The organism is Roseburia lenta (genome assembly GCF_014287435.1).
GTDB classification, from domain to species: Bacteria; Bacillota; Clostridia; order Lachnospirales; family Lachnospiraceae; genus Pararoseburia; species Pararoseburia lenta.
In genome coordinates, this window is record NZ_JACOPG010000005.1 from 1 (window position 1) to 57,671 (window position 57,671).

48 protein-coding genes, 2 tRNA genes and 1 other RNA gene are annotated in these 57,671 nt (G+C 45.5%); 43 read left to right on the plus strand and 8 right to left on the minus strand.

Annotated features, from left to right (window positions below; translation table 11 throughout):
• The 5 genes from H8R94_RS11380 to H8R94_RS11400 all read left to right on the plus strand — a co-directional run.
• Positions 1 to 1,158 (plus strand): tyrosine-type recombinase/integrase (locus tag H8R94_RS11380; protein ID WP_186854699.1); only part of this gene is annotated, 1,158 nt, incomplete at its 5' end.
• Positions 1,159 to 1,338: 180 nt separating this feature from the next.
• Positions 1,339 to 1,698, plus strand: coding sequence for a GNAT family N-acetyltransferase (locus tag H8R94_RS11385; protein WP_243069556.1), 360 nt, complete (start codon positions 1,339 to 1,341; stop codon positions 1,696 to 1,698).
• 97 nt (positions 1,699 to 1,795) lie between these two features.
• Positions 1,796 to 2,581 (plus strand): class B sortase, encoded by a 786-nt coding sequence (srtB, locus tag H8R94_RS11390; protein ID WP_186854700.1) that lies wholly within the window; start codon positions 1,796 to 1,798, stop codon positions 2,579 to 2,581.
• Positions 2,582 to 2,652: 71 nt separating this feature from the next.
• Positions 2,653 to 2,732: transfer RNA gene (locus H8R94_RS11395), tRNA-Leu, on the plus strand.
• Between the two features lie 346 nt (positions 2,733 to 3,078).
• Positions 3,079 to 5,580 carry a glycoside hydrolase family 2 TIM barrel-domain containing protein gene (locus H8R94_RS11400; protein WP_186854701.1) on the plus strand — a complete coding sequence of 834 codons (2,502 nt, stop codon included), beginning with the start codon at positions 3,079 to 3,081 and terminating at the stop codon, positions 5,578 to 5,580.
• A gap of 4 nt (positions 5,581 to 5,584) precedes the next feature.
• On the opposite strand, the gene H8R94_RS11405 is transcribed toward H8R94_RS11400, so the two are convergent.
• A complete protein-coding gene (locus tag H8R94_RS11405) occupies positions 5,585 to 6,832 on the minus strand; it encodes a helix-turn-helix transcriptional regulator (protein WP_186854702.1) in 1,248 nt (415 codons plus the stop codon).
• A gap of 20 nt (positions 6,833 to 6,852) precedes the next feature.
• Positions 6,853 to 7,968 (minus strand): D-2-hydroxyacid dehydrogenase, encoded by a 1,116-nt coding sequence (locus tag H8R94_RS11410; protein WP_186854703.1) that lies wholly within the window; start codon positions 7,966 to 7,968, stop codon positions 6,853 to 6,855.
• Positions 7,969 to 8,189: 221 nt separating this feature from the next.
• On the opposite strand from H8R94_RS11410, the gene H8R94_RS11415 reads away from it, so the two are divergent.
• Genes H8R94_RS11415 through H8R94_RS11435 form a run of 5 tightly spaced genes read left to right on the plus strand, consistent with a single transcriptional unit; the run spans position 8,190 to position 14,553 of the window.
• Complete coding sequence (locus tag H8R94_RS11415; RefSeq protein ID WP_118536130.1) at positions 8,190 to 10,169, plus strand: alpha-amylase family protein; 1,980 nt, start codon at positions 8,190 to 8,192, stop codon at positions 10,167 to 10,169.
• 11 nt (positions 10,170 to 10,180) lie between these two features.
• Positions 10,181 to 11,686 carry an MFS transporter gene (locus tag H8R94_RS11420; RefSeq protein WP_118536128.1) on the plus strand — a complete coding sequence of 502 codons (1,506 nt, stop codon included), beginning with the start codon at positions 10,181 to 10,183 and terminating at the stop codon, positions 11,684 to 11,686.
• A 6-nt stretch (positions 11,687 to 11,692) separates the two neighbouring features.
• Positions 11,693 to 12,595: a 2-hydroxy-3-oxopropionate reductase gene (garR, locus tag H8R94_RS11425; protein WP_330428972.1), complete on the plus strand. Its 903-nt coding sequence runs from the start codon at positions 11,693 to 11,695 to the stop codon at positions 12,593 to 12,595.
• A gap of 12 nt (positions 12,596 to 12,607) precedes the next feature.
• Positions 12,608 to 13,855: a glycerate kinase type-2 family protein gene (locus H8R94_RS11430; protein ID WP_118536124.1), complete on the plus strand. Its 1,248-nt coding sequence runs from the start codon at positions 12,608 to 12,610 to the stop codon at positions 13,853 to 13,855.
• Between the two features lie 11 nt (positions 13,856 to 13,866).
• On the plus strand, positions 13,867 to 14,553 hold the full coding sequence (locus H8R94_RS11435) for an MBL fold metallo-hydrolase (protein WP_118536122.1): 687 nt from the start codon (positions 13,867 to 13,869) through the stop codon (positions 14,551 to 14,553).
• 241 nt (positions 14,554 to 14,794) lie between these two features.
• Here the strand turns inward: H8R94_RS11435 and H8R94_RS11440 are convergent, their stop codons facing one another.
• The gene (locus H8R94_RS11440) at positions 14,795 to 16,750 is read right to left on the minus strand and encodes a glycoside hydrolase family 31 protein (protein WP_118536120.1); all 1,956 of its coding nucleotides are present in this window, start codon (positions 16,748 to 16,750) and stop codon (positions 14,795 to 14,797) included.
• 168 nt (positions 16,751 to 16,918) lie between these two features.
• Here H8R94_RS11440 and H8R94_RS11445 point away from each other — a divergent pair, with 168 nt between their 5' ends.
• Positions 16,919 to 17,698 (plus strand): class I SAM-dependent methyltransferase, encoded by a 780-nt coding sequence (locus H8R94_RS11445; RefSeq protein ID WP_118536118.1) that lies wholly within the window; start codon positions 16,919 to 16,921, stop codon positions 17,696 to 17,698.
• A 72-nt stretch (positions 17,699 to 17,770) separates the two neighbouring features.
• Positions 17,771 to 18,583: a class I SAM-dependent methyltransferase gene (locus tag H8R94_RS11450; protein WP_186854704.1), complete on the plus strand. Its 813-nt coding sequence runs from the start codon at positions 17,771 to 17,773 to the stop codon at positions 18,581 to 18,583.
• Between the two features lie 3 nt (positions 18,584 to 18,586).
• Here H8R94_RS11450 and H8R94_RS11455 read toward each other — a convergent pair whose 3' ends face one another.
• Positions 18,587 to 19,516: a helix-turn-helix transcriptional regulator gene (locus tag H8R94_RS11455; RefSeq protein WP_186854705.1), complete on the minus strand. Its 930-nt coding sequence runs from the start codon at positions 19,514 to 19,516 to the stop codon at positions 18,587 to 18,589.
• A 205-nt stretch (positions 19,517 to 19,721) separates the two neighbouring features.
• Between H8R94_RS11455 and uxuA the strand changes: the two genes are divergently transcribed.
• The 4 genes from uxuA (at position 19,722) to uxaC (ending at position 23,977) form a co-directional block, all read left to right on the plus strand.
• On the plus strand, positions 19,722 to 20,777 hold the full coding sequence (gene uxuA, locus H8R94_RS11460; RefSeq protein ID WP_118536112.1) for a mannonate dehydratase: 1,056 nt from the start codon (positions 19,722 to 19,724) through the stop codon (positions 20,775 to 20,777).
• A gap of 34 nt (positions 20,778 to 20,811) precedes the next feature.
• Positions 20,812 to 21,660 (plus strand): SDR family oxidoreductase, encoded by an 849-nt coding sequence (locus H8R94_RS11465; protein ID WP_118281888.1) that lies wholly within the window; start codon positions 20,812 to 20,814, stop codon positions 21,658 to 21,660.
• 190 nt (positions 21,661 to 21,850) lie between these two features.
• Positions 21,851 to 22,483, plus strand: a complete 633-nt coding sequence (eda, locus tag H8R94_RS11470) for a bifunctional 4-hydroxy-2-oxoglutarate aldolase/2-dehydro-3-deoxy-phosphogluconate aldolase (RefSeq protein WP_118281889.1) — start codon at positions 21,851 to 21,853, stop codon at positions 22,481 to 22,483.
• Between the two features lie 99 nt (positions 22,484 to 22,582).
• Entirely contained in the window at positions 22,583 to 23,977 is a 1,395-nt protein-coding gene (uxaC, locus tag H8R94_RS11475; RefSeq protein WP_186854707.1) for a glucuronate isomerase, read from the plus strand.
• A gap of 88 nt (positions 23,978 to 24,065) precedes the next feature.
• Here uxaC and H8R94_RS11480 read toward each other — a convergent pair whose 3' ends face one another.
• Positions 24,066 to 25,418 (minus strand): MATE family efflux transporter, encoded by a 1,353-nt coding sequence (locus tag H8R94_RS11480; RefSeq protein ID WP_186854708.1) that lies wholly within the window; start codon positions 25,416 to 25,418, stop codon positions 24,066 to 24,068.
• Between the two features lie 315 nt (positions 25,419 to 25,733).
• Positions 25,734 to 25,818 (minus strand) — tRNA-Leu (locus H8R94_RS11485).
• 147 nt (positions 25,819 to 25,965) lie between these two features.
• Here H8R94_RS11485 and H8R94_RS11490 point away from each other — a divergent pair.
• From H8R94_RS11490 to H8R94_RS11560, 15 genes are all read left to right on the plus strand, one after another.
• Positions 25,966 to 26,616 (plus strand): helix-turn-helix domain-containing protein, encoded by a 651-nt coding sequence (locus tag H8R94_RS11490; RefSeq protein WP_158573068.1) that lies wholly within the window; start codon positions 25,966 to 25,968, stop codon positions 26,614 to 26,616.
• Between the two features lie 96 nt (positions 26,617 to 26,712).
• Positions 26,713 to 27,513: a motility protein A gene (locus H8R94_RS11495; protein WP_243238511.1), complete on the plus strand. Its 801-nt coding sequence runs from the start codon at positions 26,713 to 26,715 to the stop codon at positions 27,511 to 27,513.
• A 67-nt stretch (positions 27,514 to 27,580) separates the two neighbouring features.
• Positions 27,581 to 28,210, plus strand: coding sequence for a Maf family protein (locus H8R94_RS11500; protein WP_118281803.1), 630 nt, complete (start codon positions 27,581 to 27,583; stop codon positions 28,208 to 28,210).
• Positions 28,211 to 28,368: 158 nt separating this feature from the next.
• Entirely contained in the window at positions 28,369 to 28,911 is a 543-nt protein-coding gene (locus H8R94_RS11505; protein WP_186854709.1) for a phosphohydrolase, read from the plus strand.
• Between the two features lie 83 nt (positions 28,912 to 28,994).
• Entirely contained in the window at positions 28,995 to 30,047 is a 1,053-nt protein-coding gene (locus tag H8R94_RS11510; protein ID WP_118281891.1) for a deoxyguanosinetriphosphate triphosphohydrolase, read from the plus strand.
• A gap of 18 nt (positions 30,048 to 30,065) precedes the next feature.
• Positions 30,066 to 31,853: a DNA primase gene (gene dnaG / locus H8R94_RS11515; protein ID WP_186854710.1), complete on the plus strand. Its 1,788-nt coding sequence runs from the start codon at positions 30,066 to 30,068 to the stop codon at positions 31,851 to 31,853.
• A gap of 29 nt (positions 31,854 to 31,882) precedes the next feature.
• Positions 31,883 to 33,148, plus strand: a complete 1,266-nt coding sequence (gene rpoD / locus H8R94_RS11520; RefSeq protein ID WP_243098774.1) for an RNA polymerase sigma factor RpoD — start codon at positions 31,883 to 31,885, stop codon at positions 33,146 to 33,148.
• Positions 33,148 to 33,855 carry a tRNA (adenine(22)-N(1))-methyltransferase gene (locus tag H8R94_RS11525; protein WP_186854712.1) on the plus strand — a complete coding sequence of 236 codons (708 nt, stop codon included), beginning with the start codon at positions 33,148 to 33,150 and terminating at the stop codon, positions 33,853 to 33,855. The genes rpoD and H8R94_RS11525 overlap by 1 nt, the downstream gene beginning before the upstream one ends.
• A gap of 27 nt (positions 33,856 to 33,882) precedes the next feature.
• Positions 33,883 to 34,665, plus strand: coding sequence for a Nif3-like dinuclear metal center hexameric protein (locus H8R94_RS11530; protein ID WP_186854713.1), 783 nt, complete (start codon positions 33,883 to 33,885; stop codon positions 34,663 to 34,665).
• A 5-nt stretch (positions 34,666 to 34,670) separates the two neighbouring features.
• Positions 34,671 to 36,326: a nucleoside kinase gene (locus H8R94_RS11535; RefSeq protein ID WP_186854714.1), complete on the plus strand. Its 1,656-nt coding sequence runs from the start codon at positions 34,671 to 34,673 to the stop codon at positions 36,324 to 36,326.
• A 27-nt stretch (positions 36,327 to 36,353) separates the two neighbouring features.
• Positions 36,354 to 36,703, plus strand: an RNA gene (rnpB, locus tag H8R94_RS11540) — RNase P RNA component class A.
• Positions 36,704 to 36,813: 110 nt separating this feature from the next.
• Positions 36,814 to 37,668 (plus strand): GspE/PulE family protein, encoded by an 855-nt coding sequence (locus H8R94_RS11545; protein ID WP_186854715.1) that lies wholly within the window; start codon positions 36,814 to 36,816, stop codon positions 37,666 to 37,668.
• A gap of 210 nt (positions 37,669 to 37,878) precedes the next feature.
• Positions 37,879 to 38,307: a BRcat domain-containing protein gene (locus H8R94_RS11550; protein ID WP_186854716.1), complete on the plus strand. Its 429-nt coding sequence runs from the start codon at positions 37,879 to 37,881 to the stop codon at positions 38,305 to 38,307.
• Between the two features lie 12 nt (positions 38,308 to 38,319).
• A complete protein-coding gene (locus H8R94_RS11555) occupies positions 38,320 to 39,159 on the plus strand; it encodes a DUF5685 family protein (RefSeq protein WP_186854717.1) in 840 nt (279 codons plus the stop codon).
• A gap of 18 nt (positions 39,160 to 39,177) precedes the next feature.
• On the plus strand, positions 39,178 to 39,831 hold the full coding sequence (locus tag H8R94_RS11560) for a DnaJ domain-containing protein (RefSeq protein WP_186854718.1): 654 nt from the start codon (positions 39,178 to 39,180) through the stop codon (positions 39,829 to 39,831).
• 188 nt (positions 39,832 to 40,019) lie between these two features.
• On the opposite strand, the gene H8R94_RS12220 is transcribed toward H8R94_RS11560, so the two are convergent.
• Together H8R94_RS12220 and H8R94_RS11570 are read right to left on the minus strand one after the other, a co-directional pair.
• Positions 40,020 to 40,235, minus strand: coding sequence for a DUF1349 domain-containing protein (locus H8R94_RS12220; RefSeq protein WP_256386606.1), 216 nt, complete (start codon positions 40,233 to 40,235; stop codon positions 40,020 to 40,022).
• 108 nt (positions 40,236 to 40,343) lie between these two features.
• On the minus strand, positions 40,344 to 41,381 hold the full coding sequence (locus H8R94_RS11570) for an AraC family transcriptional regulator (RefSeq protein ID WP_186854719.1): 1,038 nt from the start codon (positions 41,379 to 41,381) through the stop codon (positions 40,344 to 40,346).
• 214 nt (positions 41,382 to 41,595) lie between these two features.
• Here H8R94_RS11570 and H8R94_RS11575 point away from each other — a divergent pair, with 214 nt between their 5' ends.
• The 12 genes from H8R94_RS11575 to H8R94_RS11630 all read left to right on the plus strand — a co-directional run bounded on the left by H8R94_RS11575 (position 41,596) and on the right by H8R94_RS11630 (position 57,458).
• Positions 41,596 to 42,687, plus strand: a complete 1,092-nt coding sequence (locus tag H8R94_RS11575) for an alpha/beta hydrolase (protein ID WP_118281814.1) — start codon at positions 41,596 to 41,598, stop codon at positions 42,685 to 42,687.
• A gap of 34 nt (positions 42,688 to 42,721) precedes the next feature.
• Positions 42,722 to 44,974 (plus strand): glycoside hydrolase family 3 C-terminal domain-containing protein, encoded by a 2,253-nt coding sequence (locus H8R94_RS11580; protein WP_186854720.1) that lies wholly within the window; start codon positions 42,722 to 42,724, stop codon positions 44,972 to 44,974.
• A gap of 62 nt (positions 44,975 to 45,036) precedes the next feature.
• Positions 45,037 to 47,832: an alpha-L-rhamnosidase gene (locus H8R94_RS11585; protein ID WP_186854721.1), complete on the plus strand. Its 2,796-nt coding sequence runs from the start codon at positions 45,037 to 45,039 to the stop codon at positions 47,830 to 47,832.
• Between the two features lie 14 nt (positions 47,833 to 47,846).
• Positions 47,847 to 48,263 (plus strand): glycoside hydrolase family 78 protein, encoded by a 417-nt coding sequence (locus H8R94_RS11590; RefSeq protein ID WP_186854722.1) that lies wholly within the window; start codon positions 47,847 to 47,849, stop codon positions 48,261 to 48,263.
• A 47-nt stretch (positions 48,264 to 48,310) separates the two neighbouring features.
• Positions 48,311 to 50,173, plus strand: a complete 1,863-nt coding sequence (locus tag H8R94_RS11595) for a family 78 glycoside hydrolase catalytic domain (RefSeq protein WP_186854723.1) — start codon at positions 48,311 to 48,313, stop codon at positions 50,171 to 50,173.
• A complete protein-coding gene (locus tag H8R94_RS11600) occupies positions 50,154 to 50,528 on the plus strand; it encodes a TnpV protein (protein WP_001129922.1) in 375 nt (124 codons plus the stop codon). Before H8R94_RS11595 ends, H8R94_RS11600 begins: the two co-directional genes overlap by 20 nt.
• A gap of 366 nt (positions 50,529 to 50,894) precedes the next feature.
• Positions 50,895 to 52,814, plus strand: a complete 1,920-nt coding sequence (tet(O), locus tag H8R94_RS11605; protein ID WP_186854724.1) for a tetracycline resistance ribosomal protection protein Tet(O) — start codon at positions 50,895 to 50,897, stop codon at positions 52,812 to 52,814.
• A 50-nt stretch (positions 52,815 to 52,864) separates the two neighbouring features.
• Positions 52,865 to 54,085 (plus strand): tetracycline efflux MFS transporter Tet(40), encoded by a 1,221-nt coding sequence (gene tet(40), locus H8R94_RS11610; protein ID WP_109215034.1) that lies wholly within the window; start codon positions 52,865 to 52,867, stop codon positions 54,083 to 54,085.
• 599 nt (positions 54,086 to 54,684) lie between these two features.
• Positions 54,685 to 55,194, plus strand: a complete 510-nt coding sequence (locus H8R94_RS11615; protein ID WP_002596252.1) for a sigma-70 family RNA polymerase sigma factor — start codon at positions 54,685 to 54,687, stop codon at positions 55,192 to 55,194.
• 95 nt (positions 55,195 to 55,289) lie between these two features.
• Complete coding sequence (locus H8R94_RS11620; protein ID WP_002596253.1) at positions 55,290 to 55,721, plus strand: RNA polymerase sigma factor; 432 nt, start codon at positions 55,290 to 55,292, stop codon at positions 55,719 to 55,721.
• Positions 55,722 to 55,797: 76 nt separating this feature from the next.
• Positions 55,798 to 56,271, plus strand: a complete 474-nt coding sequence (locus H8R94_RS11625) for an RNA polymerase sigma factor (RefSeq protein ID WP_186854725.1) — start codon at positions 55,798 to 55,800, stop codon at positions 56,269 to 56,271.
• Positions 56,272 to 56,426: 155 nt separating this feature from the next.
• Positions 56,427 to 57,458 (plus strand): AAA family ATPase, encoded by a 1,032-nt coding sequence (locus H8R94_RS11630; protein WP_002596255.1) that lies wholly within the window; start codon positions 56,427 to 56,429, stop codon positions 57,456 to 57,458.
• Positions 57,459 to 57,671: the final 213 nt, after the last annotated feature.

The following is a 57,671-nucleotide window of genomic DNA, read 5'->3' on the forward strand; positions in this document are numbered from 1 at the left end:
GCAATGGATGATTATGAGAAAAAGAAATTTGTTGCCAAAGCGGAAAATCTCACAGTCGGACAACTTCTGGATGTGTGGGCAGAGGAGGAATTAAAAACAGGTACGCTCAGCAATGGTACTGTGGAGAATTACCTCGGAACAATCCGAAATATTAAGAAACATCCGCTGGCAGAACGGAAATTAAAAAATGTAACCTCTGAGCATTTGCAATCTTTCTTTGATTTGCTTTCCTTCGGGGGAGTTCATCCCGATGGAAAAGAGAGAAAGGGTTACAGCAAAGATTACATCCATTCTTTTTCCGCAGTCATGCAGCAGTCTTTCCGCTTTGCAGTATTTCCAAAACAGTATATTACGTTCAATCCCATGCAGTATATTAAACTGCGGTATCAGACGGACGAAGTTGATTTGTTTTCGGATGAGGACATGGACGGAAATATCCAACCAATTTCACGAGAAGATTATGAAAGACTGCTTGCGTATCTTCAAAAAAAGAACCCAGCCGCAATACTTCCAATCCAGATAGCCTATTATGCCGGGCTTCGTATTGGAGAAGCCTGTGGTTTGGCATGGCAGGACGTAAATCTGGAAGAACAATGCCTTACCATAAGACGCAGCATCCGATATGATGGCTCAAAGCGCAAATATATCATCGGACCAACCAAGCGGAAAAAAGTGAGGATTGTTGATTTTGGAGATACGCTGGTAGAGATTTTCCGCAATGCCCGGAAAGAGCAGTTAAAAAATCGAATGCAGTACGGAGAACTTTATCACACGAACTACTACAAAGAGGTCAAAGAGAAAAACAGAGTGTACTACGAATATTATTGCTTAGACAGAACAGAGGAAGTCCCGGCAGATTATAAAGAAATTTCTTTCGTCTGTTTAAGACCGGATGGTTGTCTGGAACTTCCAACTACTTTGGGGACTGTTTGCAGAAAGGTGGCAAAAACATTAGAGGGATTTGAAGGCTTTCATTTCCACCAGTTACGTCACACCTATACAAGCAACCTTTTAGCAAATGGAGCTGCCCCAAAAGATGTGCAGGAACTGTTAGGACACTCAGATGTAAGTACCACAATGAATGTCTATGCTCACTCCACAAGAGATGCTAAACGAAAATCAGTTAGGCTTCTTGATAAAGTGGTAGGCAATGATTAAAAAAATTCCCTTATTTCCCTTGTGATTATCTCATAAGGGTAAAAATAAGGGAAACTACATATCATTTCACTAATGGACAGGCGGGAAAGCCTATAAAATGGGGAAAGTTAGAGAGATAATTATATAAATTCCAGTTTGTAGAATTAAGAAAATCGGTATTTTTGAGGAGATAGATATAAAATGACCTTCCAATTAGTTTGTATAGAACCAAAAGAATTAACGCAATACAAGTCTGATATGCAGGAGGCATTTCAGAAAGGTTTTGAAGATGTTTTCGGGAAAACAGATGCTGTTATTCTGCCTGAAAAGGACATTGACCAGTCGGTGAATGCGGAGGGTTCTGCTGTCTATAAAGCTGTTGTCGATGGAGAAATGGTGGGCGGTGCAGTTGTTATTATCAATGAGAGTACACAGCATAACCATTTTGACCTGCTTTTTGTAAAGAACGGAGTTCAGAGCAATGGTATTGGTAAGAAGATATGGTTTGAATTGGAACGGATATATCCGAAGAGGACATTAGGGACGTTCCTTTTGCCATAAGGAGTGTCCCATTTGGACGTGCCTCGGTCTTTACTTGCAAAATCTGCCTCTTACCATCATAATAGTAGATAGTTAGTGTTATAGGAGAGCAGATAGGATGAAAAGGAACAAAAGAGATCAGGACAAGCATGAGCGACTACTTCGCCTGATCAGTGCGGTGATCGTACTGGCGGCAGCCCTTTGTCTGGGGATATATATTTATCAGCAGCATCAAAATGATTTTGCAGAGGCGGAATATGCCAAGATGCGGCAAAAGCAGGAAAAGACGGAAGAACCGGTAGCGGAGGCATCGCCTATCCATGATTTTGCATCTTTGCAGGAGCAAAATGCGGACGTGTACGGCTGGATCAACGTGGCGAATACCATTGTGGATTATCCGGTCTTGCAGACAGAAGAAGATAATTATTATCTGAGTCATGACATGAACCACGTCGAGACTACGGCGGGAGCCATTTACAGCAATGCCTGCAACAGCAAGGACATGTCGGATGCCATTACGATTCTATATGGGCATGATATGCGCGCGGATACGATGTTTGGATCCTTGCATTTGTTTGATGATGCTGATTTTTTTGAGAAGAATGAGACTATGACATTTGAGACCCCGGAGGCGCTTTATACCTATCAGATTTTTGGCGTCTACAATTACAATGATAATTATATTCCGGCAATGTTTGATTTGAAATCAACAGATGGTGTACAGCAGTTTCTCGATTCACTGAAATCATGTGCAGAAGAAGGGCGAAGTATTACCCATGTCAGAAAAGGTGTGGAAGTAACGGCAGATGACAAACTTCTGGTTCTTTCTACCTGCATTGGCAGTCAGAGTGACCGGCGTTTTCTTGTCGTAGGGAAGTTGATACATACGACATCCTATCGTTAGGAAAGCTAGACTTGAAAATCGATTGGTAATGTGGTAATCTTTCTAAGTAACTGTGAAACGCAGATATACGTGCGGGCATGGCGAAATTGGCAGACGCGCTAGATTTAGGTTCTAGTGGGAGACCGTGCAGGTTCAAGTCCTGTTGCCCGTATTATCATAACGGAACGTGTCACAATTGAAAAAAGTTTTTGCAAATATGCTTTGCCGGATGTTATAATCTAGCAAAGCATATTTGTTTCTGGTGTGATCTTTATATGAGCGAGGTTCATATTTCTATAGATTCAATTTATCATTCGAAAATCTATGCTTTTATTCCAAGAAAACAAAAGCAGAATTTTTGATGAGCTGTATTATAAAAAAGGCACATTCTTTCTTACTAATTTATACATAAAAAAACGAATTTTTGTATTAAAGAAATCTGCAAAACCGGCTATGATCAAATATATAAAAATGTAATCATACAAGTAAGATTATAATGTATAGCATAGGAGGTTGGTATGAAAAAAACAAGTTTGAATCGTGGCTGGGTGTTTATGGCAGGGGAAAAGTCAAGTATCCCTATGATGCCGCAGCAGACAAAGGAAGTCAATCTGCCACATGATTTCATGGTGGAAACAGATGTAACGCCGGATGCTCCGGGGAAGGCTGAGAGCGGATTTTATAAGGGAAGTGCGGGAACTTACTTAAAGACCATTACGCTGACAGAAGAAGAAATGACGGATACCATGCTTTTACATTTTGAAGGATGTTTTGGAAAGACAAGAGTTCTCATCAATGGCAATCCGGTCGGCAGTCATGCCTATGGTTATACGCCATTTACCATGGATATCCGCAAGTTTTTGAAGGTAGGAGACAACGAGATTCAGGTAATCGTTCATACCGATGATGATCCAAACGGTCGTTGGTATTCCGGCGCCGGCTTGTATCGCGGTGTCAACCTTTTAAGCGCACCGGCATTTCATATAGCACATGACGGGATCTTTGTATATACCGATCATATTACAAATGGCCATGCTTTTTGTAAGGCAGAGATTACCGTAGTCAATGATCTGGCAAAGGCAAGCGGCGATGCAGAAGGATTCTTAAAACTCAGCGCTGCAAAAAAGGACACAGGCGAGGAAGTGGCTGTGCGCTATCAGAAGATCAGCCTTCCGGCAGGAACAAGTCAAGTAGTTCCACAGGCTTTTGTTATTGAAAATGCAGAACTTTGGGATACCGAGAATCCTTATCTTTACGAAGTGAAGGCACAGTTGAGTCTTACATCAACTGGTAATGTTCATATGTCTCTGGACAACCGCCAGGATTTGATGGCACAGACCGATTACGAGGATGAGATTACGACAAGCTTTGGTGTTCGTACCATCACAGCAGATGCTAAAAATGGACTCCTTTTAAATGGAAAATCCATCAAGTTGAAAGGTGGATGTATCCATCATGACAATGGAATCCTGGGTGCGGCAAGTTTTTACGATGCCGAGTACCGCAAGGTAAAACTGCATAAGGATAATGGATACAATGCTCTTCGTCTGGCGCACAATCCGCAATCAGAGCAGATCTTAGATATCTGTGATGAACTGGGAATGATTGTTTTTGATGAAGCCTTTGATGTTTGGAATCTGCCTAAGAATAGTTTCGATTTCAGTCATCAGTTTGCAGAGGATGGTATCAAAGACATCGAGGCTATGGTAAGACGCGACCGCAATCATCCGTCTATTTTCTTCTGGTCCATTGGTAATGAGTTGACCGAACAGGGCGGTATGGCTGCAGGATATGAGGTTTCTGCTATGCTGGCAAAAACAGTGCGAAATATGGACAGCACAAGACTGGTCAGCGGAGCACTTTGTTCTTTCTTTAAAGGCTTGGATAATGAGGACAATGCAGCTTTTTGGCAGACTTTCCACAAAGAGATGCCGCAAGGTGGTTCTGTCATAAATATGGATAATTCTTACGGCAAGAAGATCTGGATGGAATATACTGCCCCATTTGTTAAAGATTGGGATGTGGTCGGTTACAATTACCTGAACTATCATTATGAGACTAGCCATGAACTTTTCCCGGATCGTGTGATTCTTTGTACAGAGAGCAAGCCGGGGCAATTTGAAGATTATTGGTCAGATGTAGAGCGCCTTCCGTATGTGATCGGAGATTTCCTCTGGACAAGCATGGATTACATTGGAGAAGCAGGTATTGGAAAGAGCATTTATTGTAGCGAAGAAGAAGTGCCACAGATGTCTCGAATGTTAAACTACGCAGCTTATCCTTGGCGTCTGGCACAGGCAGGAGACTTTGACCTTTGCGGAAATGTCAGAGCCCAGGGAAGATATCATCAGATCATCTGGGGTGCAAACGATACTTATATTTTTGCAAAAGATCCGAAAAACAATGGAAAGATCGCCCTGATCGGCCGTTATGGATGGGCAGAAGGCGGAAACCACTGGTCTTGGAATTGTGAAAATGGGACAGCAGTAAGCGTAGACGTATACAGCCGTGCTGAGGAAGTGGAACTTCTGTTAAACGGCAAGTCTCTTGGCAAAAAACCAGCGGGGGCAGAATGCCATTTCAAGGCAGAATTTGAAGTGACATATGAGGCAGGCACTCTGACAGCGATCAGTTATCAGGATGGACAGGAAGTATCCCGTGATGAAGTAAAAACGGTGGGAGAGCCGGTTGGACTTAAGATCACTATGGAAAAGAATCAGATTGCTGCAGATGGAGAAAGTCTTGCTTATGGCATCGTCGAAATCGTAGATGCAGAAGGTAACTGGGTACCGACAGCTGAGGATACGCTAGCAAAGGTTTCAGTAGAAGGTGCTGCAAGTCTGGCGGGCTTTGGAACAGGCAGAGGCCAGACCGAGGAAAATTACACCAAGGGAGAATTTACATCCTTTGAGGGCAGATGGCAGGTCATCCTTCGTGCCGGTACAGAAGCCGGAGAGGCAGGTGTACATGTGGAGGCAGAAGGATTAGGTCATGCAGAGAGCCGCGTGATCGTAGGATAAGTGTCTAATATTTTTGATGGCTGGTGCGGAACGCCGCCGGTGTTGTATGCATTTCTTCCTTAAAGGCACGGCAAAAGAAATTACGATTGCCAAAGTGGAGCATATCAGAAATCTCCTGAATACTCATTTTGGAAGAAACAAGTAAATAGGCGGCTTTTTGCACCCGGGCTTTTTTGATGTAGGCGTTGATATTGACGCCTACTTCTTTTTTGAATTTCTTTGACAGATAGTAATCGCTATAACCGATTTTTTCAGCCAACAGAGGAATATTTAGGTCATCGTCTGTATGAAGTTCGATGTAGTCGATGCAGGCTTTGATATTTTCAGAATATTGATTTAAGTGCAGATGGTTGTGAACCAGAAAGAGAAAATCATCAAAGGCCAACTGGGCAGACGCTGTGATATCACCATAGGATTTGGCATGAGATAGGTTGTTTAAATAAATATTGCCGCGGGAAAATGCCGTATCCGGAGATACGCCACCATCAATCGCAGCGCGGATACACAGACCGATAAATATGATGGTGTATTGACGGGTACGTTCCAACTCCTGGATATTGTGTGGCTGCATATTGCTAAGGTGTGCAGACGCCGGACCAAGTGATGATTTGCGATAGATATCGCCCGTTCGTATGATATCGAGCATGACATTTTCTCTAGCCCAATAGGAAGCATAATCTACCGATTTCGTCGATCTATCTGCAAAAGAATCATAGTTAAAGTCGGCATAGGTGATGTCGGATGGCTTCAAATGTTCGTTGTTTATGCTAAAGTGAAGCATAAGTGTGTATTTGATAAAATTTGTTGTTGTAACAACAGGAACCTGACGCAGATAATCGTATAATTTGACCTTCCAGTGTTCTCGTATATCGGGGCGCTTTTGCAATAGGGCAATCGTATCGTCGGAGAGCATGGCTGTAAAGACCGGACCAATGATATGAATGCGGCTTAGTTGATGAGCGATATCCTTTTGATAAACGACAGACCACATCATTCCGGTGAGTGACGTGATCATTAGAGGGGTATCATGATCCTGACCAAAAGCGATGATTTCATCGAAGTCTTTGGCATGGCGGAGCATGGTATCATAAATAGGAAGAGAAGAATTGGTCCAAAGACAATTGCCTTCGGTATCATACTGCCAAAGATACAAGACCTCATTACATTGGAGAAACTCCAACAGCAGTGAGAGGCGGTTTTGAATATCCACATCGGTCAAAGTAGGTTTTGTCAATGAATTCAATTCTTCCATGGATGATATCTTCCTTTCTTTTAGTCTAGATAATTCCATTCACTAGGATCTGTCCAACCACGTTTCCCTAAGAATTTTTCCAGAGGAATTTTGGCAATCTCTTCTTTGGATAGGTTGGATTGTGTTAGTCTTGCCCAGCCGCTATTGCCATTTCCGCTTTGGAAGGTATCGGTTGGTTTTAAGAGATTTAACATTGGTTCTCCTGCTACAAAGCGACGTGCGTTTTCTCGGATGATCTCAATGCTTCGGCCAGCGCGGTTGGGAACCTGAGGCGTCATATGTGGTGTGATATAGACATTTGGCATTCTCCAAAGAGGGTGGTCGGATGGGAATGGTTCTTCTTCTATTACATCGAGCCCGGCACCGCCAATCGCTCCGTCTTCTAGAGCCTGTGTCAGGGCAGCAGTATCCACGATGCCACCACGTGCCATATTGATGAGGACGGCATTGGACTTCATTTTACGGAATGCTTCTGTATCAAACATATGATAAGTTTCATCGGTTAGAGCCAGTGTCAGAACGATGAAGTCACATTCGGCTAAAATAGGATCTAAGGTGTCGCCATTCAGACCGCAGTATTTGTGAGAAATGTAATCATATCCTTTGACTGGATATTTGTCATAGGCATAGATTTCCATGCCAAGAGCCTGCAGGCGGTCGGCAAGCATACGACCGTTATTACCCATACCCAGTATAGCGACTTTTCTTCCGTACAGACCACGCCATTTGTCCGATCCGTCAACACCCCATTGACCTTTTTCCTGGGCAGTCAAAAGTTCTTTGGTGTGATAGCAGGATTGCAGCATAAAATAGATGCAGTGTTCTGCCAGAACAGGGGCACTTCTTCCGGCGGCACCCGTCACAAAAATATTTTTTGCAAATACCTCTGGGCGAGCAGAGCCATTCAGTCCGGCATGGTCGCAGGCAATCCATTTTAGAGAGTTCTCGCCTAGCAGGCAATCCGGGACATCGCCCAGTACAAGAGCCACGTCTGCGTCTTTTGCTTCCTGCTCCAATTTTTCTTTGTCATAAAAGTCTACATATACAAATTCTGCGTTTGGAAATACATTACGCAAGGTGTGGTAGTTATCTTTGTCGTACCACAATGTAGATACTACTTTTCTGATCTCATTCATTAGTTTAATCTCCTTTCAGTTACAAACGTTTTGGAATGGATGTGACTTTATTATACAAGCCACCGGAGATTTGTTTATACTTAAAATAGTTAAAATATATCCAGAAACGATACAAAATATAGAAAGGGAGAAAACAGATATAAAAAACAGAAAACAGATATATACAAGATCATAACACGTTTTTATAATGAGGGCAACTTCAAAGGAGGAGGTGAAGGAACATGAGCGACACCAGATGGTGGAAAACTTTTCCGTGGCGTATGGTGCAGACCAATTTACGTGAGATTGATATGGCAGATATGGATGCAAAATCTTATGTAGAGGAGTTGAAACAATATCATGCAACGGTTGTGACACTAAATGCTGCTGGTATTATTGCAAGTTATCCGACGGAAGTTACGCAACAGAAGCAGAGTGATTATCTGACAGGAGATACTTTGGCTGATATACTTCGTGAATGTCATAAGGCCGGCATTCGGGTGATTGCCCGCTGTGATTTTTCAAAAGTACATGAAACATTGTATGAACAGCATCCGGAGTGGGCATATCGCCAGAGTTCGGGACAGCCGCTGATTTATAATGGCTATGTGCAGACTTGTATCAATGGAGATTACCAACAGAGGTATGTATATGATATTCTGCGAGAACTTTTTTCAAAATATGACTTTGATGGTTTGTTTTGCAATATGAGTTCTACCTTTGTTGTGGACTATGAATTACAGGTTCATGAGCCATGTCATTGCAAGAATTGCAGACGATTGTTTCAAGAGCAGACCGGAATGGAGATACCGGATAGCCTGAATCCCAAAGATCCGGCTTTTGGACGCTATATGGCCTTTATTGGTGCATGTAGCAAAAAACAAAAACAGAGGATGTACGAAGTCGTGAAGGAAATCAATGAGAATAATGCTATCAATGGGTTTGATTATTTTCGGACAGAGTGCAATCAGGATGTCAACCATCACGCATGGGTTTATGATGCATCGGTCAATGCGAGAAGAATAGCAGGACCTTTACATGACAAGGTTGTGGATGATGCATCCGCTGTTTATATGGCTTTTCGATATCGCCACAGCAGCATATCCAGAGGGATTCTGGAAATACGACAATGGCAGAATCTGGCATATGCAGGAAGTACCAGCCTTTATTTGCTTGGAACCTTGGGAAAAAGTGCAGATCAGTCAGGAATAATAGCCTCAAAAAAAGCGTTCGATTTTTTTGCACAACATGAAGATCTTTTTCGGGGGCAGCAATCAGCAGCGCGTGTGCTTCTGATAGAAAAGCCTCTGATGGGAAGAAATGATCCGGAGGCAGATGGCTGGGTACAGGTATTGACGCAGTTGCACATTCCGTTTGATGAACAAAAGATTGGGGAAGTATCTGCGCCTTTGCTAAAGCGATATGATGCAGTTATTCTGGCTGATGTCGTGTCGATGTCGGATACACAGTGCGAGATGCTGGATTCTTTTGTGGAAAAGGGTGGAACATTGATTGCAGATGGATGTTCATCTGTGAGTGATGAGAGACATCAGGCAAGAAAGCATATGGGATTACAATGTCTGGGCATGGATAAAATCATAGAAAAGAAGAAAGTGCGCTCAGCAATTTTTCAATTTTCGGATGGAGAGAAAGAAGCGTGGGTGTCCTGTAAGGAATCGGGCGTGGATTGCATTGTGCCAGGAGATTTGGTTGTGACAGGCACACGTAGAAAAGGCGCAAAAACATACCTGCGTATGATTCCCGATCAGCCGTTTGGACCACCAGAGATCTGTTATTCCAAGGAGAAAACCGAGATAGCAGGAGTGTATGAGAGGGACTATGGAAGCGGGAAAAGCCTATATATTCCATTTCGCATAGCTGCTTTTTATTACGAATTTGGCTATGACAATTCTTATGATTTCTTAAAAGATATTGTTTGCAGTCTTGCAGGTATCAAGAGCATCGCTCCGACACTAACTCCTATGTGTGAGTTGGCAGTGACCGAAGGCGAAGCCGGAAAGGTGATACATCTTATCAATTTATCAGGCGCTTTTGCTCATCATACTTATTGTGAGCCTTTACCAATCCGCGATATTTTCATTGAGATAGCATGCGGTGCGGATAAAAACATGGATGCCTTAAATGGCGGTCATGTAATACGGACAGATAAGGGGATAAAACTGGATTGCCTGCATGGATATGAGGCAATTCGTATTTATTAAAGGAGGTTTTTATGAATTTAAAGAAAATATTTGCTGGAATGTTTGGTAGTAACGATCCCAAATATCGTACGGCAAAACCATGGGAAATGATATTTGCAGGAGGAACCAGTGCAGCGAAAATGGCATTTTATGTCCTTATGATGTATGCTTCTTATGCAATGAATGCCGGATTTGGTATTGCGGTCACAGTAACCGGTATTATCATTCAGGCTAAGACAATTTTTGACGGAGTGACAGATCCGGTTGTTGCCATTATTTATGATCGACTGCCCGTGTTTAAACATATAGGAAAGATTCGACTCTTCCTTTTGATTGGTTGGGGAACCTGTTCTATTGCGGCACTTTTGATGTTCCGTATTCTGGCAGGAAAATTTAGTGGCGTTGCGGGAATTGTTGTGTTTTGTCTGGTGTATGCTTTGTTTGTTATCGGCTACACGATCATGTCTATTGGTGGAGCATCTACCATCAGTTCTGCACTGACCAATGATCCAAAGCAGCGTCCGTTTGTTACCTTTGTTACCACGGTTTATCAGTACATTGGACCAATTCTTGTCAATACCATTCTGGCATTTGCAGTTTTGCCAAAGTATGACAACCAATATAATGTGGAGAGTCTGAGTGAGGCATGTGTTATCTTTATCATTACGGCTTTTATCTTCGTAATGTTTTCCTTCATTGGTCTGCACAGAATCGACACACCGGAAATCCTGGGAGAAATGGTTGCCATGGGTGGCAAGCAGACTAAGGTAGGTATTAAGGAAATCGTAAACATCTTTAAAGAAAATGTTCCTATGCGTTGTTATCTGGTGACAGGTATTACAGATAAAATCGCATCTAACAGCGCAACCCAGACGATTGTGCTTACCATGTTAAATGGTATTTTGATTGCCAACTATAAGGCGGCGACAATGATTACGAATGCGGGTACGATTATTAGTTTTGTCTTTGTATTTCTGGGTGGTGTTTATATTGCCAAGAAAGGAGTAAAGGTTGCAACTAAGGTATGGTCTGCTGTTAATATCTTTATCAATATAGCAATCTTTGCCTTTTTGTTATACCTTGGACCAACAGGTATGGCGCAGATCGGAAAAGGTGGCGTAGTCATGATGGTCTATGTGGTATTTACCATGGGTGTTAATGCATCCAAGATGATCCTAAATGTTGCTGAAGGAATGATGCGAGCAGACGTTATTGACTATGAATTGGAGCGTTCCGGAAACTATATGCCGGGAACCGTTGGTGCGGTTTATTCTCTGACAGAAAAAATAATTGCCTCCTTTGGCTCTACGATTGCAGCAGTTGCGGTTGCAGCAATCGGATATAAGACGGTAATGCCGCAGATGGGAGATGCGGCAACCTGGCCAATCTTCTGGGTAACGGTTATTCTAACGTATGGGTTTCCAATTCTCGGATGGCTGTGTAATATCATTGCCATGAAGTTCTATGAATTGGATTATGACCGCATGGCTGAGATTCAGGAGAACATTGCTGAAATGAAGAAGCAAAAGAGAAAATAAATAGAAGTGCTTGAGGTGAATGAAATGAAAATAGGATTTATTGGTCTTGGAATTATGGGAAAACCCATGGTGAAAAATATCATTAAGGGTGGATATACGGATGTCTTAGTGAACGGCAGACATCAGGATGTCTTGGATGAAATGGAAGCCTGTGGTGCAAAATCTGCTACTTATGAGGAAATCGGCAGACAGTGTGATGTTGTCATGACCATGCTGCCAAACTCTCCGCAAGTGAAAGAAGTTATGCTGGGAGAGAATGGTGTTGCTGCTTATATGCAGGAAGGTAGTATGTTTATTGACATGAGTTCTATCAATCCGGTTGCAAGCAAAGAAATTGCAGCAGTGTTGGCGAAAAAGAATATTGATATGTTAGACGCACCGGTTTCCGGTGGTGAACCAAAGGCAATCGACGGAAGTCTGAGTTTTATGGTTGGCGGAAAAGAAGAACTGGTGGAGACTTATCGTCCGCTGCTTGAAACCATGGGATCATCCGTGGTAAGATGTGGAGAGGTTGGTGCCGGAAATACTACCAAATTGGCAAACCAGATTATTGTTGCTTGCAATATACAGGCACTGTCAGAGGCTCTTACACTGGCACAAAAGGCAGGGGTTGATCCGGAACTTGTTTTTCAGGCAATTCGTGGTGGCTTGGCTGGTTCAACCGTCATGGATGCAAAAGCGCCTATGATGATTGCCGGAAACGATAAGCCGGGATTTAAGATTGATCTGCATATCAAAGATCTTAATAATGCTCTGGATTGTGCACATACTGTGGGCGCTCCGCTACCGATGACCGCTGAAGTGCAGGAAATTATGCAGTGGATGCATAATCATGAGGGCGGACAGAAGGATCATAGTGCAATTGTGCAGTATTATGAATACCTGACAGATATTCGGATTGGTAGATAGGAGATATAAAGAATGAATCAGGAGTTAAGAAAGGATGCGAAACAGATCATAGACGAGGCGATAGCATCCGTTCAACCTGATGCGGCAGTAAGACGTGCTCTGAGTAACATTGTGTTCTCAGAGCATGTTTATATTGTGGCGATCGGGAAAGCAGGATGGCAGATGGCGAATGCTGCGGTTTCCTATTTGCAGGAAAATGGAATCAAGTATGAAAAGGGTATTGTTATAACAAAATATCATCATGTTATGGGGCAGTTACCACGTATCCACTGTGTGGAGGCAGGACATCCGGTACCGGATGAAAATAGTTTTAAAGGAACGCAAGAGGTTCTTTCCATGGTAAAAGATCTGACAGAGGAAGACATGGTATTATTTCTGGTTTCAGGCGGTGGCAGCGCCCTGTTTGAAAAACCCAGAATCTCAAAGAAAGAATTATCGGATATCACAGAGCAGTTGCTTGCCAGTGGGGCTGACATCGTAGAGATGAATACCATTCGAAAACGTCTTTCGGAGGTAAAAGGTGGCAGGTTTGCGCTGGCTTGTATGCCGGCCATGGTAGAAACTGTTGTTCTATCGGATATTGTGGGAGACCCAATGGATATGATTGCATCTGGACCTGCATATCCGGATGCGTCTACCTGTGAGGATGCAGGAAAAATTGCAAAAAAATACAAATTACGACTGAGCGCGGCGGCAGAAAAGTGTCTGGCGGATGAAACCCCCAAAGAACTGCATAATGTCCATACGCAGATTATTGGCAGTGTACGACAGTTATGCAAGGCGGCACAGAAAGCCTGTAAAGAACTGGGGTATGAGCCGAGAATCTTAGCGGAAGATGTGACGGCAGAGGCAAGAGAGGTTGGCTGGAATCTGGCGCAGTTGTGTCTGAGGGAACATGACGATGCGGGGGAGAAAAAGATGGCACTGATTGCCGGAGGAGAGACTGTCGTACATTTGCGTGGCAAAGGAAAAGGTGGGCGGAATCAGGAACTTGCTTTTTCAGCGATGAAAGTTATCGCCGGACAGCAGAATATGGCAATCTTTTCTGTAGGCTCCGACGGAACGGATGGTCCGACAGATGCAGCAGGCGGCTATGTGGATGGAGATTCTTATGAAGCCTTAAAGAACGCAGGATTGTCTTACGAAAAGATTTTACAGGATAATGATTGCTATCATGGACTACAGGCCATTGACGGTTTGGTAATGACAGGACCTACCGGAACGAATGTCAATGACTTCTGGGTTGCTTTGATCGGATAGGGGGGGACAAGATGAAAGTAAAGACCTTATTGGAAGGTAAGCCCTTTATGACCGAATATGGAATTGTCGGTTACAGTACGGTTGTTCTGATAGCGTGTGATGACGAGAAAAACATACTGTATGACTGCGGATCAAAAGGATGCGCTTTGCAATTAAAAGAAGCATTGGAAAAGGCAGGGATGAAGCCGGAAGATATCACGCATGTGGTCATCAGTCATCTGCATTTTGATCATGTTGGGAACCTACCGCTGTTTTCCGATGCAGAAATTCTGCTTAATAAGATCGAGTGGGAGAGTGCAAATCAAACGCCGGATGAGTGGCATAGCATCCAGACGCTGGCGTATTTGGAGAAAAGAGGAAATCTGCGTTTTGTAAAAGAAGGAGATATCATCTCAGAGGAGGTGTCTGTCATGGAATTGCCGGGACACACACCGGGGCTTATCGGTCTGCGCTGTGGAGCGGAGACGATTTTATGCTCGGATGCCATGAAAAACCGCTATGAATTATGGAAGAATATTCCCTTGATGAGCCAGAATTTGGAGCAAAGCAGGAGATCCATACAACGGATCAAGGAGAATGCCAGATATATTTATCCGGGGCATGATGGCATGTTGGATTTATTACATGAAAACAGTGATGAATATCCAGCGGTTACGCTGCGTTATGCAGATGGAAGGCAGATAGATATAAAAGCATAGAAGAAATGCAAACAAAATTTACCGGGTTTTTCAGAAAATGATGCATATGACACCGAAGGAATATCAGAAAAAAAGTCCTCACCTTCAGACCCAGTATGTTCTCCATCAGCCGGACATTATGCAGTTGAATCAGTTTCAGACATTCTGGGAAACCGGATATGATGTGGAAATGTTGAAAAATGTGTATTAAAAAGGACAGCGCAAAAACGCTGTCCTTTATGGTGCCAAGGCACATTCTTTTTTATGCGATTGGTGTGATACCATCATCGGTGTAAAGTTCGTAATCGGCATCTGTATATCCGATATATTGCAGTGTTGTCATATCGATGGCATCTACATATTCTGCCACATCGACCACCGGGATCTTGTGATCTTTGCGGATAAAAAGCGGAACTTCATTCAAGGCAACTTCTGCAAAATGCCAGCCCTTTTCCCACTTTTCTTGTAAAATAGTGCCATCTGCAAGGAATTTGACAAAAATCATTTCTTCCGGCAGATAGACCGGGCGACCGGCAGCATTCTGGGTGTAAACCGGAGCGATCATAATCTCGTTTCCAAGCATAAGCTGATCTTCGATCTGTCTTGCCACGGCATCATCCGAATAAGTGAATGCCAGCGGCTTGAAATAAAGGTCATCGCCAAGTGCAGCTTTCATATACTCGCTGTAGAGATAAGGAAGCAGACGGTAGCGGACACCGATGACTGCTGCAAAGTCCTGAGGATCTTCAAACTGATAAAATTCCTGTTCGCGCGTTCTGGTTGCAGAATGGTTGCGCATGAGCGGTGTGAAGACGCCAAGCGCTAAGAAACGCAGGAGCAGATCTCTTGTGGTATTTTCTCCGAAACCACCTAAGTCACAGCCGACATAAAGGAAACCGCACATATTCAGCCCCGGCAGCATCTTCAGGCAGAGCAGAATGTGACTCCACCAGGACTTGTTGTCGCCGGTCCAAATGCCGCCATAACGGTGCATACCGATATAAGAAGACCGCGAAAATAATAGGATGCGTCGATCAGGAACAAGTTTAGCAAAGGCTTCGGATGCGGCTCTTGTCATGTTGTAACCAAACAGATTGTGTACTTTGTTGTGGCAGACTAATTTGCCGTCAATCTTGTGATACATACGGGCATAGTCCGAAGAAATATCATTTCCGGACATGAGATAGAAAATTGCCACTGGCGGATACTTGGAGTCGCCGGAGAGCAATTCTTTGGTTATCTTTTGCTTTTCTGCCATTCCTTCCGGTGTATAAAAGATTGCCGGTTCGTTCATGTCATTCCAGAAAGCGTCAATTCCCTGCGATAAGAGGCTATCATATTTTTGACCGAACCACGCTCTTGCAGCAGGATTTAAGACATCCGGGAAATGCGTCAGTCCCGGCCAGACCGCCGCCTCAAAATTAGAACCATCTTCTTTTTTACAGAAATAATCACCGGCAAGGCCTTCTTCATATGCATCATAGCCTTCTTCGATCTTAACTCCGGCATCAATGATAGGTACTAAATGGATGTGGTCTTCCTTCATTTCGTCAACAAATCCCTTAAAGTCAGGAAAAGCCTCTGTATTTACCGTAAAATCCTTGTAGCCGTCCATGTAATCAATGTCCATATAGACCATGTCAAGTGGCACATGAGCCTTGCGGTGTTCGGAAACGACCTTGCGGAAATCCTCCGGCTTTTCGTAACCCCAGCGGCTTTGACCGAAACCAAAGGCAAAGCGAGGCGGGATATAGGAGCGGCCGATGATGTGACGGAACTGGCGGGTGATGTCATAGGCATCGCTGCCGTCGATGACGTAGAGTTTTAAGTCTGCATCGGCACAGGTGATGGACAGGGTATCCTGTCTGGTGTAGCCAATGTCAAAAGTTAGATTGGTCGGGTAGTCAACAAAAAGACCGAAACTGTGATTGATTCCGTCAACAATGATAAAGTTATGGGCGCCGTAAAGGGACTGCTTGTCCTCCGTATGGTTGGGCTCGTCTGTGCAGTTGCTGACATAAAGGAAGCCTCGCTTGTTGATGCCGCGGTTGGACTCGCCCAGCCCATAGACGATATCCTCCGGCTGCATGATGTAGGTAAAGGAAAAGCCATCCTGCGTTGAGATCGTGCCATAAGAAGGATGCCCCTCGCTTGTCGGGATCTCTTTTATGACGGCATCCGTTTCGATCGGATCGCCATAGATATATTTTTGGATCATAGTAAAAACCTCCTTGTATTCTTTTGCCTATATTCTAACAAATGCATGGGAGGCTGTCTTACAAAATCCTGCGCTTTTATACAATTTTTCGTGGAAATGGGAAAGAATTTAAGTCTTGTAGAAACCGCCTCATCTGTGGTAAATTAGTAGTCGGTGAGGATAAATAACATGGATAAAAACCTATTAAAGGCTACCGAAGACTATTGGACCCGACGCGCTGACGGATATTCTAAGGTCAATCAGGAAGAACTGACAGGCGTGCAGCATACGAATTGGAAGCAGTTTTTGGTAAAAGAAATAGAAAAGACTTATCCGGGACACCAGCCATCCGATATCCATATTCTGGATATTGGGTGCGGACCCGGATTTTTTTCTGCCATTCTGGCGGAGTGTGGCTATGTGGTGACAGCCATTGACTACACACAGGTGATGTTAAAAGAGGCAAAGGACAATGCGGCGACTTGCGGTGTGCAGGATAAGATACGTTTCCTACAGATGGATGCCCAGGCGCTGACCTTTGCGGATACATCCTTTGATGTGGTGGTCTCCCGGAATCTGACATGGAATCTGCAGGAACCGGCAGTTGCTTATAAGGAGTGGTGTCGTGTCTTAAAAAAGGGAGGCCTGCTTTTGAATTTTGATGCCAACTGGTATGGCTATCTTTTTGATGAAAAGAAGCGGCAAGCCTATGAGGAAGACCGTAAGAATACACAGGAACTGGGCGTGGAGGATCACTATGTGGGGACGGACATTGATGCCATGGAACGGATCGCTTATCAGATGCCACTTTCCCCGGTGCAGCGTCCGACATGGGATGAGGCTGTTTTAAAAGAAGCGGGTGTGCAGAGCGTGAGCAGCAGGCGGGATATCGGTAGCCTGCTCCTATCCGAAGTGGAACAGATCAACTATGCGGCGACACCGATTTTTATGGTGCGGGCTGAAAAATAGGCATCAGAACTATGAGAAATATGCGGGATGCACCCGCTATAATAGAAGGGTTAGAAAGCGACAAGAATTCATATGGGCGAGTTAAAAAGAATTGCATTTGAAGAACAACCGGAAGAAGTGAAAGACCGGGTAAAGGGCTATTGGAGTAAACGTGCGGATTCCTTTGCCAAACTTCGCAAGCACGAGATGAAGAGCAACAAGGCAGATCGCTGGTTGACAGAGATCCTGACTAAGATCACAGATGCCGCCATGGAAGATGCTGATGAGATGGCAGAGGCTGTGGCTGATAAAGATACTTCACTGATAAAAGTATTGGATGTCGGCTGTGGAAGTGGCTTTTTTGAGGTGCTTTTAGGACAGCATGGATTTGAGGTCACAGGGATTGATCTGACAGAGGAAATGGTTGCAAAAGCCAATGGCATGATTGCAGAATATGGATTGGATGCAAAACGGGTAAAGGCACTTACCATGGATGCGGAAAATCCTGACTTTGCCCCAGAAAGTTTTGATGTGATCATCACCAGAAATCTGACCTGGACACTGCCACATCCGATCGAGGCTTATGGAAAGTGGTATGCCCTTTTGAAAAAGGGCGGTATTCTTCTGAATTTTGACGCGGAATATGCCAAGGGGGCACATAATCTGTCTCTGCCGGAGAATAAGGCACATAATATGATGAGTGATTTACTAAAGGAAGAATGTCACGATATCTATCACATGCTTTCCATCAGTGCGCTGCCACGTCCATCCTGGGATGAAGAAGTGCTGCGCAAGATAGGTTTTTCTTATGTGTCTATAGATCAGACCGTTGGAAAACGCATCTATGCAGAAATGGACGAGTTTCATATCCCGGATGCCATGTTTGGGATCGTGGCGAGAAAATAAGACCTAAATCTCATCAAACACAGCATGTTCTATGGTATCGGTTGCTTCTTTGTGTGGCTGGGCGACAATGCCGAAGGAGTCTTTATATTCCTTTGGTCCGATACCGAATTCCTTTTTAAAGGCTCTAAAAAAGTTTGTATAATCTTTAAAACCATAAGTCATGGCGACTTCACGCAGAGGCTCTCCGGCAAGAATATTGTTCTTGCAGGCGTAGAGCCTCTTTTTTAATAGGTACTGATGGACAGACATACCCATATTTTCCTTAAAAACATGTGAAATGTGATATTTGCTCACATAAAATTCGCGCGAGAGGGCATTCAGACTCAGATCTTCATCCAGATGCGTATTGATATATTCGCAGAGTCTGGTAAAAAGGCTTCCCTGTTCGCTTTTTGCAGCCGTTGGGCGCTCACCCATATAGACAATGCGGTTGATGCTAAGCAGCAGGGACGCGATGTAGCAGGAAATCATAGCTTCGTGAAAAGGAACATCGCGCTGACGTTCTTCTATGATGTCGATTAGTTTGTCAAAGAGAATCTGTGCATTGGCAAAGTCACAGGAAAAATGATGGCAGGAGATCTGATTCCCATAATTGAAACTGTAGGTAATATCCGGATGCAGTGCCTGCAATCGTGCAAAAAAGTCAGGCGACAGCCAAAGCACCATACGGCGGTAAGGCTTGTCATTGCTGTGAAACTGCGGACGATGAAAAACGCCCGGTGGAATCAGACAGATATCACCGTATTGGAGGGGGTAAATATTTTTTCCTATTTGATAGGAAAGATCTCCCTCCAAAAAGAAATATATCTCATAATAATCGTGGCGATGCATGGATACATCAGATGCTTCTTTGTCTTCATAATAGAAGATCTCGAAATCCGAGGTCTGCATTTCCTGTCGTTCGTCGAATTGTGAATGATAATGTTTTGCCATGGTTCTTTCCTTTTATCTGTGATTTGCGCGGTACAAATATCTTTTCTCCTATGATTTTACACCGCAACAACAACTTTTGCAATGTTTACAACAAGTTTTATGATTTCAAAGTCAGGGGAAAGATTGTACATTATAGGTACAGTAAATGAGACATAAGGGCTAACAAAAAAGCCCATAATATTTTTTAAAAATGAGGAGGGTCTATATGAAATTATCATTCCGTTGGTATGGAGAAGACGACAAGGTAACATTGGAGCAGATTAGACAGATTCCTGGTATGGATTCTATCGTAACAGCTGTTTACGATGTACCTGTTGGAGAAGTTTGGAGCAGAGAGTCAATCGCAAAGTTAAAGAAGCAGACAGAAGATGCTGGTCTTCACTTTGAAGTGATCGAGAGTATTCCGGTTCACGAAGACATCAAGTTAGGAAAGCCTTCAAGAGACAAATACATCGAGAACTACTGCGAGAACATCCGCCGTGTTGCTGAGGCTGGTATCAAGTGCGTATGCTACAACTTCATGCCGGTATTTGACTGGACAAGAACACAACTCGATCATCCGCTTCCAGACGGATCTACATCCCTTGTTTATTATCAGGAGCAGGTAGATCAGGTAAATCCACTCGAGTCTGACAGCGATCTGACACTTCCTGGATGGGATGCAAGTTACTCCAGAGAAGAGTTAAAGGACATCGTAGCACAGTATCAGGAATTGTCAGAAGATGATCTCTGGAACAACTTACAGTACTTCCTTGAGAAGATCATTCCTGTAGCAGCAGAATGTGACGTAAACATGGCTATCCATGAAGATGATCCATGCTGGAGCATCTTTGGACTTCCAAGAATCATCACTTGCGAGGAAAACTTAGATCGTTTCCTTAGCCTTGTAGACGATCCTCATAACGGCATCACACTTTGTACCGGATCTTTGGGATGCTCTGCAAAAAATGATGTTGTAAAGATGGCTGCTAAGTATGCAAAGATGGGAAGAATCCACTTTGCACACCTTAGAAACGTACAGGTTCTTGACAACGGATTTGAGGAGAGAGCACATCTTTCATCTTGCGGAAGCCTTGATATGTATGCGATCGTTAAGGCACTGCATGACAACGGATTTACAGGATATGTTCGTCCGGACCACGGTAGAATGATCTGGGGCGAGACAGGTCGTGCCGGTTACGGTCTTTATGACAGAGCACTTGGTGCAACTTATATCAATGGTCTTTTTGAAGCCGTTGAAAAAGCGGATAAGAACAACTAATAGTTTTAATAAATAACAGGAGGAATTTACAATGATGAAATTACCACTTAACACAGATCTTTCAGGAAAGGTTGCAGTTGTAACAGGAGCAGGCGGTGTGCTCTGCGGAATGTTCGCGCAGGCACTTGCACAGGCTGGTGCTAAGGTTGCAGTCCTTGATTTAAATGAAGAAGCTGCACAGAAGGTTGCTGACGAAATCGTAGCAGAAGGCGGTGTAGCAAAGGCATACAAGACAAACGTTTTGGAAAAAGACAGCCTGATCGCAACACATGAAGCAGTTGTTGCTGATCTTGGTACATGCGATATCCTTATCAACGGCGCAGGCGGAAACAATCCACGTGCTACTACAGACAAGGAATACTTCGAGCATGGTGATATCGACGCTGATACAATTTCTTTCTTCGACTTGGATACAAGCGGAGTAGAGTTTGTATTTAACCTAAATTTCATTGGAACATTGCTTCCAACACAGATCTTTGCCCAGGATATGGTAGACAAAGAAGGATGTAATATTTTAAATATTTCCTCAATGAATGCATTCACTCCACTCACCAAAATTCCTGCCTATTCTGGAGCAAAGGCTGCAATCAGCAACTTTACACAGTGGCTTGCCGTTCACTTCTCAAAGGCTGGCATCCGTGTAAACGCTATTGCACCGGGATTCTTCTCAACAAAGCAGAATGCTAAGTTGTTATTTAACGAAGATGGAACACCAACTCCTCGTACCGGCAAGATCCTTGCTGCTACTCCAATGGGACGTTTCGGTGAATCAGAAGAGTTGATCGGAAGCCTTTTATTCCTTCTGAACAACGATGCAGCCGGATTTATCACAGGTGTTGTTCTTCCTGTTGATGGTGGTTTCTCTGCATACTCAGGGGTATAAGCCGAAAGCGGCCGAAAGCAACTTAGTGAATCCGAGCCGAAGGTGAAGGACGAACTTAGTGCGAGGCCGTTCTGTGAGATTGGTGAGACCGAGCAATTGCGAAGGTAGAACCTAGCGAACAGAACTTCCTTAATGAGAACGAGATATGACATTGAGTTATAGAATAGAAAAGAGGTAATATATCATGGAAATGCAAGAATTATTAAAAAAAGTTGAAGAACTGAAGATCGTTCCGGTTGTTGTTCTTGAGGACGCAAAGGATGCGCTTCCCTTGGGACAGGCTTTGATCGATGGAGGACTTCCAGTAGCTGAGGTTACATTCCGTACAGCAGCTGCAGCTGATTCTATCAAGGCAATGAGCGAGGCTTTCCCAGAAATGCTCGTTGGTGCTGGTACTGTTGTAAACGTAGAGCAGTGCAAGCAGGCAATCGAGTGTGGTGCAAAGTTCATCGTAACACCGGGATATTCTGAAGAAGTTACAACATACTGCTGCGAGAACAATATTCCGATTCTCCCAGGTGTATGCACACCAACCGAACTTATGATGGTTGTAAACCATGGACTTCCGGTAGCAAAGTTCTTCCCGGCAGCACAGTTTGGCGGACTCAAGACCATCAAGGCTTTGGCAGCTCCTTTCCCACAGATGCGTTTCATGCCTACCGGTGGCGTAAGCGAAGCAAATATCTTAGAGTATCTTGCTGAGCCAAAGATCATCGCAGCTGGCGGAAGCTGGATGGTAAAGGGTGATCTTGTTAAGGCTGGTAAGTTTGACGAGATCAAGGCTATGACAAAGAGCGCTGTAGACCTTGTAAAGAACGCTTAATTCATTATATAGACTCATACAGAATCGCTCACAGATGCTAGAATCCGTGGGCGATTTTGTGATAAAAGAGAAGTGCGAGAGCAGAAAGGACACAAAATTATGAAAAAATTTATGGATAAAGATTTCCTTTTGACAACCGATACAGCAAAGCATTTGTTCCATGATTTTGCAGAAAATATGCCGATCATTGACTACCACTGTCATTTGAGCCCGCAGGAGATCGCTGAGGATGCACATTTTGACAATATCACACAGGTATGGCTGGGCGGTGATCACTATAAGTGGCGTCAGATGCGTTCTAACGGTGTAGAGGAGCGTTACATCACAGGCGATGCTTCTGACCGCGAAAAGTTCCAGAAATGGGCTGAGACACTTGAGATGGCTATCGGAAATCCACTCTATCACTGGTCACATCTTGAGTTGCAGAGATACTTTGGATATACAGGTGCCTTAAATGGCGATACTGCTGAGAAAGTATGGAATCTCTGTAATGAAAAGTTAAAGACCATGTCTGCAAGACAGCTGATTCTTGATTCCAATGTAGAAATGATCGGAACCACAGATGATCCAATTGACGATCTGTATTGGCACAAGGTGATTGCAGCGGATGAAAGCTTTAACGTAAAGGTTCTTCCATCATGGAGACCGGACAAGGCTGTCAATATTGAAAAAGACGATTTCGTTTCATATATGGAGAAACTGGGACAGGCAGCAGATATGAAGATCACATCTTTTGCGGATGTCAAGACTGCGCTTACCAAGAGAATGGAATACTTCAAGGAAGCAGGTTGCTGTGTCAGCGATCATGGTCTGGAATATGTTGCATATGCAGATGTCAACGAGGACGAAGTTGAGGCAGTATTTGCAAAGAAGATGGCAGGACAGGAGTTGAGCCGTGAGGAGATCGGTAAGTACAAGATGGGCGTGCTCATGCATCTTGGCAAAGAGTACCATCGTCTGAACTGGGTAATGCAGTTGCATTATGGCGTAAAGCGTGACAACAACCGCAAGATTTTTGAAGCCTTGGGACCGGATGCAGGTATCGACAGCATTTCTACCAGTGCACCGATCAACGAACTGGCTGATTTCTTAAATGCCCTGGCATATACGGATGAACTGCCAAAGACCATCATCTACTCTTTGAACCCGATCGACAATGCAGCGATCGGAACCATCATTGGATGCTTCCAGTCTTCTGAGGCAGTCGGCAAGATCCAGCATGGTTCTGCATGGTGGTTCAATGACAATAAGACCGGCATGATGGAGCAGATGACTTCGCTGGCGAACTTAGGACTCCTTGGCAACTTTATCGGTATGCTGACAGATTCCAGAAGTTTCCTCTCTTACACAAGACATGAGTATTTCCGCCGCATTATGTGCGAACTGATCGGAAATTGGGTAGAAAACGGAGAGTACCCGGCAGACGACAAGTCTTTACAGAAGATCGTAGAGGGTATTTCTTACCGCAATGCAAAACGTTATTTTGAAATCTAGTACAATAGGGACGTTCCTTTTGCCATAAGGAGCGTCCCTATTGGCTTGTTTATAAACCTTTTTATGCGCACTCGCATAAAGTGGCAAATTATCGGGTGATATTTCGTACCCAGACATATTTCTTGTAATGGATATAGACTGCCGGAAGTTTGACGATCTCATCCAGACTGATAATGATGTAGACCAGCCATACCGGAGCATGGAGGACAAAGGCTGCAATAAAGCCGAGGGGAACGGAGAAACACCACATGGCACCGAGGTTACCTTTCATATCGAATTTGGAATCTCCACCGGCACAAAAGATACCGTCCAGTACTGTGGTATTTACGGACTGTCCCATGAGGTTAAAGCCCAGTACGATCATCATAAATTGAAGATAGCCTCTGGCAGTATCCGATATTGGGGCAATGCGCGATATAAATGGAGACAGGATCATGAGGAGAGTACCGGTTACGATACCGATAACAATGGCGATATGCGTGATCCGACCGCCATAATTCTTGGCTTTTTCCAGTTGGTTGGCACCCAGCAGATTCCCGACCAGAATACCGGCACCGGCACTCACGCCACGGATGACGCACTGCACCATGCTTTTTACGATACTGGCAATGGAATTGGCGGCAACTGCATTACTGCCCATGTGTCCCAGAATGACGGAGTAGAGGACAAAGGCGATGCCCCAGACAAGGGAAGCACCAAGGACAGGTGTGGTATAGTGCCAGAAATCCTTGGTCAAAGTGCTGTCAGTATGCAAAATGCCAGCCCAGCGGATGGCAACGTCGCCACTGCGCCGTACAGTAAAATAAGCCCAAATCAGTTCTACAACACGGGCTGTGACCGTGGCGTAAGCGGCGCCGACGATGCCCAGACGTGGTGCACCAAGAAAGCCAAAGATCAAGATGGTATTGAGACAGATATTGATCACAACGGCAGTAGATGAGATCTTGGAACTAAGCGCCGCATGCCCTGTATTTTTTAAAAGGATCAAATAGATCTGCGAAATGCCACAGAGGACATAGGAAAATGCAACGGCTCTTAAATAGGAGGTGCCGTTGGCAATCAGGGTTGCATCGTTGGTAAAGATCTGCATGAGGTGGCTTGGAATACACAAAGCCAGTACGGTAAAAGTCCCTCCGAAGATCAGGTTGGTATAGAGCGCTACCGGCATGACCTTTTCGATGGAGGCGGTGTCTTTTTTTCCCCAGTATTGCGCGATAATGATACCGCATCCGGCAGCAATGCCTGCGATAAAGAGATTGAGGACAAACTGGATCTGTCCGGCAAGGGAAACTGCGGACAGGGATGCCTGATCGACAAAGCCCAGCATCAGGGCATCGGTCGCACTGACGAGTGCTAACATAAATTGCTGTATAGCGATAGGGACAACGAGATGCAACATTTGTTGCGCTAATTCGTTGTCTTTTATCTTGGTTTGTAACATAGGTAAACTCCTTCGTATTTTGTGAAACTTATGCTATTGTATTGGGAAAACAAAGCCTGTGTCAAGGGATTTTGTGGGGATGACAAGTTAGGTTGAAGAAAACGCAAAAATTGCTGAGAAAAGAGCAGGATATGTAAAATGTGCAAAAGGTCGTTTTTACATAACATAAGGATGCATATGCTCCGATTTGGATTGAAATTCCTTTAGATTGCAGGTTTCCATATGCTACCTCCATATACCAGGATTAACAATGAGAATATAGTAATTATGATAACAAAAAAGGAAACCTATTTCAAAAGGTTTCCTATCAGTAAATGCGGAAGATGGGACTTGAACCCACACGTTCGCAATGAACACAAGATCCTTAGTCTTGCTCGTCTGCCAGTTCCGACACTTCCGCATATCATCTCGCGACGACTTGATTATAATATCAAATCGGACACCAAATGTCAACGACTTTTTCGATTTTATTTGGAGGAAAAATTCCATCACAAGAAAATGATTTCATGGTAAAATGAGAACACAAAGATTTTACAGGAGAAAACGCATGGCACAGGAAAATGTTGGCGCATTCATGCAGAAAATGCGCAGAGAAAAGGGCATGACACAAAAAGAACTCGCAGATATCTTACATATCAGTGACAAGACGATCTCAAAATGGGAGACAGGCAAGGGCATACCGGATGTATCTTATCTGGAAAATATATGCACAGCCTTGGATGTTACGATCAACGAGTTGCTTTCTGGTCAAAAACTTCCGCCGGAGGAATATCCCCCAAAAGCAGAGGACAATATGCTTTATCTTTTGCAGGAAAATCACGAGACCAAAAAGCAAAACAGAATGTCTCTGCTCCTGGGCGGCATTTTATTGGTCTTGGGCGTGGCTGGACTTTTTCCGGTATCGGGATCCAATATGACCTGGTATCTTGATCTGCCGTCGCTTTTGGTTCTGGCTTGTATCTGTACGGCACTGACGCTCTTTTCCGGAAAAAGGACAAAAAGAGAAGTCATACCTTTTCTACGAAAGATCGTACTCCCGGTTGGCATATGCGAAAGTCTGATGGCGGTGGTCTGCGTTGTCGGAAACGTGCAGAACATCCCTTTACTGGGAGCTAATCTGGCAGTATGTATCTTGTCTGTCCTATATGCGCTGATTGCCTATCTTGTCCTGTTCGTGCTGGAACAACGTATGCGGTAGAGTCAGGAGTAGAGTTATTCTACGGTTCGTAGGTTTTCTCTACGGTGCCTATTCAGTATGCTTTTATCAAACGAAGGAAACGAGGAGTGATAAAAGATGAAACTGAACAAGGCTGGAATGATGGGATTTTTCTTATGCTTTATGGCGATCATTTTTGGCGTGGCAACCAACGGTGGACTTTCTACGATCGTGCAGTATCTGCACTTGCCATCCTTTATTTTGACGGCGGGCGGTGCCTTGTGTGCGGTGCTTACGACGGCTGATTCCTTTGAAGATTTTGCCTATGGGGCAAAAGGTATCTTGGTTGCATTTCAAAATAAGGAAGAAGATGCCGGACAGCTGACAAAAACGATCTTGCAAATGTCCGACACCGCGCGAAAAGAAGGTCTGCTGGCATTAGAGGAGACAACGCATGATCTGGGCAATCCCTATCTGGAAAAAGGTATTCGCCTGGTCGTGGATGGCTCCGACCCGGAATTGGTCAGAGATATTATGGAAGCGGAACTGACCCACACCTATGAATGTAACAAAAAACGTGTGAAGTTCTGGGAGGATTTTGGCGCCTATGCTCCGGCATGGGGCATGGTCGGCACCCTGATTGGGCTGATCAATATGATGAAGACCATGGGATCGGACTCTTCGGCAATCGGTTCCGGTATGTCACTGGCACTGATCACGACCCTGTATGGCTCCATCATTGCCAACTGGATCTGTATTCCCATTGCACGCAAGCTGGAAAAGAGCGGAGCGGCAGAAGCACTTTCCATGGAACTGGTAGTCGAGGGCGTCTTGTCGATCCAGGCAGGGGAAAACTCCCGCATCATCAAAGAAAAACTTTCCGCCATTGTGGAAAATGATGTCATGGACAAGGCGGAGGAAGCCGGGGCTATGGGATGATTGCAAAATGCCATCTTGTCCGCTATGATATTCTTATATTAGGAAAAATAAGGATAGGAAATAGACAATGAAACTGATTTTAGCATCGGCATCGCCGAGAAGAAAAGAATTATTGGAACAGATCGGACTGGAGTTTGAGGTTCGTACCAGTGGAGCCGAGGAGTTCACGACGGCAAGTCAGCCGGGGCAGATCGGACAGGAATTATCCGAGATCAAGGCGCAGGCTGTCTGGGATACTTTGACAGATGCAGAAAAAGAAGACGCCGTGGTGATCGGAGCGGACACCATCGTATGCGTCCGCCAGTCTGCTGACAGCAAGCAGTTGGAACAAGGACAGGAAGAAAAATTCTTTGTTTTGGGCAAACCAAAGGACGAGGCGGATGCCGCGCGTATGCTGCATCTTTTATCCGGTCGCGTTCATCAGGTCTTTACTGGGGTGACGATCTTATCTAAAGAAGGGAAAAAGACCTTTTACGAGTGCACGGATGTGCATGTCGCCAAACTCTCCGATCAGGAAATCGCGGATTATATTGCCACAAAAGATCCGATGGATAAGGCGGGAGCCTATGGCATACAGGGCATATTTGCAAGACATATCACAGGAATCGAAGGCGATTACAATAATGTTGTGGGACTGCCGGTGGCGTCAGTCTATCATGAGTTAAAGCCATTTTTGATGGAACGAAAATCATATTAGTTTTATAGGATATTTTGGCACATTTTTACATAGGATATATGATAGAATATATCTCAAAATGAAGAGTGCCGCGAAGAAGAAAAATCTGACACATTGCGGTGAGGTTTTTCTTTTTTTGTGTAAAAGAAAGGCACAGTATAAAAGAGGACGGATAAGCAATGCAGGACTATATTACAACATACACAAAGAAACATTTTACCATTATGGAGCCTGAGATGGCGGACATTGATATCAATGACATCGCCCATGCGCTTTCTCTGATGACACGCGCCAATGGGCATTTCAGCCAGTTCTATTCGGTGGGACAGCACTCGGTCGGATGTGCTTATGAGGCGTTGGAGCGCGGCTACAGCGCGCGGGTAGTTTTGGGCTGTCTGCTCCATGATGGCAGTGAGGCTTATATGGCTGACATCACCAGACCCCTCAAGCAGCACATGAGTGCCTATCTTGTGGCAGAGGAAAAACTGCAAAATATGATCTTTGAAAAGTTTTTGGGGCAGTGTCCGTCAGAGGAAGAAATGGCACAGATCAAGTCGGTGGATGATGCCATGCTTTTCCATGAGTTTAAATGTTTTATGAATGAGGAACTGGATATCCCGGAGCATGAGATCTTGACCAGACCGGCTTTTAGTACCAAGCCGTTTGAAGATGTAGAAGAAGACTTTCTTTTGATGTTCCACAAGATCAGCGCCCTGCTGTAGTATCCCTCAAAAAAATAAAGGAAAATGTCCTTTGGCGCGTAAGAAAGAATAAGAGAGTGTTTATTTTTTGAAAGGACATGACTATGACCATAAGAGAAACCATTGAGGATATGGAGCGTGAAACACTCAGTCCTTATGCAACCTTGAGTGAAAATTCAAGGGGGCGTGATCGGGAGGAACCACAGTGTGACATTCGTCCGGTCTTTCAAAGAGACCGCGACCGTATCTTACATTGCAAGTCTTTCCGTCGTTTGAAAAATAAGACTCAGGTTTTTCTGACCCCAAAGGGCGACCATTACCGCACGCGTATGTCGCATACGCTTGAGGTATCGCAGAATGCCAGGACTATCGGCAAGGCACTCCGCTTAAACGAAGATCTGGTGGAGGCGATCGCACTGGGACACGATCTGGGACACACACCGTTTGGACACGCGGGAGAGCGGACGCTCAACGAACTGTGTCAGGGCGGTTTTGTACATAGCGAGCAGAGCGTGCGTATTGTAGAGCATCTGGAAAAAGACGGCGAGGGACTCAACCTCACATGGGAAGTGCGCGACGGCATCCGCAATCACCAGACCAGCACCATCCCGGCGACACCGGAGGGCAAGATCGTCCGTTTATCCGATAAGATCGCCTATATCAACCATGATATTGACGATGCTATCCGCGGATTGATCCTGACCGAGGATGATATTCCAAAGGAACTGCGCAATACTCTAGGACATACGACAAGAGAACGACTGGATAATCTGATTCATGATGTGATCATGAGCAGTCTGCACAACATTGACATCATGGACAAAGAATGTCGCAATGACTTAGAGCCGATCGCTATGTCTGCGGAAATGGAACAGGCAATGTACGATCTGCGCAAGTTCATGTTTTCCAATGTATATCAGAACCCGGTCGCAAAGGCAGAGGAAGTCAAAGCCCAGCGTATGCTGAGCCAGTTGTTTGAATATTACATGGAACATATAGACCAACTGCCAATGAAATATACGCGCATGATCGAGGAAGGGCATGAGGCAAAAGACCGTGTGGTCTGCGATTATATTGCCGGTATGACGGATCAGTATGCCGTTACCAAGTTCAACGAATTTTTCATGCCGCTATCATGGCAAGTAGACGGATACTAATGGAAAAGAGGCAAAACTATGCCATATTATGATAACGATACCATCGAGGAAGTGCGTTCCCGCAATGACATCGTCGATGTGATATCACAATATGTTCATTTACAAAAAAAAGGCTCGTCCTATTTTGGACTCTGTCCTTTTCATAGTGAAAAAACAGGTTCTTTTTCCGTCACGCCGTCCAAGCAGATGTATTATTGCTTCGGCTGTGGCGCAGGAGGCAATGTTTTTACCTTTTTGATGGAGTATGAAAATTTCACCTTCTCGGAGGCAATGGAGGCACTGGCAGACCGCGCCGGGATCGAACTCCCCAAGCAGGAGATGACTTCCGAGGCCAGGCGGGAAGCGGATAAGCGAAACATCCTCTTTGAGATCAACAAGGAGGCAGCCAAATACTTTTACAGTCTGCTCCGCAGCGAAAAAGGAAAATTAGCCTACCAATATTTTACCAAAAGAGAATTGTCCCCGGAGACCATGCAAAAGTTTGGTCTGGGCTATTCCGACAAATACAGCAATGACCTATACCAGTATCTGCGCAAAAAGGGCTACACAGATGAAGTCCTAAAGGACAGCGGACTGGTGACCATAGACGAGGCAAGGGGAGCACATGACAAGTTCTGGAACCGTGCCATGTTCCCCATCATGGATGCCAACAATAAGGTGGTGGCATTCGGCGGGCGTGTCATGGGCGATGGAGAGCCCAAATACTTAAACTCCCCGGAGACCATGATCTTTAACAAGAGCCGGACTCTTTACGGTCTGCAACTGGCAAGGCGGACGAAAAAAGATCAGTTCATCCTTTGTGAGGGTTATATGGACGTGATTGCCCTGCATCAGGCGGGCTTTGACAATGCGATCGCTTCCCTTGGAACGGCTCTGACCAGTGGACATGCCAACATGATCAAGCGGTACGGCAAGGATGTCTATCTAAGTTACGACTCCGATGGCGCGGGAACCAAGGCAGCCCTGCGTGCTATCCCGATCTTAAAAGAAGCCGGAATCACCTGTAAGGTTATCAACATGAAACCGCACAAAGATCCGGATGAGTTTATCAAAGCCTTAGGGGCGGAGGAGTATCAGCACAGGATCGATGAAGCAGAGAATAGTTTCCTTTTTACCATCCGTATTTTGGAGCGAGACTATGACATGAGCGACCCGGAGAGCAAGTCAGCCTTTTACTATGAGGTGGCAAAGCGGATCTTGGAATTCCCGGAAGAACTGGAACGCAACAATTATATCGAAGCGATCGCCAGCCGCTATCAGGTTGGTTTTGACAATATGCGCCAGATGGTCAATCATCTGGGAACCAAAGGCGGGATCATCAGTGAGCGTGAGCCGCAGCGGCTCAAGTCCGGTGTACAAAAGAAAAAGACCAGAGAGGACGGCATGATGCAGTCACAGCGTCTGCTTCTGACATGGCTGGTCGAACGGCCGCAGATCTATGCAGCCATCCGGGATTATATCGAACCGGCGGATTTTACCGAGGGCATTTATGAGACAGTGGCACGGGAACTCTTTACCCAGTTTGCAGAGGGGGGAGAACTCAATCCGGCGCGTATCGTGAGCCTCTTTTCCGATGAGGAGAGCCAGAGGCAGGTGGCAGAGATCTTTAACACAAATGTGCAGGGGATGGAAACCGATGCCGACTGGGAAAAGGCCATCCGCGAGACGCTGGTGCGGATCAAGCAGAACAGCATGGAGCAGAGGCGGCGCAATTTAGACCCTACCGATATGAATGGTCTGAAACAGATCATAGACGATAAACGCAGACTCCAGGAGATGGAGAAATTGCATATTTCCTTTAAATAAGGGCAAAATACATGAGAGAGGATGTAGAAATGGCGAAAAAAAGCGAAAGCACAGTAGAAACACAAGAAGTGGTAGAAGAAAGCGTAAAGACAGAGGAAAAAGCAGAAACAAAGTCCGGCGCAAAGAAGACTACCGCCAAGAAAACGACTGCAAAAAAGAGCAGTAAAAAGACAGAAAATGCTGAAAATGCAAAAGAGGATGAAACCAAAAAGGCAGAATTTCAGAAGAAGTTGGGCGAGTTATTGGAACTTGCCAAAGACAGAAAGAATGTCCTTGAGTATCAGGAGATCAGTGATTATTTCAAAGATATGCAGTTGTTGCCGGATCAGTTCGAGGCAATTTTGGATTTCCTTGAGAAAAACAACATTGATGTCTTGCGTTTACAGGATAATGATGACGACATCATCTTGGATGATGACGATGATGTGGAAGTAGAAAAGATCGACCTTTCCGTACCGGACGGCATCAGCACAGAGGATCCGGTGCGTATGTACTTAAAGGAGATCGGTAAAGTACCGCTTCTTACCGCAGAGGAAGAGATCGAACTTGCAAAGCGTATGGAACTGGGCGATCAGGAGGCAAAGAAGCGTCTGGCTGAGGCAAACCTTCGTCTGGTTGTTTCCATCGCAAAGCGTTATGTAGGACGTGGTATGCTTTTCCTTGATCTGATCCAGGAAGGTAACCTCGGTCTGATCAAAGCCGTAGAAAAGTTTGACTATCGTAAGGGTTACAAGTTTTCAACCTATGCAACATGGTGGATCCGTCAGGCGATCACAAGAGCCATTGCCGATCAGGCAAGAACCATCCGTATCCCAGTGCATATGGTCGAAACCATCAACAAACTTATCCGCGTTTCCAGACAACTCTTGCAGGAGTTGGGACGTGAACCTACCCCGGAAGAGATCGCAGCAGAGATGGATATGCCGGTCGAGCGTGTGCGTGAGATCTTAAAGATCTCTCAGGAACCGGTTTCTTTGGAGACCCCGATCGGTGAGGAAGAAGACTCTCATCTGGGAGACTTCATTCAGGACGACAATGTACCGGTACCTGCGGATGCAGCGACCTTTACCTTATTAAAAGAACAGTTGGAAGAAGTGCTTGGTACACTGACCGAGCGTGAGCAGAAGGTTCTGATCCTTCGTTTCGGCCTTGAGGATGGCAGAGCCAGAACACTGGAAGAAGTTGGTAAGGAATTTAACGTTACCCGTGAGCGTATCCGTCAGATCGAGGCAAAGGCTTTGCGTAAACTGCGTCATCCAAGCCGCAGCCGCAAGTTAAAGGATTACTTAGAGTAATGGCGGTACGTTTATCAAAACGCATGGAGGCATTGGCACACCTGGTCACACCGGGCAGCCGGCTTTGCGATGTGGGATGCGATCACGGCTATCTGCCCATCTATCTGGTGCAGGAGCAGATCATTCCGTCAGCCATCGCTATGGATATCGGGGAAGGACCGCTTTTAGCGGCAAAGACCCATATAGCGGAAGTGGGCTTGGAGGATAAGATTCAGACGCGCCGTTCGGATGGACTGGCTGCCGCCAGTGCAGAAGAAATCGATACCGTACTGATCGCCGGTATGGGCGGAGGTATCGTCATACATATTTTGACTGAGGGAAGAAAGGTCGCGCAAAGTGTCAAAGACTTGATCTTGCAGCCCCAGTCAGAACTGAAAGAAGTGCGCCGCTTTTTGTGTAATGAGGGCTATGAGATCGTGGATGAGGACATGGTCTTGGAAGATGGCAAATATTATCCTATGATGAAAGTCAGATATGTGCCGGAGACCAAAGCCCGCAGGCAGAGCGTAGCAGAGCATGATTTCCTCTTTGGACCTATGCTTTTGCAAAAAAAGCACCCGGTCTTACATGCTTATCTGCTCCGGGAGGAGCGGATCCAAAAAGAGGTCTTGGAGCGTCTGGCAGGACAAAAGCAGACACCGGCGATCGAAAAGAGGACGCAGGAAGTGCAGGCATATTTGCAGGAGATACAAAAGTGTCTGTGGTAAACAGAAGAAATAAGAGGTGATCTTGCGATGAGAGTGATGGATCTGACAGAGCGGATCGAAAAAGAGATCCCGCGCGAGCAGGCGCTGGATTGGGACAATGTAGGACTTTTGGTCGGAGATAAGGAACAGGAAATCCACAAGGGCTATGTGGCACTGGATCTGACCGATGCAGTCCTAGAACACGCGATAGATTGTGGGGCAGACATGATCCTGACCCACCATCCGCTGATCTTTGGCGGCATCAAGCGTGTGAATGCAGATGATTTTATCGGCAGGCGGATCCTGGCACTGGCACAGCACGGCATTGCTTATTATGCCATGCATACCAATTTTGATGTCTGTGTCATGGGTCAGATCGCGGCAGAGCAGTTAGGGCTTATGGATATCGAGGCTTTGGAAGTCACCTCGCCGGAGGATGGCAGGGGCATCGGTTGTCTGGGCAAATTGACGCAGGCGGTCAGTCTTTATGATCTGGCAGAGCGTGTGCGGGATGCCTTTGGACTCTCCCATGTCAAGGTCTTTGGCGATAAGGATCGGATGGTGCAGAGTATCGCCATGTGTCCGGGTTCCGGCAAGAGTGAGATCGGTCTGGCAATAGAAAAAGGAGCAGATGCCTACATTACCGGGGATATCGACCATCATTCCGGGATCGATGCCGTGGCAGACGGACTTTCTATCATTGATGCCGGACATTATGGGATCGAGCACATTTACATGGAATATATGAAGAACTGGCTTGCAAAGGAGGCGGCAGAATTAGAGGTCGTCACAGAGCCTTTTGCAGAGCCTTTTTGGATCGTTACGAGGTGAGAGATATGCAGGAAATCAATGTATGCGTGCAGGGAAAAACTTACCAATATGAAAAAGGCACGACTTTTTTACACTTGGCGCAGGCGTGGCAGGATCAGTATGAGGATGCGATCATCCTGGCTGTCTTTAACAACAAGTTGATCGAACTGGGACAGGTCATACCGGGGGATGGCGACATTGCTTTTCTTACGACCAAGGATAAGAATGGCAGACGCGCCTATCGCAGAAGCGTTGTCTTTTTGATGCAGCGTGCCTTGCAGCAGCTGTATCCGGATGGGACAGAAATTTTGCATGTGGAACATTCTCTGGGAGCAGGCTATTATTGCCGGATGGAGGGCAGGAAGGTCATAGACTCTGCATGGCTGGAGAATTTGAAAAAGGAAATGCTTGCCCTGGTAGAAAAAAATCTTACGATCGAAAAAAAGACCATGAAGACCGAGGATGCCAGAAAACTTTTTGCCAAGTGCGGTATGCAGGATAAGGAACGCCTGATGCATTATCGCTCCAGTTCCAACTGCAATGTCTATGAATTAGATGGCTGTCTGGATTATTTTTACGGCTACATGGCACCAAATACCGGCATGTTGTCCTACTTTGCCCTTTATCCTTACGAGGAAGGCTTTATTTTGCAGTTCCCGGACAAGGTGACGACCGAGGTCGCTCCTTTTGCTCCGGCAAACAAACTCTTTCATGTCATGCAGGCATCCGAGCAGTGGGGCGCAGATATGGGGATTCCTACCGTTGGCGCTTTAAACGATGCTGTCTGTGCAGGAAAGACCAGAGAAATCATCCTGTCGCAGGAAGCCTACATGGAACGTCGCATCGGTGCGCTGGCAGAGCGTATCGTGGCAGACCCTGACAAAAAGTTTGTCATGATCGCCGGTCCGTCATCTTCCGGTAAGACGACCTTTTCCCACCGTCTGTCGGCACAACTGCGTGCCCTTGGTGTGACACCGCATCCGATTCCACTGGATGACTACTATCTGGATCGGGATCAGATTCCTTTGGATGAGTTCGGGCAAAAGGATTTTGAGTGCATTGAGGGCTTGGATGTGGGACAGTTCAATGAGGACATGGTGCGCCTTTTAAAGGGGGAGCGTGTGCTTCTGCCGACCTTTAATTTCAAGACCGGCAAGCGTGAATACAAGGATCACTATATGCAGTTGGGCAAACGCGATATCCTTGTGATCGAGGGCATCCATGGACTGAACGAAAAGATGTCCGGATCTTTGCCGAAAGAGAGCAAGTTCAAGATCTACATAAGTGCCTTGACCCAGTTAAATATCGACGAGCACAACCCGCTCTCGACGACCGACGGCAGATTGATCCGCCGTATCGTAAGGGATGCCAGAACCAGAGGCACCAGCGCAAAAGAGACCATTGCTATGTGGGATTCTGTGCGCCGTGGTGAGGAAAAGAACATTTTTCCATTCCAGGAACAGGCAGATGAGATGTTCAATTCCGCGCTCATCTATGAGATGGCAGTGTTAAAGATCTATGCCATGCCGCAGCTTTTGGCGATCGATCAAGACTGCCCGGAATATGCCGAGGCAAAGCGCCTGATCAAATTGCTGGATTATTTTCTGGGGATGCCAGCGGACGATATCTGCAACAATTCCTTAGTGCGGGAATTTATCGGTGGAAGTTGTTTTAACGTTTAAAATAAGATATACTAATTTCATAAAAAAGAAGTAAGATAAGTAATCGCGGCTGCAAATGCCGAAAGGCAGCAGGTGAGGAAAGTCCGGGCTTCACAGGGCAGGATGCCGGATAACGTCCGGTGGAGGTGACTCCAAGGAAAGTGCAACAGAAATATACCGCTGCGGGATTTCCCGTCAGTAAGGGTGGAAAGGTGGTGTAAGAGACCACCGCTTTGCTGGTAACAGCAAGGGTCCCTGTAAACCCCATCCGAAGCAAGACCGAATGGAAACGTATGTGGCCCGCTAGTTTCAGGTTGGTCGCTTGAGGCGATTGGCGACAGTCGTCCTAGATAGATGATTACTCCAGACATAACCCGGCTCATCGTCTTGCTTCTTTTTTGTTATTTATAAGAGATTACATTTGGGGATTGAGATAATTCCCATTCATGTGTATAATTTCAATATATTATTGTGTAGTTTTTACATTCTTGTAGGATTGAGGGGTACTATGAGAGTTGAACGTAAGAGAATGGGGGATATGCTCCTTGCAGAAGGAGCAGTGACAGCAGGACAGATCGACGAGGCCTTAGAGGCTTCCAAGCGTGAGGGGATCAAGTTAGGGGAAAGTCTGGTCAGACTGAGTTATGTAACGGAGGATACCATTGCGCAGGCGCTGTCCAACCAATTAAAGATCGAACGAGTGCATCTCGCGGAAGAATTTGTTGACGATAGTTTTGTCAAGATGATTCCGGGGGATGTTTTGCGTCGTTACATTATGATCCCGCTCTGCTATGAAAAGGACAATGTCAACCGTGTGCGGGTGGCAATGTCAGATCCTATGGATATGAGAGCCATGGATGAGTTTCAGATCATTACCGGATTGCAGTTAGACCCTGTGATCGCGACGCGTTATGAGATAGAGACAGCACTTGACCGTTATTATGCGGATGCGGAGACGGCAAAGGTGCTGGAGAGGTACAAGCGGGAGCATCAGGAGTTAGAAAAGACAGATGAAGCCAATAATACACAGGTGGACAATTCGCCTGTGGTTCTTTTGGTACGTTCTTTGATGCAGCAGGCGGCAAGACAGCATGCCAGTGATATCCATATCGAAGCCATGGAACGTGTGGTACGTGTCAGATTTCGTATCGATGGTGTCTTATATGAGCGCTTCCGTTATGATATCGAGATGCTGCCGGCGATCGTTGCCCGCATTACGATCGCAGCAAGCGATGTCTTGGCAGGACAAAAGACCTATACGGCAACTTTGGAGTCATCTTATACCCAGGAGGGCAAGCCCTATACGACAGAGGATACGGTCACCATACGCGCCATGGGCATGCCTTTGTTTGACCTGTATTAGAGGAAGATTTGTAATTGCGCAAAGAGGTATGTCTGTGATGGCTTTTTGATGAAATTATAAACTGGACAAGTGATTTGTAAACAGATTCTAAAATCTTTATTAAATCATTTGTCCTTTTATTGACTTTGCCCTGCAAAATGATAGAGTTAATTTTAAAGAAATGATAGAGCAGAGATTTTTTAGGAGTTTCTGGCTTGGAACGGAGTTGTCATGAGGGAAAAATTGGCTCGTTTTATGGTGGGGAGAAATGGCGCAGATGCGCTTTCAAAGTTCTTTTTATATGTAGCACTGGTACTTGTGATCATCACGATGTTTTCACACAATGCCATCATTTATCTGCTTGCGATCGCATCCTTAGTGTATAGTTATTTTCGGATGATGTCACGCAATGTATCCAAGAGATATTATGAAAATCAACAGTATCTTCGTATGACGGATAAGGTCCGGGACAAGTTCCGCGGTGCGTCTGCCAAGGCAAAGTACCAAAAGAGCAAGGCTGTCTATGAGAGAGAGCAGAAAAAGATCTACAAGATCTACTATTGTCCGTCCTGCAAGCAGAAGATCCGCGTGCCAAAGGGCAAGGGCAAGATCATGATCACCTGCCCGAAGTGTAAGATGGAATTTGTCAAGCGTACCTAGTGAGGTTGTTTCATGTTTGGATATATCAATGTTAATCGGAAAGAATTAAATGCAGAAGATGAAAAGACATATCAGGCATATTACTGTGGACTCTGCCGCCAGTTAAAGAATGAGGCTGGGATCAAAGGACAGATGCTTTTGAATTACGATATGACTTTTCTTTTGATCCTTTTGACCGGTCTGTATGAGTTGGAGCATGAGGAGATATCTTACCGCTGTGCCGTGCATCCGGCGGCAAAAAAGACAGCCTATATCAATGCGGCGACGGAATATGCAGCAGCCATGGATATCGTGCTCAGTTATCACAGTCTGCAGGATGATTATGAGGATGAGGGCAGCCATATCAAGCAGGCTATGGCAAAGGCTCTTTTGAAGGATTATAAACGCATCAGCATCCGTTATCCGAGACAGGTGCAGGCGGTAGAAGAATATATGAAAAAACTTGCTGTGGCTGAGAAGGCAAAGGAGTCCAATATTGACATCGTAGCGGGCTATACCGGCGAGATGCTGGGACAGATCTTTCAGTGGAAGCAGGATGAGTGGTCCAAGGATCTGGAGAGCATGGGCTTTTATATGGGCAAGTTTATCTATCTTCTGGATGCCTATGAGGATCTGAAACAGGATCAGAAAAAGGGCAATTACAATCCGCTAGCCTATGTGCAGATGGAGTCCAAGGAAGAATATGAGACTTTTTGTCGTTCCACGCTTACCTGTCTGATGGCAGAGTGCGCCAAATCTTTTGAACGTATGCCTATTTTGGAGCATGCAGAGATCCTGCGCAATATTTTATATTCCGGTGTCTGGACAAAGTACGAATACCTGAAATTAAAAGAGAAAAAGACGAAATCATAGAGTTGGAGGAAAATATTTATGTCGGATCCATATAGGGTGTTGGGCGTATCGCGAGATGCATCCGAGGATGAGATCAAGAAAGCATATAGAACACTGAGCCGTAAATATCATCCGGATGCCAATGTCAATAATCCGAATAAGGATCAGGCAGAGGAGATGTTCAAAGAAGTACAGCAGGCCTACGATCAGATCATGAAAGAGCGCCAGCAGGGAGCAAGTTTTGGCGGCTACCAGTATGGCTATGGTGGATTTGGCGGACAGGGCGCGCAGAGTAGCAGTTATGGTGGCTATGAGCAGACGCAGGAGTCCAACGAGATGCGTGCGGCAGCCAATTATATCAACAGCAGGCATTTTGCAGAGGCAATGCATGTCCTAAACAGTATGCCGGATGCGGCTCGCAATGGTCGTTGGTATTATTACGCAGCGATCGCCAGCGAGGGACTGGGGAATATAGTGGATGCCAAGGAGTTTGCAAGACGTGCAGTTGCCTTAGAACCGGGCAACTTCCAGTATCGCCAGTATCAGCAGCATCTGGAGTATGGCAGTGACTGGTATGAGACACGCGGTTCTGCTTATGAGAGACCATATGCAGGTGTGACAAGATGGTGTTTCAATATGTTTTTGTTGAATTTATTCTGCAATATGTGCTGCTTCGGACCTCGATGCATATAACATGAAGTCACAAGGGCGTTCCTTTTTGCAAGGGGGCATACATTAAAATAGGACTAAATCAAGAGAAACCTTATAAAACAAGGGTTTGAATGATTTACGTCCTATAACTCTGTAAAAAAGCAGACTGAAATCTGAAATGGTTTCGGTCTGCTTTTTCATCGCATTTCGTTTGTGATAGCGGCACATAATTACTTATTCGCCCAGTTTTTCATGTCCTGCATTACCATAATGGAAGCAGAATCATAGGTATCTTTAAAGTCGTGTGATACCTTTACTCTCATTACAAAATCGCCTGTAATCTCTGTGTAATAAAACGGAGCGTTACACAAAGATTCTGGTGTAATTCCTTCTTCTCCGATTGCGCCTTTGTTATAGTCCCATAGAAAACCTTTGTAAGTACACACTTTAGCGTAAGATACTTACCTCAAAGTAATAAATTGAAAAGTAGTTAAATGTTCGGAATAGAGGGGCTGCTGTCTACCTAATTCTTGTGTGTTACTTTATGCCACATATCACATATTTGGCGTATTAGAAGCATGAAGCATGCCTCGATATTCCATAGGCGTACATCCGTATTTCTTGCGGAACAGCTGAAAGAAAAAGCTGGTATTCTGATATCCGACGGCAAGGCTGATATCATTTGTGGAAAGTGCGGTGCTCTTTAACAGTTTTGCCGCCTGAGAGAGCCGCTGTGTCTGGACCAGCTCTTTGTAAGTGGTTCCGGTATGCTGGCGGATGTAGGCAGAGAGATAGTTTGGGTGCATATTAAAAAACTCAGCTGTAGAAGAAAGAGTACAGTCCGCAAAGTTTGTTTCGATATATCGGAGTATGGTATAAATCTGATCCAAAGAGGAGTGATCCAGAACCATATCGTGTTGGAACAGATTGATCATCTCGCAGGTAATCAGCGTAAAAAGACTGTCTAAAAAAGGTCCGGATGTTACGGATGGAGAATAAAATTCACAGAGAAACTGGTTGGCAAGATCTGCCAGCCGGTTTTGTTTTTGCTCCGGGGAAAAGACAATATACCTGCTTTCCTGCATCGTGGTGTTCAGAGTCTCAATGAAAAAGTGTGTAAGGTAATTATCCTGAGACAGGCGTTCAAAAAAGGTACCGTTCAGATATTCGCGCGTCAGTAGAAAATTGATGATAATATCATTTTCTGAACATCTTTTGACAGAATGAGGTGCATTCTGGCTGATCAGAACCATCTGCCCGGCTTTTAGCCTGAATGTAGTCTTATTTATCGTCATTGTGCAGGAACCAGAATAAACATAACTCAACTCCAGCCACTCATGGATATGCAGAGGTACGTTTTCAAAACGATTCTGTTTTACAACAGCGAAGTTGTAATAACTCGGAAGAACTTTCTTTGAAAGAACTAAAGAACGTATATCTTCAAGGTTCGTATCAAAACGGTAACAGGGTGTATCAAACTTACCGCTGGCAACAGGAAATTGTGAATAATCTTTCTTTATACCGTTCAGACGCTGGGTTTCCTCGGGAGTGTGCTGCTTCAGAAATTGATTCAATGTAGATAATGTCATCATATATATTCTCTCCTTTTCGAGATATGAATGAACTGTGATTATAGTCATCAGCCGTTTATTAAACCTGTCTAAAATATACCATATTGGGGGAAAAGGTGTACAGAGTAATCTCGGATATTTATTAAGTTTGGTCGGTAGATCACTTATGTTTCGTTGATGTAATTTTAGTCTGTATAAAGTAAGATATCAGTAAGAAAAGGAGGCATAGGTTAGGATGAAGATATTTTTTGCAGTAGTGGTGATTGTTTTATTATTTGTGATCGGTGCGACATTATATGTCTATAAAAAAAGTGCCATGTTTTTGCCGGCACTTCTTGGCATCTGCGGATTTCCAAAAATAAAGGGAAGCAGCTATTACGATGAAAATGGACATTTCCGTCCGGGAACGGGGGAGGACAAAGTTGGATTTTTCATGCAGCATCCGGTATTCGGCGGTTTTAAACATATGTTTTTCAATGTGGAGGACAACGTGCTGAAAGCCATTGCGCCTATAAAGTATAAGGATTTTTTAAAGGCGCAGGGCCGTGAGGAACAATTGGATGCAGCCTTGGAATCTTTCAACTATCTAACCGGACTTGTTGAGAAAGGTCAGGCAAGGCTGGTGCCGGATCTGTATCCTGCGGAAGCAGTTAATGGTCATCCGTACAGGTCACATCTGACGGGAATGTTTTATCAGGGACAACAGGGAAAACCACTTGCCATTGTAGTTCCGGGAGGCGGATTTATCAGTAATGTAACTGATTGCGAGGGGTATCCTGCGGCGATGAAGCTGCATAAAATGGGATATTCTGTTCTCGTCATAAGTTATCCGGTCGGCAGACAGCTGGGAGAAACAGAACAGATGAAACAGGGACAGGCTGCCGCGAGGGAACTGACACAGGTGATCCGATATCTGACGGAGCATCAAAAACAGTTTTCTGTAAACATGGATGATTATGCCATCTTTGGTTTTTCAGCAGGAGGACTTATGACCACGGCGTATTCATTTGCAAATTATGAGGACTGCTGCCACAAGAATCATCTGCCAAGACCGAAAGCGATCTTCCCTATGTATGGTCTGGACTGGAATATCAAAGCTTTGCCGGAGGACAAAGGACTGGCGGTATTTTCTATCGTAGGGCGGGATGATGAGTTCGGTTTTGCAAATGTGGAAGATAAACTGCCGGAATTAGAGAAGGTACTGGGCAAAGAAAATGTGTCAGTTAAAATCATTGACGGTCTGGGACATGGATTTGGCATTGGATATGAAACAAAAGTGAAAAACTGGCTTCAGGAAGCGGTATCCTTCTGGGAAGCCCACAGATAACAGAGGGTAAGATTTATTTAAGGAGGATTTCATAATGAGCAGAAACTTGAAAGAATTAATCAGAGAGATGACGCTGGAGGAAAAAGCAGGACTTTGTTCGGGCGCGGATTTCTGGAACACAATGGGAATCGAAAGATTAGGGATTCCGTCCGCTATGATGACAGACGGCCCGCATGGTCTGCGCAAACAGGAAGGAGCGGCGGATCATCTCGGCCTGAATAAAAGTGTGAATGCAGTATGCTTCCCGGCAGCCTGCGCCACGGCATCTAGTTTTGACGTGGAACTGATGGAACGTATGGGACAGATCCTTGGTGATGAGTGTCAGGCTGAGAACGTGAGCATGCTCCTCGGTCCTGCGGTTAATATCAAACGAAGTCCTCTCTGCGGAAGGAATTTTGAATATATGTCCGAAGATCCTTATCTGACAGGAAAGATGGCGTCAGCATATATCCGGGGCGTACAGTCGAAAGGAATCGGAACCAGTATGAAACATTTCGCTGTGAATAATCAGGAAACAGACCGTATGCAGATATCGTCGGAAGTATCGGAACGGGCTTTCCGGGAAATTTATCTGCCGGCTTTTGAGGAGGCGGTGAAGAAAGCGCAGCCAAAGACTGTGATGTGCAGCTACAATAAGATCAACGGAGTATTTTCTTCAGAGAATAAGAAGCTTCTGACAGATATCCTGCGGGATGAGTGGGGATTTGAAGGATATGTGGTCAGTGACTGGGGAGCTGTAAATGACCGGGTGAAAGGACTGAAAGCCGGTCTTGACTTGGAGATGCCGGGATCAGGAGGATATAATACAAGAAAGATTATCCAGGCAGTGGAGAATGGAGAGCTGGAGGAGGAGATTCTTGACAGAACGGTAGAGCGCATACTGAAAGTAGTCTTCTCCTACGCAGATAACCGGAAAGCAGAGACTGTATTTGACAGGGAAAAGGATCACAAGGCAGCGGCAGATATCGAAACAGAGTGTGCCGTACTTCTGGAAAATAAGGGGGCGCTGCCGCTGAGAAAAGAACAGAAAATAGTCTATATCGGGGAATTTGCAAAGAAACCGCGCTACCAGGGCGGGGGATCGAGCCACATCAATACGGACAGCGTAGTGTCAGCTCTGGAAACTGCGGTGAGAAAAGGCAGGGCAGTGGAGTATGTGAAGGGCTTCTCGTCAGAGCGTGACGAAATGACAGAAGAAGAACTGAAACAGGCGTGTGAAGCGGCTGCGGGAGCAGATGCAGTTGTAATCTTTGCCGGACTGCCGGACAGCTTTGAATCGGAAGGATATGACAGAACATCCATGGAACTGCCAAAGTGTCAGAATCGCCTTATAGAGGCTGTGGCTGAGATACAGAAGAATGTGGTGGTGGTTCTACATAACGGAAGTCCCGTAGAAACTCCGTGGGCTGAGTCTGTAAATGCCATTCTGGAGATGTATCTGGGAGGAGAAGGCATCGGGGAGGCCAGCGACCGGCTGTTATTCGGGGAGGCGAACCCGGGGGGACGTCTGGCGGAGACTTTCCCATGTCGTTTGGAAGACAATCCGAGTTACCTGAATTTCCCCGGAGACGGCAGGACTGTTCTCTATGGAGAAGATATCTTTGTTGGATACCGCTACTATGATGCGAAGAAAGTACCGGTGCGCTGGGCATTCGGACATGGTCTGTCATATACGGAATTCAGCTACAGCAATATGAAGCTCTCTTCTGTAGAAATGAAGGATGGAGATGTCCTGAGGGTAAGCATTGATGTGGAGAATACAGGAAAGATGGCAGGAAGTGAAGTAGTTCAGCTCTATGTCAGCGGCAAAGACAGCACAGTGCCAAGAGCAGTGAAGGAACTGAAAGGGTTTGCGAAAGTAATTCTGAATCCGGGTGAGAAGAAGACGGTTACAATGGAGCTTTGTGCGAGAGATTTTGCTTACTACGAGACAAAGATTCACGACTGGTATACTCCGTCAGGGATATATGAAATCCAGATCGGACATGCCAGTGATGATATTAGAGAGACTATTGAATTTACCTTTACTACTGATGTGCTATTGCCGTTCACTGTGGATATGACCACGACAATGGGAGAGTTAATGAGCCACCCGAAGACAGCAGGAAAAATGATGGAGTATCTTGAGGGGTTATCACAGGGAGAAGAACCTAAGAAAGAAGATGGGGAGGTACAGCTTGTGACTCCGGAAATTATAGCCCAGATGCCGCTGAAGTCATTTCTGAGTGTGATTCCGGGCGAAGCGATTGAACAGATGATCGTGGAGTTGAATTCTTTGTGCCAGTAATGGGAGAAACAGTTGGCTCATTATAGGATGAAAAAGTATCAGCATGGAAATGAGGAATAATTATGGGCAAGATTTATGCAGCGAAAACAAATCATATCACAAACCCTGTAGGGTTTTATCTGAAACCGCTGGTTTTTTCATGGAAAGTGAAAGGATGCAGAGGACAGGAACAGAAACATGCAAGGATTGTAATCAGCAAGAATAAAACCTTTACAGATATCTGTTACGATACAGGTGAAACAGAGTTGGACAGCCTCTCTACAAGAGTAGAATTTGAAATACAGCCGTATACAAGATATTACTGGAAGGTCATTGTTGTAACAGATTTAGAGGAAGTAATCGAATCAGATGTACAGTTTTTTGAGACTGCCAAAATGGATGAACCATGGACTGGAAGATGGATTACTTGTGACAGCAGTCAGGAACGTCATCCGATTTTTTCAAAAAGGATTGAACCGAAAAAAGAAGTGAAAAACGCAAGACTGTACATTTGCGGTCTGGGATTGTATGAGGCATATTTTCTCGGGGAAAACAAAGAAAATTCTGAGAAAATCGGTGATGAGTATCTGACTCCGTACTGCAATAATTATGACCAGTGGATCCAGTATCAGACGTATGACATCACGGAACAGGCAGAACAAGGCGGTGTGCTGTCTGTTCTTCTCGGAAACGGTTGGTATAAAGGACGGTTCGGTTTCAATGATCCGGAGCGGGAAGCATATTACGGTGACGAGTGGAAGCTGATTGCGGAGGTTCACATAGAGTACAAAGACGGAACGAAAGATGTAATCAGTTCTGATGAAACTTGGTCAGTTACAAGAAGCAATTTGTGGTTTTCCAATATCTATGACGGTGAGAGAAGAGATGATACGCTGCCGCCGGTTGAGGAGTCTCCTGCGCGGATCGCAAAGGCTCCGAAAGGCCGGCTTATGGAACGATTATCTCTTCCTGTTAAGGTACAGGAGGAGAGGAAGCCGGCAGAGCTGATCCATACTCCTGCCGGAGAAGAGGTATTTGATCTGGGGCAGGAGATCACGGGGATCTTCCGGCTGCGGGTGCATGAGCCGGCAGGGACAGCTATCAGGATCCAGACAGGCGAGGTGCTTCAGAATGGGTGCTTTTATAATGAGAATTTGAGAACTGCGCTGTCGGAGTATGTCTATATTTCTGATGGTACGGAAAAGGTGATCACTCCCCATTTTACATATTATGGTTATCGATATGTGAAAGTGACCGGGGTTAGGGACCTTTCGTGTGAGGATTTTACGGCGCTTGTTCTTTACAGTGATTATGAGAGCATCGGGGCAATTGAGACAGGGAATGATCTTGTGAACAAATTAATCTCCAATATCGAATGGGGAATGAAAGGGAACTTTCTGGATGTGCCTACAGACTGTCCTCAAAGAGATGAGAGGATGGGCTGGACAGGAGATACACAGGTATTTTCCGCGACTGCAAGCTATCTGGCTGATACCTATGCGTTTTACCGAAAATATTTATATGACCTGTATCAGGAACAGCTTCTGGCGGACGGAATGGTTCCAGAGATTGTTCCCACATTCGGACCGACGAAATGCTCCTGTGTGTGGGGAGATGCCGCATGTATTATTCCGTGGAACGTATATCTGTTCAGCGGAGACAAAACAATACTCGAAAACCAAATTGAGAGCATGAAAGCATGGGTTGATTATATCCGGAAGATTAACGGAGATCATCATGGATGGAGACAGGTTTTCCATTATGGGGACTGGCTGGCTCTTGATCGTATAGGTGCTGCAGCGAATAATGTGTACGGAGCGACTGATGAAGCGTATATTGCAGACATCTACTATGCGGCGAGTGCACAGATTGTTGCAAAAGCAGCAGAGGTGCTTGAACAGGAAGAAACGAGACAGGAGTATCAGAAAATCGCAGACCGTCAGTGGCAGGTGGTGAAAGAAGAATATTTTACTTCCACCGGCAGATGTGCGGTGAAGACGCAGACAGGGCTTATTCTTGCATTGAAGTATCATCTGTCTGAAAATGAAGATCTGACAAGGGAGATGCTGAAAAAACTTCTTCGGGATAATAAAAATAAACTAAATACCGGGTTTGTAGGAACACCGCTTTTGTGCAATGTCCTGACTGATCATGGAATGACAGATGCGGCATACAGGCTGCTTCTGAATGAAGAATATCCGGGTTGGCTCCATGAAGTGAAGTTGGGAGCAACGACGGTGTGGGAGCGTTGGAATTCACTGGATGAGAGCGGACATGTTTCTAGTACGGGGATGAACAGTCTGAATCATTATTCGTACGGAGCTATATTGGAGTGGATCTTCCGCCATGCAGCTGGAATTGATGTGATGGAACAGAGCCCGGGAGGCAAGGTGATGCGAATCAGTCCAAAAGTAAATAGCGAACTGAAATATGTAAAAGCTGTTTATGATTCGGCAAGCGGATGCTATCAGTGCGGCTGGGAGATATCAGAGGATAATAAAATCACGGTCACTGTTACGGTTCCGTTCGGCGGAAGTGCAGAAGTGGTTCTTCCATATGCGTCGGAATCTGTATATGAAGATAAAGAAAATCCATTATTTGAAGAGGTAGAAAATGGAATCTGCCGTGTGAGAGCCGGAGAATATGAAGTCGCTTATGAGGCGTCACAGCCTTTAAAGAAGAAATACAGCATAGACTCGACAATGGAAGAACTGCTGAACCATCCGGGTATCCGTACGTTTCTTTCGCAAATGATGGAAGTGGATATGATCCCGGATATTGCATATAGACTTTCACTCAGAGATGTCGCGAAAACATTCGCAAGAGAGATAAAAAAAGATGAGGCGCAGATGCTGGATGCGGCACTGGCAAAATTCTAATCAGGAGGGTTGCTATGGAGCTTATAAGGCTTAAAGTAAACAGTCAATACAGACCATGCGTGGACGAAGCACCTTATTTTTCATGGGTGATCACCAGTGGCAAAAAGAATGTGATGCAGACATCTTATCATATTACAGTGACAGGTCCGGGAGAAGTAGTGTGGGATTCCGGGGTGGTAGAAAGTGATAAAAGTACTTTTGTAGAGTACAACGGAAAACCATTGAAAAGTCTCAGTGACTATAGCTGGACAGTGGAAGTGACGGTTAATAACGGAGAAAAGGCGGCGGCATCCTCATCCTTTGAGACAGGATTTATGAAGAAAGAATGGACGGCCGAGTGGGTAAAATCTCCGTCCCCGATGAAAAAGGTTAAACCCGGAACCGGCGGGCAGAATATTTCCGCAAAGAATTTGATGCACGAGACGGTGTAAAACGGGCACGCGTCTATGCCACATGCCACGGAGCATATCAGCTCAGCGTGAACGGAATACGTCCGGACGACAGAGAGTTTGCTCCGGAATTTACCGTCTATTCTAAATATCTGTGCTACCAGACTTATGATGTGACTCCGTTTTTGAGAGAGGGAGGAAATGTCATAGGAATGCTGGTGGGGGACGGCTGGTATGACAGCGCGAACTTTAAACCGAGAAGCAGGAAGTTTAAAGCCGAACATTCTGTGTTATTTCAGATAAAGATTGATTATGAAGACGGAACGAGTGAAATGGTTGTGTCCGATGATGCGGTGAAAGTTTCGGAAAGTCCGGTCCGGTCTTCCGATCTGTTTGCAGGTGAACTCTATGACGCACGGATGGAACAGGAAAACTGGAACTGTTGTGGATTCGATGACAGCAGCTGGAAAGCAGGTATCTCATGCAAAAAATCTTACGCCAACCTGGTAGCTCAGTACGGGGAACCGGTGCGCCCGGTAAAGGAATTACCGGCAGTCGGAATGACGGTCAGCCCGAAAGGCGAGACGATCATTGACTTCGGGCAGAATCTGGCGGGTGTTCTGCGGGTAAAAACCAAACTGCCGGCCGGAACAAAAATGGTATTAGATCATTTTGAAACTCTGGATCAATATGGAAACTATTTCAACAATATTTTCATGTCAGAGAAAACAGGGCACAAGCAAAGTGATATTTATATTTCAAACGGGAAATTTACAGAATATATACCGCATTTTACATATCATGGCTTCCGCTATGTGAGAGTGACATGCGATCAGCCGGTGAGTCCGGAGAATTTCACAGCGATTGTCCTGTCTTCTGACAATGAGGATCTGGGAACTTTCGAGACGTCCAACGAAGATATAAACCGGCTTTACGAAAATACAAGATGGTCTCAGCGGTCGAATCTGTTCTCAATCCCCACTGACTGTCCGCAGAGAGAAAAAGGCGGATGGACCGGAGATATCCAGATTTATGCAAGAACAGCCATGCTCAACGAAAATGTAACCCCGTTTCTGACAAGATGGCTGCGTAATATGACCTGCAGCCAGCAGAAAAACGGAGCGATTCCCAATGTGATCCCCCTTACCGGAATCTATGAATTACTGGAGAAACTGAATCGGATCGTATACCGCAATTTTGAACCGGTGGGAGAAGCGGGATGGGGAGATGCCGCTTGTATCGTACCGTGGAGCATGTATCAGCTTACAGGAAATATCAGGATACTGAGAGAGCAGTATGACACAATGAAAAAGTGGTGCGACTATATCATCAACACTGCAAAGAAGCGTAGAGGCAAGATGAAACATCCAAAAGAAATTGACCAGTATCTGTGGAATACAGGACATCAGTACGGGGAGTGGCTCATACCGAGCCAGACAGTAGACGGAGCAGACCAAAGCGCTGCAAAACCTATCAATACTTCTGTATACTGCGCGCCAATCTTTGGATGGAATTCCTGTCGGATCATGGCAGATACGGCAGCACTCCTCGGGCATACATCAGACGAATTATACTATGATGACATTGCGTCCAGAATGAAATCTGCCATTCAAAAAGGACTGATCGATGATGACGGGAAGATGCCTCTTGATTTTATGGGCAGTTATGTGCTGGCAATCGCATTTGATCTTGCTCCTGAAAGGAAGAAAAAAAGTATCGCCGGACATTTGATCCGCAAGATAGAAGAAAACGGGGATTGTCTGGATACAGGGTTCCTGACGACGCCGTATCTGCTGGATGCACTCTGTAAGATTGGCAGGATGGACAAGGCATATAAAATCCTGCTTCAGACAAAGTGCCCGTCATGGCTTTATGATGTAGGACGGATTTTGCGGACATTCAAAATAAAAAAGAATGTGGAGGTAACAGACAATGGCAAAATCATTATTTGAGGAACTGGGCGGCAAATACGAAAGGCAAGGGGATTATTTGATACCGTGCTTAACTGTACCCGCCGAAGAAGAACAGGCAATAGGCATCTGGGGGCAACGGCATTTAGATTATCTAAAACAGTACCGTAAAGTTACATACACCAATCTTCTTACAAGCGGCAGGCTAAACGCCTACCTTGCCGACATCAACAGACAGGCACAGGAACGCTTTGAAAGGCTCATAGAGGGTATGAAACAGGCACAGGGCATAACGGAACAGCTAAAGGCAGAAAACGCCTTAGAATGGACAGGATGCCTCAATAACATAAGGGCTTGTGCGAGGGAGATTGTGGAAAAGGAAATTATTTTTGCATAAACAGATGATTAGTGGCAGGGGGAAATCCTGCCGCTTTTTCTGCTTTAGTTTGTCAGCTTGACAAATAAAGGGTTAAGGAATATAATTAGATTCAGTATTATACAAGGAGTTAATAAATATGCGGCAAGGTATTCTTAAATAAACTGTCAATTTGATAGTGGGAACAAAAAGTAGCAGTCTCGTTTCACTTTTAATATGGGGCTTAGTTTTTTGTACCCAGTTTAAGAATACTTTTATCATGTAATTTTATATGCCCGAAAACATATAAGTGTTTTGGGGCTATTGGAGTTATTTACCCAGTGATAGGAGTATTTATCACTGGGTATTTTTATGCCCTTTTTTGGGTGTTGATAGGAGGAAAATCACATGAAAATAATTAACTTAGGCATTCTGGCTCACGTTGACGCAGGAAAGACAACATTAACGGAAAGTTTATTGTATACCAGTGGTGCAATTGCAGAACTAGGGAGCGTAGATGAAGGCACAACAAGGACAGATACAATGAATTTGGAGCGTCAAAGGGGAATCACTATCCAGACAGCAGTGACATCTTTTCAGTGGGAGGATGTAAAAGTCAACATTATAGATACGCCAGGCCATATGGATTTTTTGGCGGAAGTATACCGTTCTTTATCCGTATTAGACGGAGCAGTATTATTAGTTTCTGCAAAGGATGGCATACAGGCACAGACCCGTATACTGTTTCATGCACTACAGACAATGAAGATTCCGACAATTTTTTTCATCAATAAAATTGACCAAGAGGGGATTGATTTGCCAATGGTATATCGAGAAATGAAAGCAAAGCTTTCTTCGGAAATTATAGTGAAGCAAAAGGTTGGGCAGCATCCCCATATAAATGTAACGGACAATGACGATATGGAACAGTGGGATGCGGTAATTATGGGAAACGATGAACTATTAGAGAAATATATGTCAGGGAAACCGTTTAAAATGTCAGAACTGGAACAGGAAGAAAACAGGAGATTCCAAAACGGAACGTTATTTCCCGTTTATCACGGAAGCGCTAAAAACAATCTGGGGATTCGGCAGCTTATAGAAGTAATTGCCAGTAAATTTTATTCATCAACGCCTGAAGGTCAATCTGAACTATGCGGGCAGGTTTTTAAGATTGAATATTCAGAGAAAAGGCGGCGTTTTGTTTATGTGCGTATATATAGCGGAACATTGCATTTGAGGGATGTTATTAGAATATCTGAAAAAGAGAAAATAAAAATCACAGAGATGTGTGTTCCGACAAACGGTGAAATCGTCCCGGCTGACCATGCCTGTCCGGGAGAAATTATTATTTTAGCTGATGATACTTTGAAACTGAACGATATCCTGGGAAATGAAAAACTCCTGCCTCACAAAACACGGATTGATAATCCCATGCCATTACTTCGGACAACGGTAGAGCCGCAAAAGCCGGAGCAAAGGGAAGCCCTGTTAAATGCCCTCGCAGAGATTGCTGATACAGACCCTCTTTTGCATTTTGACATTGATACTGTTACCCATGAGATTATGTTATCTTTTTTGGGGAATGTGCAGATGGAAGTCATTTGTGCCATCCTTGAGGAAAAATATCATGTGGAGGCAGAAATAAAAGAGCCTACTGTTATATATATGGAAAGACCGCTTAGAAAAGCAGAATATACCATCCACATAGAAGTCCCGCCAAATCCTTTCTGGGCTTCTGTCGGGTTGTCCATAGAGCCGCTCCCTATTGGAAGCGGAGTGCAGTATGAAAGCAGAGTTTCACTTGGATATTTAAATCAATCGTTCCAAAATGCGGTTATGGAGGGGGTTCTTTATGGCTGCGAGCAGGGGCTGTATGGATGGAAAGTGACAGACTGTAAAATCTGTTTTGAATATGGATTGTATTATAGTCCTGTAAGTACCCCCGCAGACTTTCGGCTGCTTTCCCCTATCGTATTGGAGCAGGCTTTAAAAAAAGCAGGGACAGAACTATTAGAGCCATATCTCCACTTTGAAATTTATGCACCGCAGGAATATCTCTCACGGGCGTATCATGATGCTCCAAGGTATTGTGCAGATATTGTAAGTACTCAGATAAAGAATGACGAGGTCATTCTGAAAGGAGAAATCCCTGCTAGATGTATTCAAGAATACAGGAACGATTTAACTTATTTCACAAATGGGCAGGGAGTCTGCTTGACAGAGTTAAAAGGATACCAGCCAGCTATTGGTAAATTTATTTGCCAACCCCGCCGCCCGAATAGCCGTATAGATAAGGTTCGGCATATGTTCCACAAGTTAGCTTAACAGCTTGCAAAAGTCATATAAAATGAGATTTGAAAGGAGAATGTAACTTCATGTTTGCTAAAAATTCAAAGGCATATTCTGTCTACCTGCTGTTCCGATTTGTCTGTTCCCTGGCGGTTTCTATGTCCACAGTGCTTTCCATCGTGTACCACCTGGAGGTGGTGCAGCTGGATGCTTTCCAGCTTGTCCTGGTAGGGACGGTTCAGGAGACCTCCTGCTTTCTGTTCGAGATGCCCACCGGTGTGGTGGCGGATTTGTATAGCCGTCGGCGCTCGGTGCTGATTGGAATGTTCCTCTACGGCCTGGGCTTTCTGATGGAGGGTGCGCTACCGTGGTTCGCGCCGGTTCTGCTGGCCCAGGTTGTCTGGGGTTGCGGTGATACCTTCATCACCGGCGCTCTGGAGGCGTGGATTGCCTCGGAGGAAGAGGACAAACCCATAGACAAGGTGTTCCTGCGGGGCAGTCAAATGGGGCAAATCGGCGGCGTTCTGGGCGTGGTGCTGGGCACACTGCTGGGAAACATAAACCTGCAAATGCCTCTCATCTTGGGGGGCAGTTTGTGCTTGTTGTTGGGGCTGGTGATGGTTCGCATCATGCCAGAAACCAACTTCTCCCCTGCTATTGAGGAACGGCAGGGCTTGCTTAAAGACTTTGTCTGCCTGTTCAAGCTCAACCTGGGCTTTGTGAAAGGCGCACCTGTGTTGCTGGCGCTCTTAGCAATCACACTATGCGGGGGACTTGCCAGTGAAGGCTTTGACCGGCTCTCCACCGCTCATTTTCTGGATGACACGGTAATACCCGTTATCGGGCCGCTGAACAGCGTCACTTGGTTCGGTGTTATCAGTCTTATCGGCAACGGCTTAGGTATTCTGGCTTCTCAGTTGCTCATCGCCCGCATGGAGAAAAAAGGGACTGTCAGCCGAACCAGTGTGGTCATGTCCACCAGCGCCGGGTATATCCTGTTCCTGGTTCTCTTCGCGGTGGGGCGGAGCTTTTGGTTCATGTTGTTGGTGTTCCTGCTGGCGGGGCTTATGCGCACCATCAAGGAGCCTGTGCTGGCCGCCTGGATGAACGACCAAGTGGATGAGAAAATGCGCGCCACAGTCTTTTCCACCAGCGGACAGCTGGACTCTTTCGGGCAGATCATCGGCGGGCCTATTGTGGGGCTGGTAGCCCAGCAGGTGTCCATACCCTGGGGGCTGGTCTGTACCGCTTTCCTGCTGTTGCCCGCGCTGTTCTTAGTGCCGGTGGCGGGAAAGAAGCGGGATTGATATGGCATAGTTAAGTTTACTGACGAGCGGGAGATTACTTCCGCTCGTCTTCATTTAGTAGCGCAAAATTTGAGGACTCTTTATTTCCTTATTCGGTATAGCGGAGGCGGCTGTCAATTCGACATAATTTTCTTGTGATACTTTACCGTACATGAGCATTTGTTTCGTATTTGAAAGAACAAACTCACCAAATAAAAAAAACGATATTCGGGTGGGTTATTTTGTTATACCCTAAATTACCCTCTGAATTTGTTTTTAAATTTGGAGGGATTTTTTTATGTCCTTTTTTCGGGCAGTTATCTATCTGCTCATACGAAGCAAAATTTATCAATACATAGCATATCAGAGAACGGCAGGAAACCAGTTAAAAAAATTTCTGCCTATGCAACGGCACTTCCTGCCTTGAATGTAGAAGTACAATCTCCATACAACAGAATTAATATTTCCCATAACCGTAAAGGTCATAGAGCCTTTGCGGTTTTTCTTTTGTCGATTTTTGTTGGAAAGTGCCATAGGGCTATTAGTGGTGTTAGGTGTCGTTCGCCACCTCTCCATCTGGATTTTGAACATTTCAAAAATTCAGATGGGAGGTACTTACAGTGAAATACGCACCGAGAAAGGTATATATCAAGGAAAGCGGCAGATATGTGGAACTGTCCTATACGGATTTCTGCCGCCGCAGGGAATCCGACCAGACCTATATGGACAAGCTGTTTATCCCCATTCAAGGCTGTCTGCTTGAAGTCGTGAGGGAGCAATACACGGACTTCTACCGAGATAAGGAACGGTGGCGTTATCTGAAAAAATTAGATACGAAGAACAGCCTGCTTTCTCTGGATGGATTTACGGACAGCGAGGGGAAGCCTTTAGACTTTATCGCTGATGAAGCGGCAGACATTGCGGAAACCGTTGTCAATGCGGTTATGGTGGACAGGCTGAAAGCCGCCCTGCCTTTGCTGTCGGATAGTGAACAGGAATTGATACAGGCAATCTTTTTTGACGGACTTTCTGAGCGTGAAGTCGGGGCGAGGTTCGGCATAACCCAGAGCGTTGTGAACAAACGCAAAGCCAGAATCCTAAGAAAACTAAGAAAGATAATAGAAAATTAAAATTTAAGGCGTTCAGCCCCCTTGTTTTTTCCTTTGGGAAAATGAGGGGGTTTTTCTCTGCCCTCTCAATCAATTCTGATTGGAGGAAAAGAAGCATGGCATATAACCACGGACGGGAGGACAGGAAATGGCGTATCTGGAAAGAAGCGGAGGAAAAGCTGCTGCGTGAGTGCGGCGTTGATGAAGCGACCATTGAGCAGATACGCATTGCGGACAGGGCAGACTTCAATTCCAACAGGCGGTTTTACCGATGGACGAATGACATTGCGGAATACCTTGAGGACATGGCAGACAGGGAGCGGCAGACGGAAGTGGGTACGGTTGCGGAGTTACTGGACGAGATTGAGAGCGAAAATCTCTATCAAGTATTAGTCGCGGTGGACGGGCGTACCTTGAAAATCGTCCTGCTGAAAATGCAGGGGTATTCCACAAAGGAGATTGCCCCGCTCGTGCATTTGACGACTGGTGCCATCTATGCGAGGTTAGACCATCTGCGGAAGAAGCTACGAAAATTTTATAGCGTCTAAAACAGCCTGCCGTCCTGCGGGCTACTGGGTGAGGGATGGAAATCCCCTCACTTATTTTTTGCAGGAGGCAAGCGGGATGGCATACAGAGTTAAGGCGTACACGCTTCGGGAGGAATCCACGGAAAGCGGCACAAGGTATTTTATCAGCTTTAAGGACGGGCAGGGCAAATCCCACGAGTTGGAAGTGTCGGAACAGTTCTTTATGGAGTTTCGGCAGATGGAACGCAGGAACAGGAATCTCCTCCAATGGGACGAGCGGCACAGGGAGTTTTCGGAAGTATGGGACGAAACGCTGAACAGGCGGGCGTTGAAGCTGCCTAAGAGCATAGAGGAACAAATGATTGAGGCAGAACGGGCAGAACTGCTCTGTAAGGCGGTTGACGGACTGCCAGAGATACAAAGGCGGCGTTTCCTGCTCTACTACGAGTATGAGTTCAATTTTTACCAAATCGCCGCTATGGAGCATTGCAACGCTTCGGCAATACAGAAATCTGTTGCGATTGCAAAGGAGAAAGTAAAGGCGGAAATGAGGAAGTATCTCCAACCGTGACCGACACCGCCCGAAAAAGAAATCTGTTTTTTATTTGTGTGGGATTGGCGGCATTACATACTCTCACTTTTTCTTCGTGGGAGTAAATCTATTTTTAAGGAGGTCAACGCCTATGTGCAACGAAAACAAAAACACCGCCCGAAAGGAGGAAAGCCATGCAGAAGTTACAGACAGTCAACGCCGAAACGCTCCTTTATGAACCGCTTGAGAAGCCGTCCTTTGTGGTGGACAGCCTTATCCCCACAGGCTTGTCGCTGTTCTGCGGCTCACAGAAGATAGGAAAGAGCTGGCTCATGCTGAAGCTATGTTTATGCGTGTCGCAGGGACTTCCCTTGTGGGATATGCCGACAATGGAGGGCGACGTGCTTTACCTCTGCCTTGAGGACACGTTCTGCCGTATACAGGACAGGCTGTTCCGATTGACGAACGAAGCGAGCAGGCGGCTTCACTTTGCCGTGGCAAGCTGCAAGCTGTCAGACGGTCTTATCGTGCAGCTTGAAGATTATCTGAAAGATTACCCAAACAGCAGGCTTATTGTCATTGACACTTTGCAGAAAGTCCGTACAGCTTCAAAAGACAATGCCTACGCAAGCGACTATGGGGACATCTCACTAATCAAAGACTTTGCCGACAGGCATTCATTGGCGGTCATTGTCGTACACCACATCCGAAAGCAGAATGACAGCGATGTGTTCAACAAGGTGTCTGGGACGACAGGCTTAACGGGGAGTGCGGACGCTACCTTTGTTCTGGAAAAGGAGAAACGGGCATCCGACACCGCCAAGCTGTATGTGACGGGCAGGGACACGCCCTATCAGGAATACACGCTGCGTTTCCGTGATTGCAGTTGGGAACTTGTGGAGAGAAAAACGCAGGAGCAGCTTGCGAAAGAAACGATACCAGACGTCCTTTTTCGGTTGGTGGATTTTATGAGGGATAAGGAAGAATGGGCAGGCACGGCAACGGAGCTGTTAGCCGCTATGAGGGAAACGGAAACCATACCCACGGTGATTACGAAATGGCTCAATGAATACCGCACCACATTTTTAAATGAGAACCATATCGTTTATCAGTACAGCCGCAAAAAACACGGCAGGCAGATTTCGCTTGCAAAGCGGGCGGGTGACAGCGGTGACGGTGGTGACAGCGATATTGGGATACCCCCTGTTACTGTCATTGACGCTTAAAGCCGTGTAAAGCTGGCGACTCTGCCCTGCGGGTGACAGCGGTGACGGCGGTGACAGTGATTTTAGGATACCCTGCCGCTGTCATCCCTGCGGGAGAACACCCCGTAAACGCAAAGTGCAGGCGTAGGATTTACCCGCCCTTTTCGGCGTGTAAAACCACCCCTGCGGTCAGAAAAATCCTTCCGATTTTTCCGACTGCGTTTACAGGGTGTA

Bases quoted from the DNA above. Each gene is read 5' to 3' on its own strand.
- H8R94_RS11445 (WP_118536118.1), top strand. From the start codon at position 16,919: ATGGATAAAAACCTATTAAAGGCTACCGAAGACTATTGGACCCGACGC.
- H8R94_RS11530 (WP_186854713.1), top strand. From the start codon at position 33,883: ATGAGAGTGATGGATCTGACAGAGCGGATCGAAAAAGAGATCCCGCGC.
- H8R94_RS11495 (WP_243238511.1), top strand. From the start codon at position 26,713: ATGAAACTGAACAAGGCTGGAATGATGGGATTTTTCTTATGCTTTATG.
- H8R94_RS11585 (WP_186854721.1), top strand. From the start codon at position 45,037: ATGGGCAAGATTTATGCAGCGAAAACAAATCATATCACAAACCCTGTA.
- rpoD (WP_243098774.1), top strand. From the start codon at position 31,883: ATGGCGAAAAAAAGCGAAAGCACAGTAGAAACACAAGAAGTGGTAGAA.
- H8R94_RS11555 (WP_186854717.1), top strand. From the start codon at position 38,320: ATGTTTGGATATATCAATGTTAATCGGAAAGAATTAAATGCAGAAGAT.
- srtB (WP_186854700.1), top strand. From the start codon at position 1,796: ATGAAAAGGAACAAAAGAGATCAGGACAAGCATGAGCGACTACTTCGC.
- dnaG (WP_186854710.1), top strand. From the start codon at position 30,066: ATGCCATATTATGATAACGATACCATCGAGGAAGTGCGTTCCCGCAAT.
- H8R94_RS11590 (WP_186854722.1), top strand. From the start codon at position 47,847: ATGGAGCTTATAAGGCTTAAAGTAAACAGTCAATACAGACCATGCGTG.
- H8R94_RS11420 (WP_118536128.1), top strand. From the start codon at position 10,181: ATGAATTTAAAGAAAATATTTGCTGGAATGTTTGGTAGTAACGATCCC.
- H8R94_RS11580 (WP_186854720.1), top strand. From the start codon at position 42,722: ATGAGCAGAAACTTGAAAGAATTAATCAGAGAGATGACGCTGGAGGAA.
- H8R94_RS11440 (WP_118536120.1), bottom strand. From the start codon at position 16,750: ATGATCCAAAAATATATCTATGGCGATCCGATCGAAACGGATGCCGTC.
- H8R94_RS11435 (WP_118536122.1), top strand. From the start codon at position 13,867: ATGAAAGTAAAGACCTTATTGGAAGGTAAGCCCTTTATGACCGAATAT.
- H8R94_RS11600 (WP_001129922.1), top strand. From the start codon at position 50,154: ATGGCAAAATCATTATTTGAGGAACTGGGCGGCAAATACGAAAGGCAA.
- H8R94_RS11410 (WP_186854703.1), bottom strand. From the start codon at position 7,968: ATGAATGAGATCAGAAAAGTAGTATCTACATTGTGGTACGACAAAGAT.
- H8R94_RS11575 (WP_118281814.1), top strand. From the start codon at position 41,596: ATGAAGATATTTTTTGCAGTAGTGGTGATTGTTTTATTATTTGTGATC.
- H8R94_RS11455 (WP_186854705.1), bottom strand. From the start codon at position 19,516: ATGGCAAAACATTATCATTCACAATTCGACGAACGACAGGAAATGCAG.
- H8R94_RS11570 (WP_186854719.1), bottom strand. From the start codon at position 41,381: ATGATGACATTATCTACATTGAATCAATTTCTGAAGCAGCACACTCCC.
- H8R94_RS11490 (WP_158573068.1), top strand. From the start codon at position 25,966: ATGGCACAGGAAAATGTTGGCGCATTCATGCAGAAAATGCGCAGAGAA.
- H8R94_RS11405 (WP_186854702.1), bottom strand. From the start codon at position 6,832: ATGGAAGAATTGAATTCATTGACAAAACCTACTTTGACCGATGTGGAT.
- uxuA (WP_118536112.1), top strand. From the start codon at position 19,722: ATGAAATTATCATTCCGTTGGTATGGAGAAGACGACAAGGTAACATTG.
- H8R94_RS11545 (WP_186854715.1), top strand. From the start codon at position 36,814: ATGAGAGTTGAACGTAAGAGAATGGGGGATATGCTCCTTGCAGAAGGA.
- H8R94_RS11465 (WP_118281888.1), top strand. From the start codon at position 20,812: ATGAAATTACCACTTAACACAGATCTTTCAGGAAAGGTTGCAGTTGTA.
- H8R94_RS11450 (WP_186854704.1), top strand. From the start codon at position 17,771: ATGGGCGAGTTAAAAAGAATTGCATTTGAAGAACAACCGGAAGAAGTG.
- H8R94_RS11630 (WP_002596255.1), top strand. From the start codon at position 56,427: ATGCAGAAGTTACAGACAGTCAACGCCGAAACGCTCCTTTATGAACCG.
- H8R94_RS11525 (WP_186854712.1), top strand. From the start codon at position 33,148: ATGGCGGTACGTTTATCAAAACGCATGGAGGCATTGGCACACCTGGTC.
- H8R94_RS11500 (WP_118281803.1), top strand. From the start codon at position 27,581: ATGAAACTGATTTTAGCATCGGCATCGCCGAGAAGAAAAGAATTATTG.
- H8R94_RS11505 (WP_186854709.1), top strand. From the start codon at position 28,369: ATGCAGGACTATATTACAACATACACAAAGAAACATTTTACCATTATG.
- H8R94_RS11430 (WP_118536124.1), top strand. From the start codon at position 12,608: ATGAATCAGGAGTTAAGAAAGGATGCGAAACAGATCATAGACGAGGCG.
- H8R94_RS11385 (WP_243069556.1), top strand. From the start codon at position 1,339: ATGACCTTCCAATTAGTTTGTATAGAACCAAAAGAATTAACGCAATAC.
- uxaC (WP_186854707.1), top strand. From the start codon at position 22,583: ATGAAAAAATTTATGGATAAAGATTTCCTTTTGACAACCGATACAGCA.
- H8R94_RS11400 (WP_186854701.1), top strand. From the start codon at position 3,079: ATGAAAAAAACAAGTTTGAATCGTGGCTGGGTGTTTATGGCAGGGGAA.
- H8R94_RS11415 (WP_118536130.1), top strand. From the start codon at position 8,190: ATGAGCGACACCAGATGGTGGAAAACTTTTCCGTGGCGTATGGTGCAG.
- H8R94_RS11535 (WP_186854714.1), top strand. From the start codon at position 34,671: ATGCAGGAAATCAATGTATGCGTGCAGGGAAAAACTTACCAATATGAA.
- H8R94_RS11510 (WP_118281891.1), top strand. From the start codon at position 28,995: ATGACCATAAGAGAAACCATTGAGGATATGGAGCGTGAAACACTCAGT.
- H8R94_RS11560 (WP_186854718.1), top strand. From the start codon at position 39,178: ATGTCGGATCCATATAGGGTGTTGGGCGTATCGCGAGATGCATCCGAG.
- H8R94_RS11480 (WP_186854708.1), bottom strand. From the start codon at position 25,418: ATGTTACAAACCAAGATAAAAGACAACGAATTAGCGCAACAAATGTTG.
- H8R94_RS11620 (WP_002596253.1), top strand. From the start codon at position 55,290: ATGGCATATAACCACGGACGGGAGGACAGGAAATGGCGTATCTGGAAA.
- H8R94_RS11625 (WP_186854725.1), top strand. From the start codon at position 55,798: ATGGCATACAGAGTTAAGGCGTACACGCTTCGGGAGGAATCCACGGAA.
- eda (WP_118281889.1), top strand. From the start codon at position 21,851: ATGCAAGAATTATTAAAAAAAGTTGAAGAACTGAAGATCGTTCCGGTT.
- H8R94_RS11550 (WP_186854716.1), top strand. From the start codon at position 37,879: ATGAGGGAAAAATTGGCTCGTTTTATGGTGGGGAGAAATGGCGCAGAT.